Here is a 50,303-nt window from a genome sequence, read left to right as displayed (position 1 = left end):
GCGCATCTCGTTGCCGGCTTCGCCGTTCTTGGTGGAGCGCGAGCGGAGGGTGCTTTGCGTCGACATGCCCGGCAGGCTCACCGGCGTGGGGTTGGTGCCGTTGTAGACGCTGCCCGAGACCAGCGGCCGGTCGGGGTCGCCGTCGACATAGCTCACGACCACTTCCTGCCCGATGCGCGGCAGAAACAGGGCGCCCCAGCCCTTGCCGGCCCACATCTGCGAGACGCGGATCCAGCACGAGCTCTTGTCGTCCTTCTTGCCCTGCTGGTCCCAGGGAAACTGCACCTTGATGCGCCCGTGCGCGTCGGTCCAGATTTCCTCGCCGGCCGGGCCCACCACCTGCGCGGTGTGGTTGCCCGCCACCACCGGCCGCGGCGTGAGGCGCTGCGGGCGAAAGGGCAGGTCGGGCGGCAGGGTCTCGAAGCTGTTGCTGTAGTGCTCGCGATCGGCATGGTGCTGCACGCTGTACACCACATGCTCCACGTTGAGGTCCTCGCGCGGATGCTCCTGCAGCGTGAAGGTGGTGCCCGGCGTCAGGTAGTGGCAGCGGCTGTCGCCGCGGCCCGACTGGCTGCCGGCCTGGCGCGCTTCCAGGCGGATGCGCGCGCGCGCCGCGCCGGCGGCGGCCGCCACGCGCGAGGGGTATTCGTAGTCCAGTCCCTGGCCGGCCTTGCCGTCCTGCTGCTCCCGCAGGCTGGTGTCGGGCGTGAGGAAGTCGTAGTCGTCCACCGCCTGGGACTTGGTGACCAGCCGGGCGTCGGACTCGAAGCGGGTCACCGTGTGGGTGTGGGCCAGGCCTTCCGCCCCGCCGCGCAGCAGCAGCGTGTCGGCGTGGGGGCAGGGCGCGTAGGCCACCTTGCTGTCGGCCAGCACGAGATTGTGCTCGCCGTCCGCGAAGGTGAAGAAATAGAAGATGCCTTCCTCTTCCATCAGCCGGGAGACGAAGTCGAAGGCCGTCTCGTCGTAGCGCACGCAGTACTCGCGCTTGGCATAGGTGCCGCCGAGCTGCGAGTCGAAGGCCAGGTTGAATTCGGTGAACACCTTCTCCAGGATCTCCACCGTGCTCAGGTTCTGGTAGATCACGCGGTCGCGGCCCAGCGTGAGCAGCCACATGCGCGGCACGAGCTCGAGCGAATAGGTCGCGAAGTCGCCGTGGCTGCCCAGGTAGGAGAAGCGCGAGACGATGCCGTTGAAGAAGCGGGTTTCCTTGTAGGGCCGCTGCATGGCCACGGTGGCCGAGGTGCCGATCAGGTCGGCGCCCTGCAGCGTGCTCAAGGGCGAACGCATGGTGAGCGTGCAGGCGAACAGCCGCGACATCCCCTCCGTGGCCTGGAAGGTGTCGAGCAGCAGGTCGTCCGGCCCGAGCACGGTCTTCACCGTCAGGAAGGCGGCGTGCTGGGTGAAGCCTTCGCGCATGTTCATGCGTCAGCTCAGCGTTGCCGGCTCGAAGCCGAAGGCGAAGGCGCCGCCGCCGTCCACGCCCATGTGCACGGCGGTGAACGCGGCGGCCATCGAGATGCGTTCCAGCACCTGGCGCGACAGCTCGGGCAGCACCGCATGGGCCAGGATGTGGTCGATGTTGCGCGCGCCGCTGTCCACCTCGGTGCAGCGCGCGGTGATGGCGTCTTCCACCTGCGCGTCCCAGGTGAAGGCGGCGTGGTGGTTCAGCGCGAAGCGCCGCGCCAGCTTGCCGAGCTTGAGGTTCACGATCGAGCGGATCTGCTCGTCGCCCAGGTGGTGGTACGGCACCAGCGCCAGCCGGCCCAGGAAGGCCGGGCTGAACTGCTTGAGCAGTTCGGGGCGCAGCCGTTCCACCAGTTCCTCGGGGTCGGGCCTGCGCCCGCCCTGCGAGGCCTGCGTGATCACGTCCTGCGCGGCGTTGGAGGTCAACAGGATCAGCGTGTTCTTGAAGTCGATCTGCACGCCTTCGCCGTCTTCCATGGTGCCCTTGTCGAACACCTGGAAGAACAGCTCCAGCACGTCGGGGTGGGCCTTCTCCATTTCGTCGAGCAGCACCACGCTGTAGGGGCGCCGGCGCACCGCCTCGGTCAGCACGCCGCCGCGCCCGTAGCCCACGTAGCCGGGCGGCGCGCCCTTGAGGCTGGAGACGGTGTGCGCCTCCTGGAACTCCGACATGTTCACGGTGATGACGTTGCGCTCGCCGCCGTACAGCAGGTCGGCCAGCGCGAATGCCGTCTCGGTCTTGCCTACGCCGCTGGGGCCCACCAGCATGAACACGCCCACGGGCTTGCCGGGGTCGTCGAGGTCGGCGCGGAAGGTGCGCACGCGCCGCGCGATGGCGTCGAGCGCATCGTCCTGGCCGACCACGCGCTCGGCCAGCTTCTCCTTCAGGTTGAGCACCGTGTGCAGCTCGTCCGTCATCATCTTGCCGACCGGAATGCCGGTCCAGCCGGAGATGACTTCGGCCACCATCACGCCGTCGACGCACACGGGCACCATGGGCTCGTCGCTCTGCAGCGCTTCCAGGCCCTTCTCGAGGCGGCGCAGCGCGGCGGTGAGCAGCGCGGGGTCGTTCTCCTCGTCGGGCGGCGGCGCGCCGTCGCGCAGGCTGTCGGCGATCTTGCGGCGCAGCGCGACGATTTCCATCACCGCGTGCTTCTCTTCATCGACCTTGTCGGACAGGCGCTTGTGCTTCTGGCGCAGCGTGTCGAGCCGCGCGGTGAGCGTGGCGATGGCGTCCTGATGGTCTCCACCGGTGGCGGCTTCGTGGCGCAGCACGCGCAGCTCGCTTTCGCCCGTGGCGATGTCGCGCGCGGCCGACTCCAGCTCGGCCGGCAGCCCGTTCTGCCCGATGGCCACGCGCGCGCAGGCGGTGTCGAGCACGCTGATGGCCTTGTCGGGCAGCTGGCGGCCGGTGATGTAGCGGTGCGAGAGTTTCACGGCCTCGCGCACCGCGTCGTCGATGATCTCTACGCCGTGGTGCTTCTCCAGCGTCTCGACCATGCCGCGCAGCATGTCGATGGCCACTTCCTCGCTCGGCTCCTCGACCTTCACCACCTGGAAGCGCCGTGCCAGCGCCGGGTCGCGCTCCACGTATTTCTTGTACTCGGCCCAGGTGGTGGCGGCGATGGTGCGCAGTTCGCCGCGCGCCAGTGCGGGCTTGAGCAGGTTGGCCGCGTCGCCCTGGCCTTCGGCGCCGCCCGCGCCGATGAGCTGGTGCGCCTCGTCGATGAAAAGAATCACCGGCGTGGGCGAGGCCTTGACCTCGGCGATGACCGACTTGAGCCGGTTCTCGAACTCGCCCTTCACGCCGGCGCCGGCCTGCAGCAGCGCCAGGTCGAGCGAGCGCACCGACACCTGGCGCAGCGAGGGCGGCACGTCGCCCTGCACCACGCGCTGCGCGAAGCCTTCGACCACGGCCGTCTTGCCGACGCCGGCCTCGCCGGTGAGGATGGGGTTGTTCTGGCGGCGGCGCAGCAGCACGTCGATGATCTGGCGGATCTCTGCGTCGCGACCGCGAATGGGGTCGATCGCGCCGTCGCGCGCGAGCTGCGTCATGTCGACCGTGTACTGGTCGAGCGAGGGCGTGGCCGAATTGCCGCGGCGCGCGGTGGGCATCTGCAGCGGCGCCGCGCCCGCATCCGCGAGCGACGGCGCGGCCGGCTGGCTCGGGGCGGGCGCCGAAGACGCTGGCGCGGCGTTCAACGCCGAGGCTGCCGCGTCTTCCGGCGAGGACTGCAGCAGGCCCGCGAGCTCGTCGCGCAGCGCGCCGCGCGGAATCTGCAGCAGCGCGGGCGCGGCATCGACGAGGCGCCCGCGCAGGCGGTCCACCTCCAGCAGCGCCAGCATCAGCGTGCCCGAGCGGATGTGCTGCTGGCCCAGCAGCATCGAACTCATGAGCCAGGCTTCCTGGAACAGCGGCGCGAAGTCGGGCGCCAGGCTGGGCGTGCGGCCGTTGCCGCGCTTGAAGGTGTCGAGCGACTTCTGCAGCTGGGCCTGCACGGTCTCGGGCCGGATGCCGAAGCGGCCGAACACCAGCCGCAGGTCAGGGGCGTCGTTGTCCACCAGCTTCAGCAGCAGGTGTTCGAGGTCGACGTTGTAGTGCGTCTGCTGCACGCACAGCTCGGCCGCCTGTTCCATGGCGCGCTTGCATTCCGGGTTGAGCCGGCCGAGCAGGGTGCGGATGTCGATGTCCATGAGGAATGTGAGGCTCAGGCGCCGGCCGTGTCGCCGCCGTCGCTGGTGAGGGTGTGTTGAACGGGGGGCAGCGCGCCCCGGAAGGAAGGGCCGGCGACCCAGGAGGTCCAGCCCAGGCGCATCGGATTCGCGGCGCCGAGCACGCTGCTGCGCGATTCGGCGGGCGCGAGTTGCAGCTCCATCTCGACCTTCAGGTCTTGCGGGATGAAGCGGCGCACCAGCCATTTGGCGAGCGCATGGTCGGCGCCCCGGGGCAGCAGGTCGCGCAGGCGCTGCTGGCTCAGGTTGCTGAAGGTGAGGCGGATGCCGGCGCCCTGGTCCCACACGCGCTTGCCGAGCACCGCGCCGCCGCCCAGCGGGGTGCGCATGTCCAGCCGCGCCGATGCCTCGGGCTCCAGCGCCAGCCAGCGGCCGCGGAACTGCGTGCCCTGCACCTGCACGCCGAGGCGGTCGCGCAGCAGCGCCAGCAGGGCGGTCATGCCGCGCGGCGCGCCGCCCAGCAGGCCGGCATGGCGCAGCCACAGGGCCGAGCCGTCGGGCGCGCGCACGCCGGAGCGCAGGCCCAGCGCGCTGGCGGCATCCAGCGTGGACGCCAGCGTCGAGCCGGCGGGCGACTGCGGGTTCAGCGCCACATGGTGCTTGCGGCGGCTGCGGTACAGGAAGGCCAGGAAGCGGTGGTTGAAGATGTCGAGAAAGTCGGCCGTCGCATGGTCGCGCCGCTGCCGGCGCTCCAGCAGCATCTCGGTGACGGGCATCGGCAGCGGGCCGCCGCTGCCGCCCAGCGAGAGCGCGGGCGTGGTGAGCGAGAAGGGCTCGCCGGTCGGCGCGTCGGTGTCGACCTCGCGCACGTCGCTGGCCTCGAAGGCCAGTGTGACGAAGGCATGCAGCCGCACCGCCTCGCGTTCGCGCGGGCCCTGCGAGCGGCCCACGGGCACCGCGTCGGGCGCGGCGCGCTCGAGCAGGCTGATGGCCTGGAACAGGTTGAAGTCCTGCGGGCGGGCGCGGAGTTCTTCGATCACAGCACGACCTGCCGGCCCGTCATGGGCGCCCATTGCTTGCGCACCTCGTCGCCGTCGCGCACCACCAGGCGCACGAAGGAGTTCACCGACGTGTACATGGCGAAGAACCGCGCAAGCACGGCCGACATCATGAGAGGGGAGCCGCCGACGAAGGCGTCGTCCTCGAATTCGAGCGTGACCTGCGTGCCGCGGCAGTAGCCGCGCCAGGCCTCGGTGCCCACGTGGGCGGTGACGCCGCGCGCCGAGAGCCCGGCGATGCCGAGTATCTGGGCGTGGTCGCGCCGGCTGTCGGAGGCGAACAGCGAAAGCATTTCGCGCAGCTGCTTGCGGCCGGTGGAGCCGTCCACCAGCGACTGGTGGTTGAGCGTGAGCAGCGACACCAGCCGCCACAGCGTTTCGCTGCCCAGCGGCGGGTCGCGCTGCGCGGTGGGCTCGTACAGGCAGCGCACGCTGGTGGGCTGCGACGGGCCTTCGGCCACCAGCCGCGCGCCCACCGGCACCTGCTCGGCCAGCCGGCGGTTGGTGCACAGCAGGTGCGCGTACACCACGGGCTGCGCGGGCCGGCTGTGCGTCTTGCCCTGGTCGACGAAAGACAGGAAGACGTCGGTGCCGGGAATGTTCTGGCGCAGGCAGGGCTCGCGCCGCGCGGCCCAGAACACGTCGCCCTGCGCGCCGTCGACATGGCCGAGCGCGGCGAAGCCCGGCACGTTCACCGGCTTGTCGGCGTCCGGGTCGGAGGCGATCACCGAGACGATGGAATGCACCTCGGTGGTCGCGTCGCGCTGGCGGTCGGGCACCAGCATGTATTCGTAGTGGCGCTGGTCCATCACCAGCGGTTCGCTCACGCGCGGGAACAGGTTGACGATGGGCGTGCAGCCGAGCTGGAAGTTCTCGGCGTCCAGGTGCCGCAGCGCGCGCGTGGGGCGGTCGAGCTGGAACACCAGGTCGCAGCGCTGCCCGCGGCCCAGGCGCGAGCGCAGGTGGTGCAGGTCGAAGAAGTGGAACTTGCGCGGAAACGCGAAGTACTCCTGCAGCAGCCCGTAGGCGGGCTGCGCGTTGGCGGGCTGCGGCAGCACCTCTTCGCCTTCGGCGAAACCGACTTCGCGCCAGGCGTCGGCCGGCAGCATCCGCAGCGCGCCGCCCTCGGGCATGACGCCGACCGACTTCACGCCCGACACCAGCGCGTCGTACAGCGGCATGGTGAGCATCCAGTCGCCCTGCAGGTGGATGCGCAGGCTGTCGATCTCGAGCTCGGAGAAGTCGGTGCCGGCCTCGCATTCGAGCGTGAGGCGCAGCACCGCATCGGTGTCGATGGCGGCGTGCACGATGCGCAGCGGCCACAGCACGGTGTCCCAGGCAGTGCGGAAGCGGCACTCGCGCGACTGCGGTGCCTGGCCCGGCGCCGACGAAGGTTGCGCGTGCGCGGTGCGCGCATGCAGCATGGTGTGGCGCGGCACGGGAAAACCGGAGGTCACCTTGCCCTGCGCCGGGTCGAGCGCGAACTGCGCCACCGACATCGAGGGCAGCGGCTGCACCAGCGACGGGCAGAGGTTGTCGAGCAGCGCGTAGGCGACGTCGGGAAATTCCTGGTCGAGGTCGCGGTGCACGCGCGCCGAAAGAAAGGCGACCGATTCGATCAGCCGCTCGGTATGCGGGTCCAGCGATTCGCCGCCGTGCAGCGACAGCCGGGAGGCGACCTTGGGGTAGCGCTGGGCGAAGTCCGCCCCCTGTCCCCGCAGATAGGACAGTTCGCGCTTGTAGTACTGCAGCAGGTCGCTGTGCTGGATGTCGGACACGTCAGGCGACTTTCATCAGGCTGTCCGGCGTGCCGAGCAGCATCTCGAAGTCGACGCGGCGCAGCGCCAGGCCGGCGCGCGCCTGCGCACCGATGCGCACCCGCGCGACTTCATGCCGGTTGGGCGTGGCGCTCACCTGCACGCTCACGTCGCACAGGCGCGGCTCGTAGCGCTGCACCGCCTGGCGCAGCACGGCGGCCAGCTGCTGCAGGTCGGTGGCGTTCTGCGCGCTGAGCGAGGAGAAATCGGGAATGCCGTACTCCAGCACCGTGCCGCTGCCCTGCGCGTAGTCGGCCACCGACAGCGGCGAGCGCGTGTTGAACAGCTGGCGCAGCTCACGGCCGATGGAGTCCTGCACGGACTCCATCGTCTCCAGGTGAACCCCATGGGCGTGCTCGTACAGCGCCGACGCCAGCCGGTCGAACAGGGGCAGGACGCCCCCTTTGACAAGTTCGGACACGGTGGGCGCCGGACGTCAGCGTCGGGCCGTCACGCGACCGCGGTGTTCTTCGACAGATCCCAGCCGAACGGTGCGACGCCTTCCTGGCCGCCTTCTTCCTTCTGCTTGGTGTATTCGACCTTGATGGCCGCGTAGTTCAGCGAGATGCTTTCCTGCGGCAGGTCGCCGCCGCTGGACACCGAGAAGCCGCTGAGGATCACGTCGGTCAGGGTCACGACCATCAGTGGCAGCAGGCCGCTCTTGTCTTCGCGCGGGAAGGTGATGATGGTGTCGCCCGCGAACACCTCGCCGCCGGCGAGCTTCTGCATCAGCTGGGGCGTGGCGGAGTCGGTGGTGCGGGTCACCGTGATTTCGGAGAAGCTGGGCTTGCCCGCGGTGCGCTCCTGGTTGGAGGTGCCCGAGGTCACGGCGAGGCCGGCGCCGAACTGGAAGCTCTGGACTTCCATTTCGTCCTTGTGGCCCTCGATCTGGGTCTGTCCGGTAACGCCGGGCATCTTGAGGTAGATAGGCATGTGAAAGCTCTTTCAGTCTGTCTGTAGGTAGACGTGGATGTCGGGGTGGTCAGGCGGCCGCGGCCGGCAGGTCGGCCACCAGGCGGATCGAGGCCGAGAGTTCCTCGAGCTGGAAGTGCGGCTTCAGGAAGGCGATGGCGCGGTACGAGCCCGGCTTGCCCGGCACTTCGGTCACGTCCACGCGGGCCTGGCTCAGCGGGTACTTGGCCTTCATGGCCTGCGGCGCCGAGGGGCTCACCAGCACGTAGTTGGCCACCCAGTTGTTCAGGTGCTTCTGCATGTCGGCCTGCGTCTGGAAGCTGCCGATCTTGTCGCGCACGATCACCTTCAGGTAGTGCGCGAAACGCGAGGCGGCCAGGATGTAGGGCAGGCGGGCGGAGACGGCCGCGTTGGCGTTGGCCGCGTCCTTGTCGTACACCTTGGGCTTGTTCACGGTCTGGCCGCCGAAGAAGGCGGCGGTGTTCGAACCCTTGGAATTGACGATCGCGATGAAGCCCAGGTCGCTCAGTTCCTTTTCGCGGCGGTCGGTGATGGTCACTTCCGTCGGCGGCTTCAGTGCGATGTCGCCTTCGTCCGTCTTGTAGGCGTGGGCCACCAGCCCGTCGACCTTGCCGCCGCCCTCGACGCCGCGGATGGCCGTGGTCCAGCCGTACAGCGAGTGCGCCTGCGTGATGCGAAGGCCCAGCTGGTAGGCCGCGTTGGCCCACAGGTACTTGCCGTGGTCGGAGCCGTCCACGTCTTCTTCGTAGTTGAAGTTCTCGACGGGGTTGGTCTTGGCGCCGTAGGGCAGGCGGGCCGCGTAGCTGGGCAGCACCAGCGACACGTAGCGCGAGTCTTCCGATTCGCGGAAGCTGCGCCACGAGGCGAGCTCGGCGCTCTCGAAGGTCTTGGACAGGTCGCGCGGGATGCCGAGTTCGGTGAACGACTTGAAGTCGAACAGCGCCGGCGCGGCGGCGGCGATGAAAGGCGCGTGCGCGGCGGCGGCCACGCGGGAGACGCGCTCCAGCAGGGCGATGTCCTGCGGGTGGCGGCCGAAGTAGTAGTCGCCGATCAGCAGCGAGTAGGGGTGGCCGCCGTAGGTGCCGTATTCCTCTTCGTAGATCTTCTTGAAGAGCACGCTGGTGTCGTGGTCGACGGCGGTCTCCAGGTCCTTGAGCAGGTCCTTCTTGCTCACGTTGAGCAGGCGCAGCTTCAGGTTGCTGCCGGTCTCGGTGCCGAACACCATGTCGCGCAGGCCGCGCCAGGAGCCTTCGAGGGCCTGGAACTCGGGGGCGTGCAGGATCGCGTTGAGCTGGTCGGTCAGCAGGCGGTCGATTTCGGCGACGCGCTCGTTGATCAGGGTGACTACGCCCTTGTCGGGGCTGGTCTTCATGCCTTCGTCGAGGATCTGCGAGGCGAGCTGACCGATCAGCTTCTTCGCGTAGGCGCCCTGCGAAGGCTCGGTCGTCATCTTGCCTTCGTAGACGATCTTGTCGAGCAGGCTCATGTCACTGGTCGTGACGGTGGTCGCTGCGCTGCCGGCTTCTGCGGCTTTGGATTTGTTGGCCATCTCTATCACCATTCAGGATTTGCCGGTTCGCGCCCGTGGGGCCGCGGCCGGCGTGGTTGATCACGCAGCCGGTGCTTCGGCTTCGGGGGACGTCTGGGTTTCCGCGGCGGCTGCCTGCGGGGCTGCGGCGGCGGGAGCGGCTTCGGCCTTGGCCTGGCTCTGGACGGCCTTGAGGTCTTCGGTGTTCTTCAGCACGTTCTCGAGCAGGTCGTCGAGTTCGTCGTTGCCGTCGAGCTTGGCCAGCAGGTCGCGCAGTTGCTGGCGGGCTTCGAGCAGCTTGGCCAGGCGGGGCACCTGGCTCACGATGGCTTCGGGGTGGAAGTCGCCGAATTCCTTGAAGTTCAGTTCGATCTTCAGGTTCCCGTCGCCCTTCATGGTGTCGGGCACCGACAGGTCGAGGCGGGGCGAGATGTTGCCGAGCACTTCATCGAAGTTGTCGCGGTCGACCTCGACGAAGCGGCGCTCCTTGAGCTTGGGCAGCGGCTGCACCGGCTGGCCCGACAGGTCGGCCAGCAGGCCCACGACCAGCGGCAGCTCCTTCTTTTCGACGGCGTCGCCGATCTCTACGTCATAGGTGATCTGGACGCGCGGCGGGCGATTGCGGCCGACCCATTTTTGCAAGCTATTCGACATTTTTCGCTCTCAGAAAAGGTTGAATTGACAGGAACACACGTTGAAGTTTTCGGCGCACTTCGCCCCGTTCGGCGGCGCGCTGCCCGTTGCCGTTACCGTCCCGGCATGCATCAAAGACGAACGGAAGATACAAATCGAGATATTTACTAACAATCCCCAGAATTAGGGAGGAGTCCTGTTTTCGAGAGAGAAAACTCAATGAAAACAAGGATGTAGCTCTGAAAAAGTTACATATATGAGAGCTTTGTCACAGAAATTGGTGACCAAATGCTAGGCCGATGGGGCGCGCGGCGCATCGGACCAAAGTCCAATGACAAGGGACCGGGCGCGGCGCTATCGCGCGCGTGAGGGGAAAAGCCTGAGACCGGCTGTTGACCTCTTTTGGGGCGTAAATCGGCTTCGACGCTATTTCGCGTGCACCTGAAAGGGGTTTGCGCCTCGAATTGGTTCATGAATCATGCAAAATGCAAGATTCGCATAAGGTTATGCACCAATTTGGAAAAGAGAAGGACTGGAATGAAGCACGCATCCGTCGGGGGTTTCCTGGCACATGTCGCCCAACGCAACCCCGGACAGCCCGAGTACCTGCAAGCCGTGACCGAGGTCATGGAAAGCCTCTGGCCCTACATCGAGCAGCACCCCAAGTACACCGCCCACAGCCTGCTGGAGCGGCTGGTCGAACCCGAGCGGGTGGTGATGTTCCGCGTGTCCTGGGTCGACGACCACGGCGAGGTGCAGGTCAACCGGGGCTTCCGCATCCAGCACAGCCTGGCCATCGGCCCGTACAAGGGCGGCCTGCGCTTCCACCCGTCGGTCAACCTGTCGATCCTCAAGTTCCTGGCCTTCGAGCAGACCCTGAAGAACGCGCTGACCACGCTGCCCATGGGCGGCGGCAAGGGCGGCGCCGACTTCGACCCCAAGGGCAAGAGCCAGGGCGAGGTGATGCGCTTCTGCCAGGCTTTCGTGAGCGAACTGTTCCGCCACATCGGCTCCGACACCGACGTGCCCGCGGGCGACGTGGGCGTGGGCGGGCGCGAGGTCGGCTTCATGGCCGGCATGGTCAAGAAGCTCACCAACCGCGCCGACTGCGTCTTCACCGGCAAGGGCCTGAGCTTCGGCGGCTCGCTGATCCGCCCCGAGGCCACCGGCTACGGCAACGTCTACTTCGCGCAGGAAATGCTCAAGCGCAAGGGCCGGGGCTTCGAGGGCATGCGGGTGAGCGTCTCGGGCGCCGGCAACGTCGCGCAGTACACCATCGAGAAGGCGATGGCGCTGGGCGCCAGGGTGGTGACGGTGTCGGATTCGAGCGGCACCGTGGTCGACGAGGACGGCTTCACGCCCGAGAAGCTCGCGGTGCTGATGGACGTCAAGAACCACCTCTACGGCCGCGTCAGCGACTATGCGCAGCGCACCGGCGCGCGCTTCGTGGCCGGCGCCACGCCGTGGCACGTGCCAGTCGACGTCGCGCTGCCGAGCGCCACGCAGAACGAACTCGACGAGGAAGACGCGCGCATGCTCGTGAAGAACGGCGTGGTCTGCGTGGCCGAAGGCGCCAACATGCCCTCGACGATGGACGCGGTGAAGGTGTTCGAAGGCCACGGCGTGCTGTACGCGCCGGGCAAGGCGAGCAACGCCGGCGGTGTGGCCACCTCGGGGCTGGAGATGAGCCAGAACGCCGCGCGCCTGTCATGGACGCGCGACGAGGTCGATGCCCGCCTGCTGCAGATCATGCAGGGCATCCACGCGTCGTGCCTGCACTACGGCGCGCGCAAGGACGGCAGCGTGAGCTACGTCGACGGCGCGAACATCGCCGGCTTCGTGCGCGTGGCCGACGCGATGCTGGCGCAAGGCGTGGTCTGACGCGACACTGCGGCCCGACGCGACGCGACGCGCTCAGAGCTCGATGAATGCCGACGTGGCTTTGTTGAGTGCCAGCTTGCCCTTGGCGGTGATCGATTCCACCTGGGCCAGCTGACGGATGGCGCGCGCATCGGGTGCGCGGTCCGACGGGGGGATGAAGGCAGTTACCAGTTCGGCCGCACGCAGCACGCGCAACCTGTCGATGTCCGCGGGCGTGTGGATGACGTATGGCAATTTCTGCTCGGCGATGACCCGAAGAAATTCCATGGACATGAGCCGTCTCCTTTTGGGTTGAGGCGTTGACGGCACATTTTGCGCACAAACAATTAGCGTTGTCTAAACCCTGCGGCGCGCATGCCTTTCATCGCGTGTACCGAAGTGTTCCTTTGTTTGGTGGTGTGCGACGAAGGTGCCAGTTTGTTTTCGGGCGCAACCGCTCGTCAGTTCAGCGCCTGCGCGGGCCACGCCGTGGTGTCGGGCATCACGAGATGCCAGCGCACCGGCTCGATGCCATCGAAGGTCGCGCGATAGCGCTCGCTGGTGCGGCCTTCGCCGGTCACGTCGCGGATCACGATGCTGTCGATGCGTGCCTGGTGCGCGCGAAAGACATGCGCATAGATTTCCGGATCGGCTTCGCCCGAGTCGCCCACCAGCACGAAGCGGCGCTGCGGAAACTCGGCCAGCAGCCGCTCGATCGTGCCGAGCTTGTGCGCGCGCGAATCCTCGTCGCCGGGAATCAGCGTGCGCCATGTCGTGCTCTCGCGCAGATGCATGCTGCCCGCGGGAAAGCCGGCGCTGCGGATGAAGTCCGAGAGCGCCGGGTAGAGCTGTATCGGGCTTGACGAGAGATAGTGGAAGCGCGCGCCGGGCGCCTGCGCCAGCGCGCGATACCAGTCGGCCATGCGCGGCGCGGCCTCGAAGCGGCGCGCGAAGGTGTTGAGCAGCATCTCGCGCCGGTCGCGCACCTGCGTGCGCTTGATGGTGTCGTCGATGTCCGAGATGACCGACACGCCTTCCTCAGGCACCACCAGCGCCTCGCCCCTGAATCGATGCAGCAGCTCGCCCGGCCCCGTCACGCCGTGGTAGCGCACCCACTCGCGCGTATCGTGCGGCGCGTCGATCACGATGCGAAGGTTGCTGCGCCCGTCCTTGCCCGAGGCCGGCATGGTGATGCGCGTGGGGCTGCCGTCGAAGACGACGTCGATGACCTTGTCTTCTTCCGACTCGGCGTGGAACAGCGCGGTGCGCTGGCTGAAGCGCAGCCTTGCCGCCGGCGAGAGCTTACGCAGGCTCAGGCCGAGGTAGCGGGCGAGCGCGCTGTCCAGGCCCCAGCGGTGTTCGCGCTCGAAGATCCAGGCATGGATGTCGACCTCGAGCCGGCCATCGGCGGTAGGGCGCGCCGTGCCGTTCATGAAGAGCGCTTCTTCGTCCGGCTCCAGCGGCTCGGCGGCCCGCAGGCCCTGCAGCGGCGCGAGGCCCGCAAGCAGCGCCGCACCCGCCACCAACGACCGGCGCCGCGGGTCCGGCGTGGTCGTCGTCGGATGCGGGGCGCCTTCGCTCATGTATGGCTGGTGGTGGCGCGTTCGTAGGTGACGAAGTCGAAGGCGATGCCTTCCTTGGCGGAGACGTGCGATTCGCGCCGTGTCTCGCGCCATGCGGCGGCATCGAGCACGGGCGCGTGCGCGTCGCCTTCGTAGTCGCGCGCAAGCTCGGTGACAACCGCGCGCTGTGCCAGCGGCTCGGCCTCGGCGTAGATCTGCGCGCCGCCGATGACCCACACCTCGGCGGGCGAATACGCCTCGCAGAGCGCGAACGCATCGTTCAGGCTGCCTGCGTGCAGGGCGCCTTCGGCGCGCCAATCGGCCTGCCGTGTCACCACGATGTTCTGCCGGCCCGGCAGCGGCCGGAAGCGCGGCGGCAGCGAGTCCCAGGTCTTGCGCCCCATGATCACCGGCGCGCCCGCTGTCTGCTGCTTGAAGTGCGCCATGTCCTCGGGCAGGTGCCAGGGTATGGTGTTGTTCGCGCCGATCACGCCGTTGGCGGCGCGCGCGAAGATGAGGTTGATGCGCGGCTTGCCCATGCCGTTCACACCGCCACCGGTGCCTTGATGGCCGCGTGATGCTGGTAGTCCAGCACCTCGAAGTCTTCGTATTGGTAGTCGAAGATTGAATCGGGCTTGCGCTTGATGTGCAGCGTCGGGTACGGGTAGGGCGTGCGGCTCAGCTGCAGCGCCACCTGCTCGGCATGGTTGCTGTAGATGTGGCAGTCGCCGCCGGTCCAGATGAAGTCGCCCACGTCGAGGTCGCACTGCTGCGCCACCATGTGCGTGAGCAGCGCATAGCTCGCGATGTTGAAGGGCACGCCCAGGAAGATGTCGGCGCTGCGCTGGTAGAGCTGGCAGCTGAGCCTGCCGCGTTCGCCTTCGGCCTGCGGCGGCGCCACGTAGAACTGGAAGAAGGCATGGCAGGGCATGAGCGCCATCTTCGACAGCTCGGCCACGTTCCATGCGCTTACGATGATGCGGCGCGAATCGGGGTTGGCCTTCAGCGTCTTGATGACGTCGGCGATCTGGTCGATGTGGCCGCCGTCGGGCGTGGGCCAGCTGCGCCATTGCACGCCGTACACCGGGCCCAGGTCGCCGTCTTCGCGCGCCCATTCGTCCCAGATGGTCACGCCGCGCTCCTTGAGCCAGTTGTTGTTGCTCGATCCGGTCAGGAACCACAGCAGCTCCTGGATGATGGACTTCAGGTGCACCTTCTTCGTGGTGACCAGCGGGAAGCCCTCGTTCAGGTCGAAGCGCATCTGGTGGCCGAACACGCTTTTGGTGCCGGTGCCCGTGCGGTCGCTCTTGAACACGCCGTGGGTGTCCACGTGGCGCATGAAATCTTCGTACTGGGAGCGGACGGGGCGGGTGGGCGTGGAGGTCATTGGCGCAGCGCTTCGGGCAGGAGACTTTGAATTTTAAATGTCCGAGGGTGGGCGGTACGGCCGGACCTAGACCCGGATCACGCGGCCGGGATTGAGCGTGTTCTTCGGATCGAGCCCGCGCTTGATCGCCCGCATCATCTCCAGCGCCACCGGCGACTTGTGCTTCTCCAGCTTGTCGACCTTCAGCGAGCCCACCCCGTGCTCGGCCGAGAACGAGCCGCCGAACTTCTCCACCGCGTCGTACACCAGCGTGTTGATGCGCTCTTCCTCGTTCTTCAGGAACGCCTTGGTGTCGATGTTCTCCGGCGCCTGCACGTTGTAGTGCAGGTTGCCGTCGCCCAGGTGGCCGAAGTTCACGAGGCGCACGCCCTCGATCTCGCGCTTGAGCAAGGCATCGGTCTCTTCCACGAACGCCGGGATGCGCGAGACAGGAATCGAGATGTCGTGCTTGATGTTCAGCCCTTCCTCGGCCTGCGCCAGCGGAATGCTCTCGCGGATGTGCCACAGCTGGTGCGCCTGCGCGAGGTTCTCGGCCACCACCGCATCGGTGACGCAGCCGTCTTCGAAGGCGGTTTCCAGCAGCGCCTCGAAGCGTGCACGGGCGTGGTCCTCGGATTCGCTGTCGGAGTTCTCCAGCAGCACGCAGTACGGCACCGCCTCTTCGTTGATGAAAGGCACGCGCAGTTGCGGCATGTGCTTGTCGACCAGGCTCAGCGCGAACTTGCCCATCACCTCGAAGCCGGTGAGGCCCGGGCCCAGGTGCTTGTGCGCCAGGCCCAGCAGCGTGACCGCATGGTCGAGCGAAGGCACTGCCGCCCAGGCCGTGAGCTGGGCTGCCGGCAGCGGATACAGCTTCATGGTGGCGGCGGTGATGATGCCCAGCGTGCCCTCGCTGCCCACGAACAGGTCGCGCAGGTCGTAGCCGGTGTTGTCCTTGCGCAGGCCGCTGGTGCCTTCCCAGATCTCGCCTTGTGGCGTGACCACTTCCAGCCCCAGGCACAGCTCGCGGGTGTTGCCGTAGCGGACCACCTGGGTGCCGCCTGCATTGGTGGCCAGGTTGCCGCCGATGGTGCAGCTGCCCTCCGCGGCCAGGCTCAGCGGGAACAGGAAGCCGGCCTTCTCGGCCGTTTCCTGAAGTGTTTGAAGAATGCAGCCGGCTTCCACCGTCATGGTGAGGTTGGCGGCGTCGATGGTGCGGATGGCGTTCAGGCGCTGCAGGCTCAGCACCACCTGGGTGCCGCTGTCGTCGGGGATGGAGCCGACCGCCAGGCCGGTGTTGCCGCCCTGCGGCACGATGGCCGTGCCGGCGGCGGAACAGGCCTTGACCACGTCGGCCACCTGCTGGGTGTTGGCCGGGCGCACCACGGCCAGCGACTTGCCGCGTGCGCGCTTGCGCCAGTCCTGTTCGTAGGCGGTGAGGTCGCCCTCGTTGAGCACGTGCTGGGCGCCGACGATGGCGCGCAATTGGTCGATCAGGTCGGAAGAAGAAGTCATTGGGTGGAAGCCTCCAGTGGGCGCGCGGTGGCGGCAAGGGCCTTGGCGTGGCGCAGGCGCAGCCGCACGTGCCATGCGCAGGCCGCGAAGAGCACGAGGCACAGCAGCACCTCGACCAGCGCGAGCACCTGGCCCACGCCGTTGGTGTCGCTCCATGCGCGCACCACGCCCTCGGTGAAATAGAGCCAGATCATCAGGCTGACCCAGCGGTAGGTGTACATGCGGTTCTTCCACAGGCCCGCGAGCGGAATGACCAGCGGCAGCACCTTCAGCGCCAGCAGCGAGCCGCCCGGGCGCAGCGGCGCCAGCCACAGCTCCCAGGCCAGGCCCAGCACGATGAGGCCGACGAGGCTGCCCACGGCGGCCCAGCGGGTCGCGCGAACGGAGGAGGGCGGGAGCGGCAAGTTGGCATTCATTGGCGGGATACCGCGGAACCGGCTTTGCCGGGCCGCTGGTATCGCCCCCGGTGAGGGGGTTGGCGCAGCGACACGAAGTGCGCGGAGACTGGGGGAGAGTTCAACTCCTATGATATCCGCCATGAATCGTCGGCAGCTTTGGAGGGATCTTTCGCGTTTTCCGTGGCGCAACACCGCGGCGGTACTGGGCGAGCGTTTCCGCGAAGACAAGCTCGGCCTCACGGCCAGCAGCCTCACCTTCACCACCACCATCGCGATGGTGCCGTTCTTCACGGTGGCGCTGGCGCTGTTCACCGTGTTCCCCATGTTCGCCAAGATGCAGGGCCGCCTGCAGCGCTGGCTGATCGAGAGCCTGATCCCGGACAACATCGCGCGGCAGGTGCTCGGCTACCTGAACCAGTTCGCGAGCAAGGCCAGCGGGCTGGGCATCGCGGGCCTGATCGTGCTGCTGATCACCGCCATTGCGCTGATCCTCACCATCGACAAGACGCTCAACAACATCTGGCGCGTGCGCTCGCCGCGGCCGCTGGCGCAGCGGGTGCTTATCTACTGGGCCACCATCACGCTGGGGCCGCTGATCCTGGCGGTGAGCCTGTCGACCACGTCCTATGTGTTCTCGGCCTCGCGCGATGTGGTGGGCGGCACCATGGTCAAGCTGGCCTTCGACAGCCTCGAGTTCATGCTGCTCGCGGCCGGCATGGCCTCGCTCTACCACTACGTGCCCAACACCAACGTGCGCTGGTCGCATGCTTGGGCCGGCGGCATCTTCGTGGCGGCGGCCATCGAGATCGCCAAGCGCGTGCTGGGCTACTACCTGAGCCTGGTGCCGACCTATTCGGTGCTGTACGGCGCCTTCGCCACCTTCCCGATCCTGCTGGTGTGGATCTACGTGGCCTGGGTGATCGTGCTGCTGGGGGCGGTCATCGCGGCCTATCTGCCGAGCCTGCTGACGGGCGTCGCGCGGCGCGGCGGCACCGCCGGCTGGCCGCTGCAGCTGGCCATGGAATCGCTGCAGCACCTGGCCCGCGCGCGCGCCACGCCGGCCAAGGGCATGGGCGCGGCCGAACTGGTGACGCGCATGCGGGTCGATTCGCTGCAGCTCGCGCCGGTGCTCGAGACGCTGGTGGCGCTCGACTGGATCGCACCGCTGGCGGAAGAGCCCGCCAACGAAGATCCGCGCTACGTGCTTCTGGCCGACCCCTCGACCCCCATCGAGCCGCTGCTGAAGGAACTGCTGATGCCCCGGGCCGAACCGCTCGAAGACCTCTGGCAGAAGGGCCCGCTGCGCTCCCTGAGGCTGGGCGACGTGCTCCTGATCTAGCAGAGCTAGATCTTCACCCGCCCCAGCCAGATGTCGCGGTACATCGCCCAGTCGCCCATGAACGAATAGAGCGGCCGCTTGAACGAGGCCGGCTTGTTCTTCTCGAAGCCGAAGTGCCCGACCCATGCGAAGCCGTAGCCCGCCACCAGCCCGGCCAGCAGCCACAGCGGGTTGAGCGTGACCACCAGCGCCAGCAGGCACAGCAGCGAGATCGTCGAGCCCGCGAAGTGCAGCCTGCGGCAGGTGAGGTTGGCGTGCTCGGTCAGGTAGAAGGGATAGAACTGCGCGAAGCTCTTGAATTGGCGCGGATCGACGGCAGATCCCGTGGCAGTCGTGGTGTTCATCGTGCGAGTCTCCTGTGCCCCCGGAACCCGTTGGCGGAGGGCTTTGTCCATAATAGCCACGACCTTGCGACCGCACCATCCGGTCTTCCGATCACACCTTTGACGCATCAGCCTTGAGCGCACTTCCAAGCACCCCAGAATCCGCCGAGCCCGCCAGCGATGCGCCGTGGGTCGTGTGCCTGTGCGCCGAATGGTGCGGCACCTGCCGCGACTACCGGCCGCTGCTGCAGCAGGTGGCGAGCGCGCACCCGGAGTTCCGCTTCGCCTGGGTCGACATCGAAGACCACGCCGACATCGCCGATGCCTTCGACGTCGAGACCTTCCCGACCCTGCTGGTGGCCGGTGCGGATGGCACGCGCTTCCTCGGCCCACTGCTGCCGCATGCGGAGACGCTCTCGCGCATGCTCTCGGCGCTGCAGCCGCCCAAGCCTTCGAGCCTGGACGTCGACCTGCTGCTCGCGGTGCTGAACAAAAAGCCCGCCGTCTTCACGGTCTGACCGGAACCCTGCCCATGAAAATCCTGATCTTCGGCGCCACCGGCATGGTGGGGCAGGGCGTGCTGCGCGAGTGCCTGCTCGCGCCCGACGTCGAAAGCGTGGTGGCCGTGGGCCGCAGCGCCACCTGCCAGCAGCACCCGAAGCTGCGCGACCTGGTGCACAAGGACATGTACGACTACGGCGCCATCGAGCCGCAGCTGCAGGGCTTCGACGCCTGCTTCTTCTGCCTGGGTGTGTCTTCGGTCGGCATGAAGGAGCCGGAGTACAAGCGCATCACCTACGACCTGACGCTGGCCGCCGCCACCGTGCTCGCCAGGCTGAACCTCGGCATGACCTTCACCTACGTGACCGGCGCGGGCACCGACAGCAGCGAGCGCGGCAACAGCATGTGGGCCCGCGTGAAGGGCGCGACCGAAAACGCCTTGCTGCGCCTGCCGTTCAAGGCGGCCTACATGTTCCGCCCCGGCATGATCCAGCCGATGCACGGCGTGCGCTCGAAGACGCCGCTCTACGACGCCGCCATCCGCGTGCTCGGCCCGCTGCTCGGCCTGGCCTACCGGCTCTGGCCGAACCGGGTGACGACCACCGAGAAGGTCGGCCGCGCGATGCTGGCCGTGGCGCGCAACGGCGCGCCCAAGGTCGTGCTCGACCCGGCCGACATCAACGCGCTGGGCTGAGCCTGCTCAGGCAGCAGCGGCGGCGCCCGCGCGTGCACGCCCGAGCTTGCGCCGGCCCGCGCTGGCGATCGCAGCCACCAGGTGCCCGACGAATTCCTGCGCCAGCGGCGGCAAGGTGCGGCCTTCGAGCGCCAGCACCTGCAACTGCCGCTGCTGCAGCGGCGCTTCGGCGAACGGCCGCGCCACCACGGTGCCCGCGTCGATCAGGTGCATCACCGTGAGATGGCCCGACAGCATCACGTCGGGCGTGCGCAGCAGCGGCAGCAGCACCGACGAGAAATTGCTCACGAAGATCGCCTGGTAGCGCAGGCCCTGCAGGCTGCAGGCCTGGTCGAACAGCTGGCGCGCGGTGACGCCCTTGTCGCCCACCGCCAGCGGGTAGCGCACCGCGTCGGCCACCGACACCACGCGCTGGCGCGCCAGCGGATGGTCGGGCCGCAGCACGGCGTATACCGGCGCGGTGGCGGTGTGCGCTATTGCCAGGCCGGGTTCCGGCGCCACCACGTACTTGAGGCCGATGTCGGTCTCGCCGCGCGCCAGCAGCGCGCTCACGCCGTCGGGCGAGCCCACGTGCAGCTCGAGCTGGCAACCGGGGTGCGCCTGCTCGAAGCTGCGCATCACCAGCGGCATGAAGTGCCCCGCGAAGCCCTCGGTGCACGCCATGCGGATTCGCCGCGCCCCCTGGCCGCCGAGGTCGCGCACCTGCTCGACCACCTGTTCGATGTCGAGCTGCGCATTGCGCAGGTGCGCCGCCAGCCGCTCGCCCGCCGCAGTGAGCGCCATGCCGCGCGCATGCCGCTCGAACAGCGGCGTGCCCAGGCTGTCCTCGAGCTTGGCGATCTGCCGGCTCACCGCCGACGACGCGACGTAGAGCCGCGCCGCCGCCTGGTTGACCGAGCCGCTGCGCGCCACTTCGAGGAAGTGCCGCATCGGGATGCTGAGAAGCGGAAGGGTCATGTGCGCCGGATGGGTGTTGCCTTGAAGGCAATGGTAGCTTGCCAAAACGATGCTGGAAGCATCGGCCTTCAGGCCTTGTACTTGCTCCACCCCCGCAAGGACAAGGACACACTTCATGCAACGCACCGACAGCCTGGCCGCCGCCACGGCCTATTTCGACGGCGGCGGCTTCTTCGCCGACCTCCAGCGCCGCGTCGCCTTTCGCACCGAAAGCGACACCGGCGCCGCCACGCCCGCGCTCGAGGCCTACCTGCGCGAAGAGATGATTCCGCCCCTCTCGGCGCTCGGCTTCGCCTGCGAGGTCATCGCCAACCCGGTGCCCCGCGGCGGGCCCTTTCTCATCGCGCGCCGCATCGAGGACCCGTCGCTGCCCACGGTCATGACCTACGGCCACGGCGACGTGGTCAGCGGGCAGGACGCGAATTGGGAAGAGGGCCTCGCGCCGTGGGCGCTCACGGTGCGCGGCGAGCGCTGGTACGGCCGCGGCACGGCCGACAACAAGGGCCAGCACAGCATCAACCTGGGCGGCCTCGCGGCGGCGCTGCAGGCGCGCGGCGGGCGCCTGGGCTACAACGTGACCTGGCTCGTCGAGATGGGCGAGGAGGCCGCTTCGCCCGGCCTGCACGCGGTGTGCGCGCAGGAGCGCGACAAGCTGCGCGCCGACCTCTTCATTGCCAGCGACGGCCCGCGCGTGAGCGCCCTGCGGCCCACGCTGTTCCTGGGTTCGCGCGGCGCGGTCAACTTCAGCCTGCGGCTGCGCGCCCGGCCGCGCGGCTACCACTCGGGCAACTGGGGCGGCGTGCTGGTCAACCCGGGCACGGTGCTCAGCCATGCGGTGGCTTCGCTGGTGGATGCGCGAGGCCGCATCCTCGTCGAGGCCCTGCGCCCGCCGCCGGTCTCGCAGGCGGTGCGCGACGCGCTCGCCGACATCGCCATCGGCGGCGGCGCGGACGACCCCGCCGTCGACGAAGGCTGGGGCGAGCCCGGCCTGAGCCCGGCCGAACGGCTGGTGGCCTGGAACACCATCGAGGTGCTGGCGCTGGGCGCCGGCTCCGCCGTGCGGCCGGTCAATGCGATTCCCTCGGAGGCCGTGGCGCATTGCCAGTTGCGCTTCGTGGTCGGCACGCCCTGGCAGGACCTGCGGCAGATCGTGCGCGCGCACCTCGATGCGCATGGCTTCGGGCAGGTCGAGGTGGCGATCACGCTGACCGGCGCGGCCACGCGGCTCGACGTGGAAAACCCGTGGGTCGGCTGGGCCCGGCAGTCCATCGAGCGCAGCAGCGGGCATCGCCTGGACCTGCTGCCCAACCTCGCGGGCTCGCTGCCCAACGATGTGTTCGCCGACCTGCTGGGCCTGCCGACGCTGTGGGTGCCGCATTCGTACCCCGCCTGCGCGCAGCACGCACCCAACGAGCACCTGCTCGCGCCGCTGGCGCGCGAAGGCCTGCAGATCATGGCCGGCCTGTACTGGGACCTGGGCGAGCCGGGGCTCGCGCCGTGGGCCGCCGGGCGGCTGCCGGCATCCGTTTCTTCTTCCTCCTCCTGACTCGCACCATGAACCTCGCCATTTCACGCCGCCGCTTCGGGCTGCTGCTTTCCGCTTCCGCCGTGCTGGGCACCCATGCGCCCGCGTTCGCCCAGGACGCCTGGCCCGAGCGCCCCATCAAGCTCGTCGTGCCCTTCCCGCCGGGCGGCGGCACCGACCTCGTGGCGCGCGCGATGGGGCAGACCCTGTCGGAGCGGCTCGGCCAGCCCATCGTCGTCGACAACCGACCCGGTGCCTCGACCATCATCGGCACCGACGCCGTCGCCAAGGCCGCGCCCGACGGCTACACGCTGCTGCTCTCGGGCTCGACCAGCTACAGCGTGAACCCGGCGCTGCGCGCAAAGCTGCCGTACGACCCGGTGCGCGACCTGGCGCCCGTCGCCATCGTCGCGCGCACGCCGCTGGTGCTGGTGGTGGGCAAGGGCACGCCGTGGCATTCGGTGCCGGAGCTCGTCGCGGCCGCCAAGGCCAGGCCGAAGAGCATCCGCTATGCCACCTTCGGCTCGGGCTCGGGCCCGCACCTGGCGGGCGAACTCTTCGCGCTGGCCGCCGGCATCCAGCTGCAGGACATTCCGTACAAGGGCAGCAGCCAGAGTTCGATGGCCGTGATCGGCGGCGAGATCGAGTTGGGCATCGACACCGTGGCGGCGGTAGCGCCGCATGTGCGCTCGGGCAAGCTGCGTGCGCTGGGCATCGTGGGGGCCACGCGCTCCAGCATGCTGCCCGAGGTGCGCACGCTCGCCGAGCAGGGCCTGCCCGATGCCACCTTCGACGCCTGGTACGGCTTTGCCGCGCCGGCGCGCACCCCGGCCCCGGTGATCGACAAGCTGGCCCGCGCGGTCACGGCCACCATGGCCAATGCCTCGCTGCAGGCGCAGCTGCGCGCGCAGGGCATGGAGCCGGTGGCCATCGGCTCGGCCGCCTTCCGCGCGCAGATGGAGGGCGAGATTTCGCGCTACCGCGCGCTGGCGCACCGCGCGGGCATCGCCGCCGAGTAGATGCCGGGCAGGTAGGACAGGTGCGCGAACTCGGGCCCTCGGGCTGCACGGATGGATGGCATGGGGCAAACTGCAAATCTGTTCGTTGCCCGTGCGGCAACCGGCCGGGCCGCTCGCCCGGCCCGGCGCGGATTCCATGACCCAGCTTTCGTCCCGCATCCTCGGCGTTCTTCTTCATGCCCTGCTCGTCCTCCGGCGCTGGGGGCAGGGCGTTCTGCTGTGCCTGGCCGCGGTGTCGGGCGCCCATGCGCAAACGGCTGCGAAGGGCGACTGGCCGCAAAGGCCGATCCGCATGGTGGTGCCGTTCACGGCCGGCGGCGGCAGCGACATCGTGGCCCGTGTCCTCGCGCGGCCTCTGTCCCAGCAACTGGGCCAGCCGGTGTTCATCGACAACAGGCCGGGCGCAGCCACCGTCATCGGCACCCAGTACGTCGTGCGCTCGGTGCCTGACGGCCACACGCTGCTGCTCTCGGGATCGACCAGCTTCAGCATCAACCCGGCGCTGCGCAAGAAGCTGCCCTACGACCCGGCGCGCGACCTGGCGCCCATTGCCATCGTCGCGCGCAGTTCGCTCGCACTCGTGGGGGGCAAGGACACGCCCTGGCATTCGCTGCCCGAGCTGATCGCGGCGGCCAGGGCGCACCCGGGGCGCATTCGCTACGGCACCTTCGGCCCGGGGTCGGGCCCGCACCTGGCGGGCGAGATGCTTGCCGCCGCAGCGGGCATCCGTCTGCAGGCCGTGCCCTACCGCAACACGGGCCAGCTTGCCGTGGCCCTGAGCGCCGGCGAAGTGGACCTGGGCATCGAGGTGGCGGGCGCGCTGGCGCCGCTTGTGAATGCGGGCCGGCTGCGTGCGCTGGCCGTGTTCGGCGCCGGACGCTCCGGTGCGTTGCCTGGGGTGCGCACCCTGGCGGAGCAGGGCTTGCCCGATGCCACGTTCGAAGCCTGGTTCGGGCTGGCCGCCCCGGCGCGCACGCCGGCGCCGGTGCTCGACGCGCTTTCCCGGGCGGTCACGCGGGCCATGGACGACGCTGCCTTGCAGGCGAACCTGCGCGCACAGGGCATGGACCCCGTGACGGTCGGCCCGGAAGCCTTCCGCAAGGAGGCCGAGAGCGAGATTTCGCGCTACCGCGTGCAGGCCGACCGCGCGGGCATCTCGCTGGACTGAGCCGCCAGCGCGGCGGCTTCAGGCGGCAGGCGCCGCATTCAGGAAGTCGCGCAACGCGAACAGCACCGCGTCCGGCGCCTCGCTCATCAGCGCGTGGCCGGCGTGCACCGTCACCACCTTGCCGCTGCGGGCCTTGCCCACCAGCGCCTTGGTGGCACGCGGCGGCGTCATCTGGTCGGCGTCGCCGAGCAGGAACAGCACCGGGCACTGCACCTTTTCCATGGCCGCTTCGCCGTTGGCGTAGTCGTTGCAGGCCTTGAAGCCGATGTGGAACACGTTGGCGTCGCGGTTGCTCGCGAGCACGCGGCGCATCAGCGCGCGCGAGCTGCCGTAGAGCCAGGTTCCAGGCCCGAGCGAGGAGGGCGGCGGCGCCAGCAGCGCATGCGAGAAGGTGTTGACCATCGCGATGGCGCGCTGCGGGTCGTTGAGCGCGCCGTCGAGCAGCGCGGGCGACACCGTCATCGGGTAGGCCGTGCCCACCATCGCCAGGTGCGACACGCGCCCGGGCGCGCGCGCAGCGGTCTCCAGCGCAATGAGCGAGCCGAAGCTGTGGCCGACCAGCGCGGCTTTCTCCACGCCCGCCGCGTCGAGCAGCGCGATGACGAACTGCGCCGCCTCTTCCACGCTGGCGGGCGGCGGGCCTTCGCTCTTGCAATGGCCGGGCAGGTCGACCGCCAGCACGTTCCAGCCGTGGTTGGCGAACCAGCGGGTCTGCAGGATCCACACGCTGTGGTCGTTCAGCACGCCGTGGATGAACACGGCCGTGGGCCTGGCCGGGTCGAGCGGCTTGCCGCCGGTGTAGCAGTAGGTGCCGTGGCCGTTGACGATGTAGTTCATGTCAGGCACCCGCCTTTTCCGCCGCCTTCAGCGCGCGCTTGAGGTCGTCGATCAGGTCGGCAGCGTCTTCCAGGCCGATCGACAGGCGGATCGTGCCTTGCGAGATGCCCGCGCCGGCCAGCGCCTCGTCGGTCATGCGGAAGTGGGTGGTGCTGGCCGGGTGGATCACCAGGCTGCGGCAGTCGCCCACGTTGGCCAGGTGGCTGAACAGCTTGAGCGCTTCGATGAAGGCCTTGCCCTGCGCCCGGCTGCCCTTGATGTCGAAGCTGAACACCGCGCCGGCGCCGCGCGCGCCGTGGCGCAGCAGCTTCTGCGCGAGCGCGTGGCTCGGGTGCGACTCGATCAGCGGATGTCCCACGCGCGACACGAACGGGTGCGCGGCCAGGAACTCGACCACCTTCTGCGTGTTGTCGATGTGGCGCTCCATGCGCAGCGGCAGGGTCTCGATGCCCTGCAGGATGAGCCAGGCCGTGTGCGGGCTCATCGAGGCGCCGAAGTCGCGCAGGCCTTCGCGGCGCGCGCGCAGCAGGAAGGCGCCGACGGTGCTTTCCTCGCTGAACACCATGTTGTGGAAGCCGTCGTAGGCCTGCGTCAGCTCGGCGAACTTGCCCGACTTCTCCCAGTCGAAGCTGCCGCCGTCGACCACCACCCCGCCGATCACGGTGCCGTGGCCCGACAGGAACTTGGTGGCCGAGTGGTAGACCAGGTCGGCGCCCCAGTCGAAGGGCTTGATGAGGTAGGGCGAGGTGAGCGTGGAGTCGACCAGCAGCGGCACGCCGGCTTCGTGGGCGATGTCGCTCACCGCGGGAATGTCGAGCACGTCGAGCCCGGGGTTGCCCACGGTTTCGCCGAAGAACAGCTTTGTCTCGGGCCGCACGGCGTTGCGCCAGCCGTCCAGGTCGCCGGGCTTGACGAAGGTGGTCTCGATGCCGAAGCGGCGCATCGTGTAGTACAGCAGGTTCTGCGAGCCGCCGTACAGCGCCGTGCTGGCCACGATGTGCGAGCCCGCGCCCATCAGCGTGGCCACCGACAGGTGCAGCGCGGCCTGTCCGCTGGCGGTGGCGATGGCGCCGATGCCGCCTTCGAGCGCCGACACGCGCTGCTCCAGCACCGCGTTGGTCGGGTTGCTGATGCGCGAATAGACGTGGCCGGCGCGCTCCAGGTTGAACAGCGCGGCGGCGTGGTCGCTCGACTCGAAGACGAAGGAGGTGGTGAGGTGGATCGGCACGGCCCGCGCGCCGGTGGCGGGGTCGGGCGAGGCGCCGGCGTGCAGCGCGAGGGTGTCGAAACCGGGGTCGGAATAACCGGGCATGAAGGCCTTTCTGTGTCTGAGCGTTGTCTCCTGGCAATGCCCCGTTACGTCTGCAATTCATGCGTCCGCGACAAGGGCGCTCAGGTCGGCGTCGATTGTGGGCTATATTCAAAAACGGCAGGCCCGCCCAGATACACCAGAGATAGCCGAGATTGAGTCCCGAGAGGAGCACACGATGAAAGTCAGCGACATCCTTCGCGTCAAGGGCAACACGCTCTTCACCATCACGCCAGACGACCCGCTGGCAGACGCCGCCAACACCATGGCGGAAAAGGACATCGGTTCGCTGGTGGTCATGGAGCACGGCGACCTGGTCGGCATGCTCACCTTCCGGGAAGTGATCGTCGCCATCGTCAACAACGGCGGCCAGGTCGGCACCACGCTGGTCCGCAAGGCCATGGACGACGCCCCCGTCACCTGCACCCTGGAAACCGACCTCGACGAAATCCGCCGCATCATGCTGGAGCGCCACGCACGCTACATGCCCGTCATGGACAAGCGCATGCTGATGGGCGTGATCAGCTTCTACGACGTGGCCAAGGCCGTGGTGGACAGCCAGAACTTCGAGAACAAGATGCTCAAGGCCTACATCCGCGACTGGCCCGCGGAAGACGAAAAGACCGGCTGAGCGCTGCCTCCGCGTTGGAGGCGAGCCCTACTCTTTGATGTTGGCGGTCTGCACGATCTTCTGGTTGCGTGCGTATTCCGCCTGCACGAACTTGCCGAACGACTCCGGCGTGCCGCTGCCCGGCAGCGCGCCCTGCTCCATCAGCTTGGAGCGCACGCCTTCTTCCTGCAGCACCGCATTGAGTTCCTGGTTGATCTGCGCGACCACCGCCGGCGGCGTTTTCGCGGGCGCGAAGATGCCGGTCCAGCTCACCATGTCGAAGCCCTTGAGGCCAGGCATCTCGTCGAAGGTAGGCACATTGGGCAGCGTGGGCAGCCGCTTGCTGCTGGTGATGCCGAGGGCCTTCAGGCGCTTGCCGTTCACGTGCGGTATGGCGCTGGTGCTCACCAGCATGGCCAGGTCGACCTGGTCGCCGATCACGTCGGTGGCAATCTGCGCGCCGCCGCGGTAGGGCACGTGGGTGACGAAGATGCCGCTGCGCTCCTTCAGCAGTTCCATGGCCAGTTGCAGCACCGTGCCCACGCCCGAGGTCGCGTAGTTGTACTTGCCGGGCTTGGCCTTCGCGAGCTTCACGAAGTCGGAAAAAGTCTGGGCCTCCAGGGCGGGCCGCGCCACCAGCACCATCGGCGCGGTGTTGAGCAGGCCGACCGGCGCCAGGTCTTTCAGCGGATCGAAGCGGAAGGCGGTCGGGTTCACCAGCTTGCCGATGGCGATGGCGCTGTCGGGCCCCACCACCAGCGTGTAGCCGTCGGGCGCGGCGTTCACCGCCTTGGCCACGCCGATGGCGCCGCCCGCACCGCTCACGTTCTCGATGACCACCGACTGCTTGAGCCGCTCGCCGAGGCGCTGCGCGACGAGGCGCGCATTCACGTCCACGCTGCCGCCGGCGGTGTAGGGAACGATCAGCGTGATGGGCTTGGCCGTGGGCCAGGCCTGCGCGAGCGCCGCGGTGGGCAGGGCCGCGCAAAGCGCGGCGGTGATAAGCAGGCGGCGGGGAGTGTTCATGGCGTGGGTCATTCGAGGGTGGTGGGGGCGGGTTCGGTGTCGAGGCGGTCGCGCAGCGTGTCGAACGCGTCGCTCCATTGCGTGCGCCATTCGCGGCGCTGCGTGTCGTCGATCCATGCGCCGTCCAGGCCGTTGTGCATGAAGCCGCGCAGGTCGTCCAGGCCGAAGCCGAAGTCGCGCACCATCATCAACCAGGCCTGCGTGGGCGTGACCTTGTGCAGCGTCGGGTCGTCGGTGTTGGGGTGGATGCGCAGGCCCAGGCCGGGCATCCTGCGGATCGGATGGTCCAGCGCCCAGCGCTCCGGCGGCAGCGTGCGCAGGTAGTACGAATTGGTGGGCACCACGGTGAAGATCACGCCGCGCTCGGCGCACTGGCGCGCGTAGTCGGGCTGGTCGACCACCGTGTAGCCGTGGTCGATGCGGTCGACCTGCAGCACGTCGAGCGCGGTGCGCACGTTGGTCCAGGGCATGCCGAACTCGCCCGCGTGCGCGGTGGTCTTGAGGCCGGCTTTCTTCGCATCGGCATAGGCCTGGGTGAACAGCTCTGGCGGACGGTCGTTCTCGCGGTAGTCGATGCCGATGCCGATCACCTCGTCGCAGCGGTGCGCCTTGACCCACTCCACCATTTCCACCGCGGCCTGCGGGCTGGCTTCGCGGTCGATGGCGGCAATGAGCCGGCCGGTGATGCCGAAATCCTGCTGCGCGTCGTGGATGGCGCGCACGATGGCCGCCTGTGCCATCGGATAGGCAATGCCCGATTCATGCACCGTGCCGGTGGGGTTCCAGAAGAACTCGGCATAGCGCACGTTGTGCGAGGCCGCGTCCTGCAGGTATTCGAGCGTGAGCTGGTACAGGTCGCCGGGGCCGCGAACCAGCTGGGCGTCGAGCGCGCGCAGCACGCGCAGCACGCCGACCGGTTTTTCTCCGCGCGTGTAGAAGCCCTCGATCTCGTCGGCCGCCAGCGGCGCGCCGGCGCGCAGGTTGAGCTGCTTGAAGGTCTCGTGGCGCACCGTGCCGAACAGGTGGCAGTGCAGCTCGGCCTTGGGCATGGCCCGCAGCATCGATTCCAGCGTGAAGGGAGCAGGGGTGGGGCTGGTCATGCTGACCAGTCTAGTAATTGCCTCCTCATAAGGAAAATTTTGAATTTCTATAATTTGATTCACTGAATCAATAACCGAGGATGCGTCCATGGCCGCCTTGCCCCTGCGTGCGCTCACGCTGCGCCAGCTGCAGTTCTTCTCGGTGCTGGTGGAAGAAGGCCAGTTCGGCCGCGCTGCCAGGCGGCTTTCCATCACGCAGCCGGCCCTGAGCAACGCCATCAAGCAGATGGAAAAGCTGCTGGGCGCGGAGCTGCTGACCCGCTCCACCCACCGGCTGGAACTCACGCCCGTGGGCGCCGAGGTGCTGGCGCGCACCGACTTCCTGGTCAACACCTTCGACGTGGCGCTGCGCGACATCGAAAGCACGGTGCAGCGCGGCCGGGCCTTCGTGCGCGTGGGCGTCATTCCCTCGGCCAGTGCGCGCGTGGCGGCCGCGGCCAGCGAGTTTCTGGGCAGCGGCCAGCGCGAGGTGGAGCTGGCCTGGCGCGACGCGCCGTCGAACACGCTGCTGGCCGAGCTGCGCAGCGGGCAGATCGACATGGCGGTGGCCGCCATCACCGAGCCGCCCGGCGGCCTGACCTGCATCGATCTGTTCCGAGACCCGCTGGTGCTGGTGGTGCGGCGCGACCATGCGCTGGCGGCCGCCGGCGACGCGAACTGGGAGGCCATCGGCAAGGAGCGGCTGGTGCTGTTCGAGAGCGGCAGCATGCCCGCGCTGGGCAACCCGGCGCGTGCGCAGTTCGCGCAGGGCGCGGAGCCCTATCGCGTGAGCTATTCGGAAACGCTCTATGCGCTGGTGCGCAGCGGGCAGGCGCTGGGGCTGATGCCGCGCCTGTACACCTCTTCGCTGCGCGACCCCGAACTGGCCGTGGTGCCGCTGCTGAAGCCGCGCGTCGAGCGCCGCGTGGTGCTGGCCTACCTGCCGGGGCCGATGCGCAACGTGGTGGCGCAGGAGCTGATCGCGTTCCTGCGCGACAGGCTTCCGCAGGCCGGCGAGGCGATCGTGCGGCGCGTGAGCAAGGCGCAGCGCGCGCGGCGCTGAGCGATTCAGGCCATCTGCGTCTCGCGCCGGAAGCGCTCCAGCGTCCAGCCCTCGCCGAGCAGGAACATGCGCGTGTGCAGCTCAGCCAGCGTGGCGCGCCCGACCTCTCTGCCCAGGTAGCTCAGCTGCTTGTTGCGCAGGTCGGCAAAGCCCGCCTCGCAGTGGCGCGACAGGCTCTGCCAGAGCGCATGCGCGCCCGGCGACTGCCGCGCGCCGCTCATGAGGCAGATGCCCCGGCCCAGCGCCCAGCGGTACACGGCGGAGGCCAGCCCGCGCCGCTGGTAGGCCGGGTCGTACTGCGAATGCGGCGCGCGGATGTGGCGGTCGGCCCTGCGGTTGAGCTCGATGAGCCGGTTGAACACGGTGTAGCCGACGAGGCTGTCGCGGCGCGTGTCCTCGATGTAGACGTACAGCTCGCCATCGGCCTCGCGATAGCGTGCGCGCAGGCCGGGGTCGCCCAGCGCGAGCTGCGGCATGTCGTGCAGGCGGGCGCCCATCGTGCGCATGCGTTCGTGTACCGGCACCAGCGTGTCTGCTGGGCTGGCCTTGTGCGGATCGACGTCGATGCGCAGCTCGGCCGGCCTGAAGCGCCACCAGACCGGCTGCATCGGAGGGAATGCCAGCACGAGCGTCATGCCGCACCCCTCTGCGCCAGCGCCGCGGCGCGTTGACCCTGCCGTGCGGCAAGCGCGCAGTGCGGCACCACCAGCACGTCGCCCGTGGACCAGCGCAGCACGCGCAGCGCCACGCTGCCGAAAAGAAAGTCCATCAGCGCGCAGCGCCTGCGCTTGCCGACCACCAGCAGGTCGGCCTTCGAGTACTGCTGCTGCACGGCCGCCTGCCGCGCCGGATCGCCGCGCCCTATCGACGACACCACGCGGTTGCGGCGCGCGATCGACGCATCGGACAGCCACAGCATGCGTTCGCGCGCATGGCGGGCGCACGCGTGGCGGTAGGCGTCGATCACGTGCGACGACACGTCGGCGTAGCGCAGCTTGCCTTCGTGCATGGGCGTGAAGGCGTGGAACAGCTCGATGTCGGCCTGGCCGTCGAAGGCACAGGCCAGGTCGACCAGGGGGCGCGACTCTTCCATGAGATCGACGGCGACGAGGATGCGGCCATAGCCGCCGGCCCGCGCATCGAGCCGCGCCACCAGCACCGGCCGCTGCGCCGCCCGCACCAGCTGTTCGGACGGCTGGCCGTGGAAGAAGGCCGCGAGCGAGCGGTCGGGCTCGTCGCCTATCACCACGAGGTCACACCACTGCGCCTCGTGCGCGGCGCCGTCGAGGCGCCCGCGCGTGTCGTCGATCTTCTTGACGAGGATGCCGAAGCGCTCGGCCACCTCCAGGCATAAGGCGCCCAGGCCGCCGGCCGCATCGGCATCCGCCGGGCCGGCGAAGGCGGCGGGCGCGTACATGATCTTCAGCAGCGCGCCGTGCGCCGCCGCGATGTTGGCTGCACGCACGACAGTGCGCAGGCCGTGCGCCGACAGGTCGGTCACCGCCAAGATCGATTGGATGTTCATCGTCAGTGTTCTTTCCGCATGACAAAGCCGGCCGCCGGCCACGGCGAAGCGGCTGGCAGCGAGCAAGGGAATCAGCTGGGGAAAGCGCGGCGTGCCCGTGCGGGCGCGCTACCGCGCGGGGCTTGGGCCCGGCGGTCGATGAAAGGTGCTGAAGAAAAGGGAGGGGAGGAGGGAGGCTGACCGCCGGGCTCAGAGATCTGCGAGGGTCGGATGCGACCCTGCAGCCGTGCACGCAGTGAAGACTGCGCGCGGCGTGCTGCGGATGAAAGCTTGGCGTTGCATGGGCCCGAGTGTAGGAAGCCCGGCGCGCAAGGGCAAACAATGGCCTCACGGCCCTTGCCGGATTGGCGCGTTGCGGCTCAGCCGTTCAGCTCGGCCGCCGCGTGGATGGTTTCGCGCACGCGCGGGTAGATCTGCGCATTCCACTTGCTGCCGCTGAACACGCCGTAGTGGCCCACGCCGGCTTGCAGGTGATGTGCCTTGAGGTAGGGGCGTATGCCGGTGCAGAGGTCTTGCGCCGCCACCGTCTGGCCCACGGCGCAGATGTCGTCGCGCTCGCCCTCCACCGTCAGCAGCGCGGTGCGACGGATGGCGGCGGGATTCACGGTGCGCTCGCCCACGGTGAGCTTGCCGCGCGGCAGGTCGTAGGTCTGGAACACGCGCTCCACCGTCTCCAGGTAGAACTCGGCCGGCAGGTCGTTCACGGCCAGGTACTCGTCGTAGAAGTTGCCGATGGTGCGGGCCTTGTCGATGTCGCCCTCGACCAGGTGGGTGTACATGTCCTGGAACTGCTTCTTGTGGCGCTCCGGGTTCATGCTCATGAAGGCCGACAGCTGCAGGAAGCCCGGGTACACGCGCCGCATGGCGCCCGCATGCGGCCACGGCACATGGCTGATGAGGTTGCGCCGGAACCAGTCGATCGGCCGGTCGGTGGCGAGCTTGTTGACCGTGGTCGGGTTGATGCGGCAATCGACCGGGCCGGCCATCAGCGTGAGGCTGCGCGGCGTGGCGGGGTTGTCGTCCTCGGCCATCAGCGCGGTGGCGGCCAGCGCGGCCACGCAGGGCTGGCAGACCGCCACCATGTGCACGCCCGGGCCCACGGCCTCCAGGAAACGCATGAGCTGCAGCGTGTAGTCGTCCAGGCCGAACCGGCCCTCCCAGAGCGGCACGTCGCGCGCGTTGTGCCAGTCGGTCAGGTACACGTCGTGGTCGCGCAGCAGCGTGCGCACGGTTTCGCGCAGCAGGGTCGCGAAATGGCCCGAGAGTGGTGCGACCAGCAGCACGGGCGGGTGCACCGCTTCGGTGTCCTTCCTGAAGTGCAACAGGGTGCCGAAGGGCGAGACCAGGGCTTTTTCCTCGTGCACGGCCACTTCGGCGCCGTCGACCGGCACGCTGGCAATGCCGTAGGGCGGCCGCGTGTGGGTCAGCCGCATGCGCGAGAACACCTCGAACTGCGCGGCCATGCGCCGCAGCATGGTGCGCTCGGTGCCGTCTTTCCACAGCGCCTGGCCCAGGTACTGCGCGGCGAGCCTGGCAGGCGACAGCATGTCGGCTTGGTTCTGGTAGGCCCGGTACAGCATGCCTCCGGTGCAGGCAAGTTGCGGGCCAGCCGCATGGCATGGCGCTTGCACGCAACGAGGCAACGCCCAAGGAGCTTCAAGATGGCCAAACCCGTTCTCACCATCAGCAGCAAGAACTACGGCGCGTGGTCGCTGCGCGGCTGGCTGATGTGCAGGCTGGCCGGGCTGGAGTTCAGCGAGAAGGTCATCCCGCCCGACGACCCGGCCATGAAGGCCGAGATGCTGCTGCTGTCTTCGTCGATGCTGGTGCCCTCGCTGCAGCACGGCGGCGTGAAGGTGTGGGACACGCTGGCCATCGGCGAATACCTCAACGAGATCAAGCCCAAGGCCGGACTGCTGCCCGACGACATCGCCGCCCGCGCCCACTGCCGCGCCGTCTGCGGCGAGATGCATTCGGGCTTTTCGTCGATGCGCGGCGCGCTGCCGATGAACATCAAGGCCCATTTCAAGAACTTCAAGGTGTGGTCGCGCGCGCAGGCCGACATCGACCGCATCGTCGCCATCTGGCGCGAATGCTTCAAGGCCTACGGCGGCCCCTTCCTGTTCGGCAAGCAGCCGGGCATGGCCGACGCGATGTACGCGCCGGTGGTCACGCGCTTCCTGAGCTACGACGTGGCGCTGGACAGTGCGTGCGCTGCCTATTGCAAGCGGGTGATGGAGCTGCCGGCCATGAAGGAATGGGTGGCCGCGGCGAAGCAGGAGCCCGAGGAAATCGACGAGCTCGACGCGGAGTTCTGAAAAAACGGGCGCGAGCTTCGAAGGCTAGTGCCGGAACATCCGCAGGTCGAGCGCGCTTTCCTCGCCCAGCCACATGGCATGCGCCGTGTGGTCCGCGAAGTCGTCCCCGGTCACGCCGTGCACGAACACGTCGAGCCCGTTGCGGTTGGCCTCTAGCCAGCCGATGACCTGGTCGAACTCGGCGGCGTCGAAGGCGAGCTGGCAGCTCCAGTGCGGATGCGGCCCCACCAGCCGCTCGTGCACGCGGCCGACCACCACCATCAGTTCCTGTCCGGCGCGCTCGCAGAGGCTGCGCGCCTGCGCCAGTGTGTCGGGCGCGAAATAGACGTGGGCGTGGTACTGGGCGTAGAGGTTTTCGGGGCGGCGTGGCATGGTGGGCTCATTGTGGACCCGGGCGCGGGTCCAGGTGAAAACGCCCGCTGTAGCGGAACACGTCGCCGAACCAGCGGTGGCGCAGCAGCATCTTCATGGTGAAGCGGTCGGGGTCCTGCGGGTCGGGCCGCTCTTCCACGTAGGCGGTGCCCAGCAGGAGCCCCAGCGGCAGCGGAATGCGCAGCCCCGCCACGCGCCAGATGTAGCCCCGGTCGCGGAACACCAGCGCGCCTTCTTCCGCGCTCACGGCCAGCCGCATGCCGATGCCGAAGCGCACGTACTCGATCACCTCGCCGCCCCGGCGCGCGTCGTGCGCCATGTACGAGCGGAAATGGAAGGGCGGCCTGCCCGGAAAGCGGAAGACCCGGTCCCAGTGGAGCGTGGCGTCGTCGGGGCGGCAGCTGTAGTGCACTTCGATGGGCACGTCCTTGCCCTGGTGCGGCACCAGCGCGCCGAACAGCCGGCCGAGGGGCATCAGCAGCGCGGCCCAGCGGGCGTGCCAGACCTCGCTCATGGTGCCGCGCACGCACACGTGGTCGTCGGAGAACGGCGCCATCGCGTAGTGGCGGCGGATGACGTCGCCGAGCCGTTCCCAGGCGGGGCCGAGCGCCTGCTGGAAGACCGGTGCGGTGGGCGGCATCGTCGTCATCCGGCCGCCGCCGCGCCGGCCGTGGCTTCGGCGCGTGCCTTGTAGAAGCGCAGGATGTTCTCGGACGCGTCTGCCAGCAGCAGGTGCATGACGCGGTCCGCATACCAGTTGAAGCTGGTGCTCATGCGCCACGACACCGCAACGCGCAGCTCGGTGCCGCCGTCGCGCGGCGTCAGCGTGTAGGTGGCGTCGCGCAGGTCGAAGTACTGGCCGCCGATCATCACGTGATCGTCGAGCGCACCGGCCGGGAAAGAGTCGGGCGAGAAGCGGAAGCGCCACTTCAGCTGCCGGTTGGGCTGCCATTCGGTAATGACTTCCTCGAAGTGCACGTTCTTCTGCCACTGCACCTGGCGCACGCGGCCTTCGGGCGTGTCGACCGTGACGCCAGACACCGGCATCGGCACGCCGATGCGGTAGGCCCAGGCGTCGCCGACTTCGGCGGGACGGATGTCGCGCGCGGCGTTCAGCGCGTGCCACACGCGCTCGGCCGGCGCGGCAATGAAGAGCGTGCGCGACGTGTTCGACAGCCGGTCCGGGTTGGGCAGCTGCGGCTCGATGGCGCCGAGCACCAGCGGCAGCACCGCGAAGCTGTAGATGGCCTGCTTCGGCCAGTTGGTGATGCGGCACACGATGCCCATCGCCAGTCCGCCGACGCTGCCCATCACCGCGAACAGCGGCACGATGACGACGGCGCAGATCAGCCCCTCGATGAACACCGCCAGCGTGCCGCCGACGAAAAGCGCCGTTGCCACCCACGGCGCCCAGAGGTAGTAGCCCCAGCTTCGGCGCTCGATACGCTCGGCCATGTACACGGTGACTGCGCCGCACAGCGCGGGCACGAAGTACACGAAGGAGCCGAGCATCGGCGAGAAGCGCTGGCCCGGGCCGCCGCTGAAAATGATGCGAAGCACCAGCGCGATGGCCGCGCCCGCCAGCATCGGCCAGAACCATGCGAAGGGCATGGCGCCGCGGGATTGGGGCGGCAGTTCGCCGGGTGCCTGGTCTGGCGCGAGTGCGGCGAGCCTGCTGTCCTGGTTGTCGTCTTGCATGCGTAGCTTTCTGCTGGTTGTTTCTTCTCGTGTTCGCTCAGCCGGCACTGCGCGTGGCCGTGACCATGCAGTAGTCGAAGTCGCGCCAGAACATGCCCAGCGCCAGCGCGCAATAGCTGGCCACGATGTGCTTGCGCCGCCACGCGCCGAGCATGCCGCGCGCCTTCCAGAGTTCGGCCAGGGTGAAGCGCGTGGCCAGCACCGGAATGTGCAGCGCGCTGGGCGCGACGCGCCAGCGCAGCGACTTGCATTCGATGTCCTCGAAGCCGTTGTCGCGCAGGGCGGCGATGAAGTCGCCGCGAACGGCCAGCGTGGGCACGGCCCAGCTGTCGGCCCACAGGCGGTGCAGCCAGCCCGCCACGCGCCCGGGCTTGCGGCGCAGCAGGAAGCCGTCGGCCACCGCCAGCCGGGCGCCGGGCTTGAGCAGGCGCGCGGCCTCGCGGATGAAGTCGGCCTTGGCGGTGCCCTCTGCATAGCAGGCGCTCTCCAGGGCCCAGGCGCCGTCGGCCTGCGCGGCGGGCAGGCCGGTGCGGGTGTAGTCGGCCTGCACGTGGGCCATGCGGTCGGCCACGCCTGCCGCCGCATCGAGCCTGGCGGCGATGCTGTTCTGCACGGCCACGTTGGTCACGGTCACTGCGTACAGCGACGGGTTGTCGCCCACCAGCGTGCGCGCGGTGGCGCCGGCGCCGCAGCCCATGTCGATCACGCAGCGGCGGGGCGCGGCGCCGGGCTGCGCATCGGCAAGCCGCAGCGCGCGGCCGACCACGCGGTTCATCTCGACCAGCATGCCTTCGCGCCTGAACGGGTTCAGCCCGGCGCGCCAGAAACCGAAGTGCATGTTGTAGCTGGGGCTCCAGGCGCTGTAGTCGAACGCGACTTCGGTGAAGTAGACCTGGGTGTCTTCGGCGGTGATGGAGGTGCCGGCGGATGCCTGTGCGGGCGCTTCGAGCGGCAGGCGGAAGTCGGGCTGGAAAACTGTGGGCATGGCTGTTCCCTCGGGTGGTGTTTTTTCTTCAGAGGCGGCAGTTGCCGTCGTTGCAGGAAGGCGCGACGCGTCCCGCCAGCCGTGTCGCCAGCCAGCGCGGAATGCGGTAGCGGTTGCGCGCCAGCAGGGCATAGGCGCGGTCGGCCAGCGGCGCGACCAGCGGCAGGTCGAGCAGGCCGCCGCCGCTGGGCAGGCCCACCGCCGCGCGGCTCGCGCGGATGGCCGGCACGCCGACCAGCACCCGGCCCGTGGCATCCACCGCGTGGATCGCGGCCATGAGCGCGTCGCGCGGCGCCGGCCCGTCGCTGAACGAGGCCGGCGAGCAATCGACGAACCGCAGCCGGCCCGCGGTGTCGCGCGCCCCCAGGTTGCCCATTTCGGCCGAGCAGATGGCGCAGCTGGCGTCGAAGTACAGGGTCAGCGGATAGGCGGGAAGGGCGTCGCGGCTCATGGCATCCTTTGTTCTCGATATTTCTGTCAAAACAGAAATACATAGGCAAAAAAAGAGAAGGGTTCAGATCATCGGCAGGCTGGCGTGGTGTGCGTCGGGGTCTTCGTCCTTGCCGCCCTTGTCGCCGCGCACGAACTTCTGCACGCTGGCGCCCAGCGTCAGCACCTTGTCGAGCGTGCCGGGCGACAGCCGCAGCATTTCGTCGGCCCAGGTGGCGAGCTTGTTCATGAGGTCCATGGTGGAGCGGATGCGGTCCTGCGCATCGGGCGGTTCCTTCTGGAAATCGGGGCTCGAGACCAGTTCGCGCAGCACGCGGATGGTCGGGTCGAACTCGCGTTCCTTGCGCTCGCGCACCACGGTGCGGAACAGCTCCCACACGTCGACGCTGGTCTCGAAATAGTCGCGCCGGTCGCCCAGCGTGTGGGTGATGCGCACGAGGTTCCAGGCCTGCAGTTCCTTCAGGCTGTTGCTGACGTTGGAGCGCGCGACGCCCAGGGTTTCGGACAGCTCCTCGGCATGCATCGGCTTGCCGTGGGCGAAGAGCAGCGCGTGGATTTGAGAGACGGTGCGGTTGACGCCCCACATGGACCCCATTTCGCCCCAGTGGAGGACGAACTTGCGTTGAATGTCTGTGAGTTCCATGGCTCGGAGTTTAGGATTTACGAAATTTCTGTCAAGAGAGAAATGTAAAAAGCGGGCGGCCGCAAGGAAACAGTGAAATACTGTACAAATCCACAGTAACGAGGTTTCGCCATGCCCGCAGCCCACATCCCCATCCACGCCATCAAGGGCCGCGGCGCGGCCACGCAGCTTGCGCATCGTTTCTCCAAGGACGAGCGCAATGCCTTCGACGACGGCTGGGGCACGCTCGAAGACGGCGTGGCCGAGGCGCAGGAGCTGCAGCCCATCGCCACCGAGGTGCGCTTCGAAGACGTCAAGTCGGCGCTCAACGAGAACGACTCGCCCGACATCTACTTCGACCGCTCGCTCAACCCCTACCGCGGCTGCGAGCACGGATGCATCTATTGCTTCGCCCGGCCCACGCACAGCTACCTCAACCTGTCGCCCGGCCTCGACTTCGAGACCAAGCTGATCGCCAAGCGAAACATCGCCGACATGCTGCGCACCGAGCTCGGGCGCAAGAGCTACCGGCCCAGCTACATCGCCATCGGCACCGCCACCGACTGCTACCAGCCCATCGAGCGCGACTTGAGGCTCACCCGCTCGGTCATCGAACTGCTGCAGGAAGCGCGGCATCCGTTCGCGCTGGTCACCAAGTCGAGCGCCATCGAGCGCGACCTCGACGTGATCGCGCCCATGGCGGCCGACCGTCTTGCGGCCGTGTACGTGACCGTGACCACGCTCGACGGCGAACTCGCCCGCAAGCTGGAGCCGCGCGCCGCGGCGCCGCACCGCCGGCTGCGCACCATCCGCACGCTGACCGAGGCGGGCGTGCCGGTTGGCGTGAGCGTGGCGCCGCAGATTCCCTTCGTGACCGAAGACATGGAACAGGTGCTCGAGGCCGCATGGGAAGCCGGCGCGCGCAGCGCCTTCTACACCGTGGTGAGGCTGCCGTGGGAGGTGGCGCCGCTCTTCAAGGAATGGCTGGCGCTGCACTATCCGCAGCGCGCCGACCGCATCATGGCGCGCATCCACGAGATGCGCGGCGGCAAGGACTACGACGCCGACTTCGCCACGCGAATGAAGGGCTCGGGCCTGTGGGCCGACCTGATCCACCAGCGCTTCGAGAAGGCGACCAACCGACTGGGCTACAACCGCGAGCGCATTCCGCTGGACATCACGGCGTTCCGGCCGCCTGGCGCCGCGGGGCAGGGCAGCCTGTTCTGAACGTCCGCGTGCCGGCTTCGCGAATCTTCTACACGTAGCCCAGCGGCAGCGCCGTGGTCTGCTTCAGTTCCTGCATGGCGAAGCTGGAGCTGACGTCGTGCAGGTTCGTGCCCGAGATCAGTCGCTTGTAGACGGCGTCGTAGGCGGCGATGTCCGGCACCACCACGCGCAGCAGGTAGTCCACGTCGCCGCTCATCCGGTAGAACTCGACCACTTCCGGAATGGCATGGACCGTGGCGGTGAAGCGGTCGAACCACTCCTGCGAGTGCGTGCTGGTCCGCACCGACACGAAGACCGTCACCGCCACGTTGACCTTGCGCGGGTCGAGCAGGGCCACCGAGCGCGTGATGACGCCCGCCTCCTTGAGCCGCTGGATGCGCCTCCAGCATGGCGTGGCAGACAGGCCCACCTGCTCGGCGATCTGCGCCACCTGCAGCTCGGCGTCTTGCTGCAGGAGATCAAGAATCTTGATATCTATGGAATCCAGTTTCATCAAATATCCTTGATTGAGCATTGGATTCCGATCTTATCGGCATAGGCAGCATAAAACGCAAGCCGCTGCTCCGCCCCGGGCGGCAGACTCTTCCGGGTGCGCGGCGCTGTCGCCCGCCTCGCCCGCCAAGCCTGCAAACGCTTGCATCTCTTCTCCCGGAATCACCTGAATGGACATCTACCTCGACGCCAACGCCACCACGCCCGTTCTGCCTCGCGCCCGGGCCGCGGCACTCGCAGCCATGGCCGACGACTTCGGCAACCCCAGCAGCGTCCACAGCACCGGGCTGAAGGCGCGCGCGCTGATGGATTCGGTGCGCTCCCGCGCGCGGCGGCTGCTTGGTGCGCCCACGGGCGACCTGCTGTTTCTCAGCGGCGCCACCGAAGGCATCCAGACGGCGGTGCTGTCGGCGCTGAGCGCGCTGCGCGGCCGCGAGGACGTCGACTGCGTGCTGTACGGCGCGACGGAGCACAAGGCGGTGCCGGAAGCGATCAGCCACTGGAACAAATTGCTGGGCCTGAACCTGCGCGTGCTGCCCATCCCGGTCGGCCGAGACGGCCGCCATGACCTGCATTGGCTGCGCGCGCATGCCGCACGTGCCGGGCTGGTCTGCACCATGGCCGCCAACAACGAGACCGGCGTCGTCAGCGACCTGGAAGGCATCGCCCAGGCGCTCGACGGGAGCCCGGCGCTGTGGATGGTGGACAGCGTGCAGGCGCTGGGCAAGCTCGAGCTCCGGCTTGAAGCCCTCCGCATCGACTACGCGCCGTTCTCGGGGCACAAGCTCTATGCCCCGAAGGGCATCGGCCTGCTGTACGTGCGCGCCGGCGCGCCGTTCACGCCGCTGATGGCGGGCGGCGGCCAGGAGGGCGCATTGCGCTCGGGGACCGAGAACATGTCCGGCATCGCCGCGCTCGGCACCGTGCTGGAAGCGCTCGAAGACGGCCAGACCTTCCGGGACGCTCTCACGCTGGAGGCGTACCGCGACCGCATCGCCGCCGCGCTGAAGGATGCGTTCCCCGGCGTGGTGTTCAACGCGCCCTTTGAACTGAGCTTGCCGACGACCCTCAATTTCTCGGTGCCCGGCCTCGACTCGAAGCTCCTGCAGGACCTGTTCGACGCGGCCGACGTGCGGGTGAGCGGAGGCTCGGCCTGCGGCGCGTCGAAGGCGCTGCCGAGCCACGTGCTGCAAGCCATGGGGTTGCCCGCCTGGCAGGCGGCCTCGGCCGTGCGCCTGTCGTTCGGGCCGGCCAGCGACGCGGCCTTCATCGACGAAGCCTGTGAAAGGATCGGCTCCTGTGGCGCTTCGCTGCGCGCAAGCTGCCTCAATACCGGCGCCGACACCTCCCGTCCGGGCGACGCGCTCGACGGCCTGACCCGCTTCGTGGCCGGCGGTGCATGCTGCTACCTCCTGGCCGATGCCGGCAGCCGCCGCTGCGTCGTCATCGATCCGCTGCCCGAGTTGACCGGCCGCATCGCGCAACTGCTTCGCTGCCAGGACTACACGCTGGCCGCCGTGCTCGACACGCACAGCCATGGCGATCATGTTTCCTCGGTGGGCGAACTGCGCGCCGCGCTGCCGGAACGCCTTGTCCAGAAAGGCGAGGTCGATGCGCTCGGCTGGCCCCTGGGTGCCGATGCCATCTGCCTGGGCGCGCAGACGCTGACCCGGCTGGCAACCCCGGGGCACACCGCCGACTCGACCGCCTACCTGCTGCACGACGAGCAGCTGAAGATCCGCCTGGCATTCGTGGGCGACACGGTGATGCCCGGCGCCCTGGGGCGAAGCGATTTCGCGCAAAGTGCGCCGCTCGCATTCGGCCCCTCGCTGAAGCAACTGGCGCAGGCCGTGGGCCCCGGAACGCTGCTGCTCCCGGCGCACGACTACGACGACCGCTTCGCGAGCACCCTGGCCCGCGAATGCGCGGCCCAGCCGCTGCTCGCGCAGGTGCTGTCCGGCAGCATCGACGCGGCAGGCTTCGCTTCGGCAAAGGCCGAACTCGAGAAAGACCTCGCGCTGACCGAATACCAGACCCTCGCCTGCGGTGCGCGCATCGACAACGGCTGCGCCGGCGCGGGCCACGAGATGAACGCCACGCAGGCGCAGCGGCTGCTGCTCGAGCATCCGGGCCTGGTGCTGGTGGACGTGCGCGAGCCCTACGAGCAGCGCGTGAGCGAATCCTCGCCCTTCGGTGCCGACACCCACCGCGAGGCGGTGCCGCTGTCGGGGCTTCTGAATGCGCTGCCCGGCTGGATGGCGCTGCCGGCCGGTGCGCCGGTGCTCTTCTACTGCCGAAGCGGCAATCGCAGCGCGCAGGCGGCCAAGGCCCTGCGCCGCCTCGGCCATGCGCAGGCATGGAGCCTGGCGGGCGGCCTCGCGCTGTGCTCCGCTGCGGGCGCCGTCGCGCAGCCGGCTGCGTCAATGCACTGAGCCAGCGGAGCTTGAGCGGAATCGCTCCGACAGTGACGACGTGCGTCGATCGACCAGCAAGGCACCAAGTCGCGCGAACAGGGCTTGCCGTTCAACCGGCCTTCGCAGTCCGGTCGATGCCGACGGCGGGGCAAGACGACGCCGGGGCCTTGCCGGGCTCATCCGCGCCGCACCAGTCGCCACCCAGCGCCTTCACCAGGAACACCGCCGTCAGCAGCCGCTGCCCCCGCAGCTGCGCGGCCTGGCGTTCCACCGTCAGCAGCGACTGCTGCGCGGTGATCACGTCGAGGTAGGTCGACGCGCCGCCCTCATAACGGCTGGTGGCCATGTCGAGCACGCGACGCGCGGCCGTCACGGCGGCCTGCGCCTGGGTCGTTGCGCTGTCGAGCGCGGCAAGCCCGGTGATGCCGTCTTCCACTTCCTGCATTGCGGTCAGCACGGTGCGGCGGTAGTTGCCCACGGTGACGTCGTAGCCGGCCTTTGCGAAATCGACGTTGGCGCGGATGCGCCCGCCGTCGAACAGCACCTGCGTGGCCGACACGCCCAGCGACCACAGCAGGCTCGGGCCGTTGAACAGGGTCTCGATCGTGCGGCTGTCCACGCCCACGGTGGGCGAGATGAAGATGCTCGGGTAGAAGGCCGCGGTGGCGACGCCGATCTGCGCGTTGGCGGCGGCCATCGCGCGCTCGGCCGATGCCACGTCGGGCCGGCGCTGCAGGATCTCGGAGGGCACGCCCAGCGGCACGGCCGGCGGCCTGATCTCGCGCAGGTCCACCGGCAGCGAGAAGCTGGGCGCCGGCGTGCCGGTGAGCGTGGCCAGCGCATGCTCGTACTGCGAACGCTGCTTCCTCAGCACGTCGACCTGCGTCAGCGTGGTCTCCAGCAGCGCTTGCTGCTGCGCCACGTCCAGGCCCGATACGGCGCCCAGGTCGTGGCGCGCCGTGACAAGCTCGAGCGCGCGGCGCTGCAGCGCGATGGAGCGGGTGAGCACGTCGAGTTCGACGTCGGTCGAGCGCAGGTTGAAGTAGCTGCTGGCCACGTCGGCGCTGAGCAGCAGCCGGGTGTTCTGCAGGTCCGCCGCCGATTGCTCCGCCGACGCCTTGGCACCCTCTACCGTGCGCTGCACGCGGCCGGCCAGGTCGACTTCGTAGCTCGCATTGAGCGACAGCGCGAAGTCGCTCTGCACGGTCGTCGAATTGGGCGTCGCGTAGTTGGTGAGCGGGCGGTTGGCGGAAATCCTCAGGCGCGAGGCGCGGGTGCCGAGGCCGACCTGCGGATACTGGCCGGCCGCATTGGCCGCGAGCGTGGCGCGCGCCTGCGCCAGCCGCGCATTGGCGATCGCCAGCGTGGGGCTGCCGGCCAGCGCCTGCTGCTGCAGCGCGTCGAGCTGCGGGTCGTCGAAGCGGCGCCACCATGGGCCCTTGTCGGCTGTGTCGCTCGGCGTGCTCACGCGCCAGGGCTCCTCCAGCTTCCAGCTGACCGGCAGCGGCGTGTCCGGCGTCTTGTAGTCGGGGCCGACCGCGCAGCCCGCCAGCAGCATGGCGGCGAGCAGCGTGAGCGGAGCGGCCAGGCGCGGCGGCGTCACGCCGGGGCCTTCGGCGTCGGCGCCTTCGCCGGCGGCGCTTCGGGCGCCACCGCCACCACGTCGCCTTCGGCCAGCGAGTCGGACGGGTTCAGCACCATGCGGTCGGTTTTCTCGAGGCCGTCGATCACCTCGACGTTCTCGCCGTAGTTGCGGCCCAGCGTCACGGCGCGCAGGTTGACGCGGCCCTGCGCATCGACCACCGCGATGCGCGTGCCCTCGGCGCGGAACAGCAGCGCGTTCGACGGCACCGAGAGCGTGCGGCTCGCGGCCAAAGGCAGCGACACCTGCACATAGGCGCCCGGCAGCAGCGCGCCGTCGCTGTTGGGCAGCGACACCTCCACCTGCATCATCCGCGTGGTCGTGTCGATGGAGCCGGCGGTGCGCGCCACCTGGCCCTTGAAGGTCTGGCCGCGCAGTTCGGCCTGCGTCACTACCACGGGCTGGCCGGTCTTCACGAGCTGGGCGTAGGCCTGCGGCACGTTGATGTACACGCGCAGCGGATCGGTCTGCGCAAGCAGGAACAGCGCGCGGCCGGCGCCGCCACCCGCGCCCGCGTCGATCAGGTCGCCCACGTCCACGTTGCGCCGCGTGATCACGCCCGCGAACGGCGCCACCACGCGCTTGAAGCCCTCGGTCTGCTTCAACCGCTGCACGTTGGCGTCGGCCGCCGCCACGTTGGAGGTGGCCTGCGCCACCGCGCTGCGGCGCTCGTCCAGTTCCTGCTGCGAGACCACGTCCTTCTTGCGCAGCGCTTCCCATCGCTCGGCGGTGCTGCGCGCCAGTTCCAGGCCGGAGGCGGCCTGTGCGCGCGCGGCCACGGCCTGCGACAGCTGCTGGTCGATCTCGGGCGTCTCGATCTCGGCGAGCAGCTCGCCCTTTTCGACGCGGCTGCCGATGTCCTTGGTCCAGCGCTTGAGGTAGCCGCTGGCGCGCGCCGAAATGGGCGACTGCACGAAGCCCTGCAGCGTGCCCGGCAGCGACAGTGTCTGGCCCGCGGTGGGCACGCGGGGCAGGGCGGTCTGCACGTACTGCTTCGCGCGTTCGGCCGTGCCCGCTTCGAGCGCGCGGGCGTTGGCGATGCGCACGAACACCGTGCGCGCCGCGCCCAGCCCCAGCAGCACGAGCACGACCAGCACCAGCCAGCGCGTGCGCCGCACGATCTGCCGGCGGCGCAGCAGCTCGCTGTCGCTCTCGCCGGTGGGATGGATGGTCAATGCCGCGTGGCGTTGCTCCGTCATGAAATCAATTCTCCTGGGGCGTTGCGCCCGCTGGCGGTTGATGCTGCTGCTGGGAGGCTTCACGCGCCGCCCGGCGGCGGGCAAGCCGACTGTGCACTCCCGCGAACACGGCGGGTACGAAAAACAATGTCGACACCGTGGCAAAGACCAGGCCACCGATCACCGCACGGCCCAGCGGCGCGTTCTGCTCGGCGCCTTCGCCCAGGCCCAGCGCCATCGGGATCATGCCGATGATCATCGCCAACGCCGTCATCAGCACCGGCCGGATGCGGGTGGCGCCGGCTTCCAGCGCGGCCGACAGCGGCGGGATGCCGGCCTGCAGCCGCTCGCGCGCGAAAGACACCAGAAGAATGGAGTTGGCCGTGGCCACGCCCATGGTCATGATCGCGCCCGTGAGCGCCGGCACGCTCAGCGTGGTGCCGGTGATGAACAGCATCCACGCGATGCCCGCCAGCGCGGCCGGCAGCGCGGTGATGATGATGGCCGCGTCCAGCCACGACTGGAAGGTGACCACGATCAGCAGGTACACCAGCACGATGGCCATCGCCAGCCCCACGCCCAGCCCGATGAACGACGACTGCATGGTCTGCAGCTGGCCGCGGGTGTCGACCCGGCTGCCGCGAGAGAGCCTGGGCCGCATCTCGTCGACCAGCTTCTGCACCTTGGAGGCCACGCTGGCCAGGTCGGTCCCTTGCACGCTCACGTACACGTCGATCACCGGCGCGATGTTGTAGCGCGACATGACGGCCGGCAGCCGGTCGGCCTGCGCGCTCACGAGATTGCCCAGCAACTGCTGCGAGCCCGGCCCGCCCGCGCCGCCGCTGGCGCCCACCGGAATGTTGAGCAGCGAATCGAGCGAATCGACCGTGTATTGCGGCGTCTGCACCGCGATGCTGTAGACCACGCCGTTGGCCGGGTTCAGCCAGAAGGCGGGTGCCGTCTGCGAGCTGCCCGACAGCGCGATGAGCACGTTCTGCCCCACGTTGGCGGCGGTCAGGCCGTATTGCTGCAGGCGCGTGCGGTCCATCTGCAGGCTCAGCGCGGGGCCGTCCAGGCGCTGGTGCACGTGGGCATCGACCGCGCCCGGAATCTGCCGTATCGCCTTGGTCAGCTCGGCCGCGCGCGCCGCGTTGCCGGCGATGTCGTTGCCGCTGAACTGCACGTCGATGGCCGCGGGCAGGCCGAAGTTCAGGATCTGCGTGACGATGTCCGCCGGCTGGAAGAAGAACTCGATGCCCGGAAAGCGCTTGGGCAGCTCGGCCCGCAGCAGCGACACGTGCTGCTCGGTCGGCTTGTGGCCTTCTTTCAGCGACAGCAGCAGCTCGCCGTCGAAGGTGCCGATGGTGCCGGCGTTGCTGTACGACAGGTTGATGCCGCTGTTGGGAATGCCGAGGTTGTCCAGGATGGTTTCGAGCTGGTCCGGCGGCACCAGCTCGCGGATGGCGGCCTCGACCTTGTCGGTGAGGCGCGCGGTTTCCTCGATGCGGGTGCCGGTGGGCGCGCGCAGGTGCAGGCGGATCTGGCCGGCATCGACGGTCGGGAAGAAGTCGCGGCCCAGCGCCGGGTAGAGCAGGCACGACAGCAGGCAGAAGCCGAGGAACAGGCCGATGAAGCCGGCGCGCTTGGATAGCACCGCCGACAGCACCAGCGTGTAGGCGCGGCGCACGCGCTCGAAGCGCTGGTCGAAGGCGCGGTACAGGCGCTGCAGCACGCTCTGCCTTGCGCCTTCGGCCGGCTGTTGCTGCGGGCCGTGCGAGCCGCCCATCAGCAGCATCACCAGCGTCGGCACCAGCGTGCGCGAGAGCAGGTAGGAGGCCAGCATGGCGAACACCACCGCCTCCGCCAGCGGCACGAACAGGAAGCGCGCCACGCCCGAGAGAAAGAACATCGGCACGAACACTATGCAGATGCACAGCGTGGAGACGAAGGCGGCCGAGCCGATCTCGCCCGCGCCCACCTCGATGGCCTCCTTCAGCGGCGTGCCCATGTGCAGGTGCCGCTCGATGTTCTCGATGGTCACGATCGCCTGGTCGACCAGGATGCCCACCGACAGCGCCAGCCCGCCCAGCGTCATGAGGTTGAGCGTTTCGCCCAGCGAGTACAGCACCAGGATGGACGCCAGGATCGACAGCGGAATGGTCAGCCCGATGATCAGCGTGCTGCGCCAGTTGCCCAGGAACAGCAGCACCATCGCGGCGGTGAGCGCGGCGGCCAGGATGGCTTCGAACACCACGCCCTTCACGGCCGCCTTGACGAACACGGACTGGTCGAACAGCGGCGTGATCTTGATGTCCTCGGGCATCGTCTGCGCGGCGACGGGCAGCATGGCGCGGATGTTCGACACGATGTCCAGCGTGGAGGCGCCGCCGTTCTTCAGCACCGACAGCAGCACGCCGCGCACGCCGTCCTGGCGTACCACGTTGGTCTGCGGCGAGAAGCCGTCGCGCACGTAGGCCACGTCGCGCAGGTAGGTGGTGGCGCCGTTCACCGTGCGGATCGGCAGGTCGTTCAGGCCCGCGATGGCGTCGGGCGAGCCGTTCATCTTCACGTTGTATTCGGTGGCGCCGAACTTGGCCGTGCCCGAGGGCAGGATCAGGTTCTGCGTGTTCACCGCGTTCACCACGTCGGCCGGCGAGAGGCCTCGCGCCTGCAGCGCCTGGGTGTCGAGGTCGACCGAGATCAGCCGGTTCTTGCCGCCGTAGGGAAAGGGAATGGCCGCGCCCGGCACCGTGATGAGTTGCGGGCGCAGCTGGTTGACGGTGGCGTCGAACAGGGAGTTTTCAGAGCGCGTGGGGCTCGACAGCGCCAGCTGGATCACCGGCACGCTGGAAGCCGAATACTTGATGACCAGCGGCGGCGTGATGCCCGGCGGCAGCTGCCGCACCTGCGCCTGCATGGAGGCCACCACCTGCGAGATCGCCATCTCGATGTTGGCCGTGGGCTGGAAGAACACCTTGATGATCGATACGCCCGCCAGCGACTGCGACTCGATGTGCTCGATGTCGCTCACCGTGGTGGTCAGGCCCCGCTCGACCTGGCCCGAGATGCGCTGCCCCATTTCCTGCGCCGGCAGGCCGGTGTAGTTCCAGATGACGCTGACCACCGGAATATTGATTTCCGGAAAGATGTCGGTGGCCATGCGCGCCAGCACGAAGGGCGTGGCCAGCACGATCAGCATCGCCATGACGATGAAGGTGTACGGACGACGCAACGCAAGCTGGACCATGGAGGGGACTCTCTGCTTCCGACGGAAAAAGGTTTCGCATCATAAGGAAGTAGATTTAAGTTTGCTGGGCCGGTCAGGGCAGCTGTCGCGCTTTACCAAATGGGTGGCGAATGACACCAGGCGCCCTTCGCACAGGGCACTCTCAGGCCTTGCCCGCCCGCATTGCTTCGAGAGCCACGGACACGCGGTTCATTGCGTCGGCGACGATTTCCAGTTCTTGCGCAGTGGCTGGCGCAACCATCGCACTCACGAGTTCGGCCTGGATCGCCAGGCACTTCCGGGCGATTGCCATGCCGTCATCGGTCAAGGTCAGGCGCCTGATTCGCGCGTCGGCACCGTCGCTGTCGCGCCGCACCCATCCCCTGGTCTCCATCTGCGTGAGCAGCATGCTGACGCCACTCTTGGCGACGAAGCAACGAGCGGCCAGCGCCTGCTGCGTGATGCCCGGCGTGGTCGCGATGGTGGCCAGTACCTCGTGTTCGCCCACGCGCAAACCGATCGCGGCGAGCCGTGACGCCATGACCGCGTCGCACAGGTTGTAGGCCCGTACCACAGCCAGCCAGGCTTGGGTTCCATGGGGCGACGAGGGCGCGCGGTCGAGTTCGGTCGGTTTTTTGGGCTTTGGGGTTTTGGTGGTGGCCATGGGTATAGTTCAGTATTGAACATATACTGTTCATTGCTGAACCAATTATGGCCTGCCCATGAATCTCTACTTGCGCCTGCTGATGACTCTGCTGCGTGCCTGGCGTGCACCGCGCCTGGTGCCAGGCGACACGCTGGAGCGGCGGCTTCGGGTGCTGCCCAACGACCTGGACATCAACGGCCACATGAACAACGGCCGCTATCTGACCATCATCGACCTGATGCTGGTCGAGTACTTCGTGCGCACCGGCTTTGCCGCGACCATGTTGCGTCAGGGCTGGCGGCCGATGTCGGGTGGCTCGCTCATCAGCTATCGGCGTGGGCTGAACCCGTTCGAGGTGTACACGCTGCGTTTCCGGCTCGACGCCACCGACCAGCACTGGAACTACATGCGCTTCGAGTTCGTCAAGGGCGACAAGGTATGCGCCGCCGGCTACATGAAGGGCGCGGCCGTAGGGCGCAACGGGCTGGTGCCCAACCTGGAGTCGTACGCCGCCATGGGCCTGGTGCCGCCGGCGCATGCACTGCCGTCGCCCGTGCGCGACTGGATCGCGGCAGAGCAGGGCGTGATGAGCGCGGCCTGGTGATGCAACTCAGGCCTCGGGTGCACCGAGCGCCAGCCGCAACTGCGTGACATTCGGGTTGCCCGGATCGCGCCGCACCTTGAAGCCCAGCTTGCGCGCCAGCGCCAGCATCGCGACGTTGTCGAACAGCGTGATGTCCGCGAGCTGCCTCACACCTGCATCGGCCGCCGCATCGATCAGCTTGCGCATGAGCTTGTGGGCCACGCCCCGGTGCTGCCAGGCGTCGGCGATGACCACCGCGAATTCCGCGACGTGCGCCGTCTCGGGTGTGTCGCCGCGCACGTAGCGCGTCACGCCCACCTGCTGCTCGGCGCCGTCGGCCACGGTGGTCGCGATGAGCGCCAGTTCGCGGTCGTAGTCGATGTGGGTCATGCGCCAGAGTTCGTCCGGCTGTGGCTTGCGCGGGGACAGCAGGCGGCGGTAGCCGGTTTCGTTCGACAGGCCCGCCACGAATGCCGCGTGCATGGCCAGGTCGTCGGCGCGGATCGGGCGGATGCGCACCGCCGTGCCGTCGCGCAGTTGCCAGTCCTCGACCAGGTGGCTGGGGTAGTCGAGGGCCGGCATGGCATCGCTCGGGCGACTCAGCCGATGACTTCGGGCCAGTCGGTGTGGAAGAACTGGCCTTCGGGCTTGTCGACGCGCTCGTAGGT

At 68.7% G+C, this 50,303-nt stretch carries 49 protein-coding genes (1 of these 49 only partly in view); 13 read left to right on the top strand and 36 right to left on the bottom strand.

The features are described 5' to 3' along the window. From tssI to tssB, 8 genes are all read right to left on the bottom strand, one after another. A partial coding sequence (gene tssI / locus AC1RVW_RS07440; protein WP_493198999.1) for a type VI secretion system tip protein TssI/VgrG occupies positions 1 to 1,422 on the bottom strand: 1,422 nt, incomplete at its 3' end. Between the two features lie 3 nt (positions 1,423 to 1,425). Continuing rightward, positions 1,426 to 4,158 carry a type VI secretion system ATPase TssH gene (gene tssH, locus AC1RVW_RS07435; RefSeq protein ID WP_493198997.1) on the bottom strand — a complete coding sequence of 911 codons (2,733 nt, stop codon included), beginning with the start codon at positions 4,156 to 4,158 and terminating at the stop codon, positions 1,426 to 1,428. 14 nt (positions 4,159 to 4,172) lie between these two features. Beyond that, entirely contained in the window at positions 4,173 to 5,177 is a 1,005-nt protein-coding gene (gene tssG / locus AC1RVW_RS07430; protein WP_493198995.1) for a type VI secretion system baseplate subunit TssG, read from the bottom strand. Continuing rightward, the gene (tssF, locus tag AC1RVW_RS07425; RefSeq protein ID WP_493199008.1) at positions 5,174 to 6,964 is read right to left on the bottom strand and encodes a type VI secretion system baseplate subunit TssF; all 1,791 of its coding nucleotides are present in this window, start codon (positions 6,962 to 6,964) and stop codon (positions 5,174 to 5,176) included. The genes tssG and tssF overlap by 4 nt, the downstream gene beginning before the upstream one ends. Positions 6,965 to 6,974: 10 nt before the next feature. After that, positions 6,975 to 7,433, bottom strand: coding sequence for a type VI secretion system baseplate subunit TssE (gene tssE, locus AC1RVW_RS07420; protein WP_081270799.1), 459 nt, complete (start codon positions 7,431 to 7,433; stop codon positions 6,975 to 6,977). Between the two features lie 29 nt (positions 7,434 to 7,462). Then, on the bottom strand, positions 7,463 to 7,945 hold the full coding sequence (locus AC1RVW_RS07415; protein ID WP_081270798.1) for an Hcp family type VI secretion system effector: 483 nt from the start codon (positions 7,943 to 7,945) through the stop codon (positions 7,463 to 7,465). Positions 7,946 to 7,994: 49 nt separating this feature from the next. After that, entirely contained in the window at positions 7,995 to 9,494 is a 1,500-nt protein-coding gene (tssC, locus tag AC1RVW_RS07410) for a type VI secretion system contractile sheath large subunit (RefSeq protein WP_081270797.1), read from the bottom strand. Positions 9,495 to 9,554: 60 nt separating this feature from the next. Then, entirely contained in the window at positions 9,555 to 10,127 is a 573-nt protein-coding gene (gene tssB, locus AC1RVW_RS07405) for a type VI secretion system contractile sheath small subunit (RefSeq protein WP_081270796.1), read from the bottom strand. A 516-nt stretch (positions 10,128 to 10,643) separates the two neighbouring features. Between tssB and gdhA the strand changes: the two genes are divergently transcribed. Next, a complete protein-coding gene (gene gdhA / locus AC1RVW_RS07400) occupies positions 10,644 to 11,987 on the top strand; it encodes an NADP-specific glutamate dehydrogenase (protein WP_409195957.1) in 1,344 nt (447 codons plus the stop codon). Between the two features lie 33 nt (positions 11,988 to 12,020). On the opposite strand, the gene AC1RVW_RS07395 is transcribed toward gdhA, so the two are convergent. From AC1RVW_RS07395 to AC1RVW_RS07370, 6 genes are all read right to left on the bottom strand, one after another. Next, positions 12,021 to 12,260 carry a hypothetical protein gene (locus AC1RVW_RS07395; protein ID WP_007829428.1) on the bottom strand — a complete coding sequence of 80 codons (240 nt, stop codon included), beginning with the start codon at positions 12,258 to 12,260 and terminating at the stop codon, positions 12,021 to 12,023. A gap of 167 nt (positions 12,261 to 12,427) precedes the next feature. After that, positions 12,428 to 13,549 carry a phosphatidate phosphatase App1 family protein gene (locus tag AC1RVW_RS07390; RefSeq protein WP_493198990.1) on the bottom strand — a complete coding sequence of 374 codons (1,122 nt, stop codon included), beginning with the start codon at positions 13,547 to 13,549 and terminating at the stop codon, positions 12,428 to 12,430. Next, positions 13,546 to 14,067, bottom strand: coding sequence for a dihydrofolate reductase (locus AC1RVW_RS07385; protein ID WP_493199006.1), 522 nt, complete (start codon positions 14,065 to 14,067; stop codon positions 13,546 to 13,548). The genes AC1RVW_RS07390 and AC1RVW_RS07385 overlap by 4 nt, the downstream gene beginning before the upstream one ends. A gap of 5 nt (positions 14,068 to 14,072) precedes the next feature. Continuing rightward, positions 14,073 to 14,915: a thymidylate synthase gene (locus AC1RVW_RS07380; RefSeq protein WP_493198988.1), complete on the bottom strand. Its 843-nt coding sequence runs from the start codon at positions 14,913 to 14,915 to the stop codon at positions 14,073 to 14,075. 66 nt (positions 14,916 to 14,981) lie between these two features. Beyond that, positions 14,982 to 16,409, bottom strand: coding sequence for an FAD-binding oxidoreductase (locus tag AC1RVW_RS07375; RefSeq protein ID WP_493198986.1), 1,428 nt, complete (start codon positions 16,407 to 16,409; stop codon positions 14,982 to 14,984). Then, a complete protein-coding gene (locus AC1RVW_RS07370) occupies positions 16,406 to 16,825 on the bottom strand; it encodes a DUF2069 domain-containing protein (protein WP_409195953.1) in 420 nt (139 codons plus the stop codon). Before AC1RVW_RS07370 ends, AC1RVW_RS07375 begins: the two co-directional genes overlap by 4 nt. Before the next feature lie 109 nt (positions 16,826 to 16,934). Here AC1RVW_RS07370 and AC1RVW_RS07365 point away from each other — a divergent pair, with 109 nt between their 5' ends. Continuing rightward, complete coding sequence (locus tag AC1RVW_RS07365) at positions 16,935 to 18,146, top strand: YihY family inner membrane protein (protein WP_081270258.1); 1,212 nt, start codon at positions 16,935 to 16,937, stop codon at positions 18,144 to 18,146. A gap of 5 nt (positions 18,147 to 18,151) precedes the next feature. On the opposite strand, the gene AC1RVW_RS07360 is transcribed toward AC1RVW_RS07365, so the two are convergent. Next, on the bottom strand, positions 18,152 to 18,490 hold the full coding sequence (locus AC1RVW_RS07360) for an Mpo1-like protein (RefSeq protein ID WP_493198984.1): 339 nt from the start codon (positions 18,488 to 18,490) through the stop codon (positions 18,152 to 18,154). Between the two features lie 113 nt (positions 18,491 to 18,603). On the opposite strand from AC1RVW_RS07360, the gene AC1RVW_RS07355 reads away from it, so the two are divergent. Then, entirely contained in the window at positions 18,604 to 18,987 is a 384-nt protein-coding gene (locus AC1RVW_RS07355; RefSeq protein WP_081270260.1) for a thioredoxin family protein, read from the top strand. Positions 18,988 to 19,001: 14 nt separating this feature from the next. Continuing rightward, entirely contained in the window at positions 19,002 to 19,664 is a 663-nt protein-coding gene (locus AC1RVW_RS07350; protein ID WP_493198982.1) for an NAD-dependent epimerase/dehydratase family protein, read from the top strand. A gap of 6 nt (positions 19,665 to 19,670) precedes the next feature. On the opposite strand, the gene AC1RVW_RS07345 is transcribed toward AC1RVW_RS07350, so the two are convergent. Continuing rightward, positions 19,671 to 20,621: a LysR family transcriptional regulator gene (locus AC1RVW_RS07345; RefSeq protein WP_285414410.1), complete on the bottom strand. Its 951-nt coding sequence runs from the start codon at positions 20,619 to 20,621 to the stop codon at positions 19,671 to 19,673. A gap of 115 nt (positions 20,622 to 20,736) precedes the next feature. Between AC1RVW_RS07345 and AC1RVW_RS07340 the strand changes: the two genes are divergently transcribed. The 3 genes from AC1RVW_RS07340 to AC1RVW_RS07330 all read left to right on the top strand — a co-directional run bounded on the left by AC1RVW_RS07340 (position 20,737) and on the right by AC1RVW_RS07330 (position 24,333). Further along, a complete protein-coding gene (locus tag AC1RVW_RS07340; RefSeq protein ID WP_493198979.1) occupies positions 20,737 to 22,167 on the top strand; it encodes a M20 family metallopeptidase in 1,431 nt (476 codons plus the stop codon). 8 nt (positions 22,168 to 22,175) lie between these two features. Beyond that, positions 22,176 to 23,165 (top strand): Bug family tripartite tricarboxylate transporter substrate binding protein, encoded by a 990-nt coding sequence (locus AC1RVW_RS07335; protein ID WP_493198977.1) that lies wholly within the window; start codon positions 22,176 to 22,178, stop codon positions 23,163 to 23,165. Positions 23,166 to 23,301: 136 nt separating this feature from the next. Then, positions 23,302 to 24,333: a Bug family tripartite tricarboxylate transporter substrate binding protein gene (locus AC1RVW_RS07330; RefSeq protein ID WP_493198975.1), complete on the top strand. Its 1,032-nt coding sequence runs from the start codon at positions 23,302 to 23,304 to the stop codon at positions 24,331 to 24,333. Between the two features lie 18 nt (positions 24,334 to 24,351). On the opposite strand, the gene AC1RVW_RS07325 is transcribed toward AC1RVW_RS07330, so the two are convergent. Both AC1RVW_RS07325 and AC1RVW_RS07320 read right to left on the bottom strand, forming a co-directional pair. After that, entirely contained in the window at positions 24,352 to 25,170 is an 819-nt protein-coding gene (locus tag AC1RVW_RS07325) for an alpha/beta fold hydrolase (RefSeq protein WP_409195945.1), read from the bottom strand. 1 nt (position 25,171) lies between these two features. Then, entirely contained in the window at positions 25,172 to 26,482 is a 1,311-nt protein-coding gene (locus AC1RVW_RS07320; RefSeq protein ID WP_493198973.1) for an O-acetylhomoserine aminocarboxypropyltransferase, read from the bottom strand. Between the two features lie 175 nt (positions 26,483 to 26,657). Here AC1RVW_RS07320 and AC1RVW_RS07315 point away from each other — a divergent pair, with 175 nt between their 5' ends. Then, positions 26,658 to 27,110, top strand: a complete 453-nt coding sequence (locus AC1RVW_RS07315) for a CBS domain-containing protein (protein ID WP_081270267.1) — start codon at positions 26,658 to 26,660, stop codon at positions 27,108 to 27,110. A 27-nt stretch (positions 27,111 to 27,137) separates the two neighbouring features. Here the strand turns inward: AC1RVW_RS07315 and AC1RVW_RS07310 are convergent, their stop codons facing one another. Together AC1RVW_RS07310 and AC1RVW_RS07305 are read right to left on the bottom strand one after the other, a co-directional pair. Beyond that, positions 27,138 to 28,115 carry a Bug family tripartite tricarboxylate transporter substrate binding protein gene (locus AC1RVW_RS07310; RefSeq protein ID WP_493198971.1) on the bottom strand — a complete coding sequence of 326 codons (978 nt, stop codon included), beginning with the start codon at positions 28,113 to 28,115 and terminating at the stop codon, positions 27,138 to 27,140. Positions 28,116 to 28,123: 8 nt separating this feature from the next. Beyond that, a complete protein-coding gene (locus AC1RVW_RS07305; protein ID WP_493198969.1) occupies positions 28,124 to 29,215 on the bottom strand; it encodes an adenosine deaminase family protein in 1,092 nt (363 codons plus the stop codon). Between the two features lie 88 nt (positions 29,216 to 29,303). On the opposite strand from AC1RVW_RS07305, the gene AC1RVW_RS07300 reads away from it, so the two are divergent. Continuing rightward, the gene (locus AC1RVW_RS07300) at positions 29,304 to 30,257 is read left to right on the top strand and encodes a LysR family transcriptional regulator (protein ID WP_493198968.1); all 954 of its coding nucleotides are present in this window, start codon (positions 29,304 to 29,306) and stop codon (positions 30,255 to 30,257) included. Positions 30,258 to 30,262: 5 nt separating this feature from the next. Here AC1RVW_RS07300 and AC1RVW_RS07295 read toward each other — a convergent pair whose 3' ends face one another. From AC1RVW_RS07295 to AC1RVW_RS07285, 3 genes are all read right to left on the bottom strand, one after another. Next, on the bottom strand, positions 30,263 to 30,892 hold the full coding sequence (locus tag AC1RVW_RS07295) for an N-acetyltransferase (RefSeq protein ID WP_493198966.1): 630 nt from the start codon (positions 30,890 to 30,892) through the stop codon (positions 30,263 to 30,265). Continuing rightward, positions 30,889 to 31,782 carry a universal stress protein gene (locus AC1RVW_RS07290; RefSeq protein WP_493198964.1) on the bottom strand — a complete coding sequence of 298 codons (894 nt, stop codon included), beginning with the start codon at positions 31,780 to 31,782 and terminating at the stop codon, positions 30,889 to 30,891. Before AC1RVW_RS07290 ends, AC1RVW_RS07295 begins: the two co-directional genes overlap by 4 nt. Before the next feature lie 359 nt (positions 31,783 to 32,141). Beyond that, complete coding sequence (locus AC1RVW_RS07285) at positions 32,142 to 33,362, bottom strand: polyhydroxyalkanoate depolymerase (RefSeq protein ID WP_493198962.1); 1,221 nt, start codon at positions 33,360 to 33,362, stop codon at positions 32,142 to 32,144. Between the two features lie 81 nt (positions 33,363 to 33,443). Here AC1RVW_RS07285 and AC1RVW_RS07280 point away from each other — a divergent pair, with 81 nt between their 5' ends. Further along, complete coding sequence (locus tag AC1RVW_RS07280) at positions 33,444 to 34,100, top strand: glutathione S-transferase family protein (RefSeq protein ID WP_493198960.1); 657 nt, start codon at positions 33,444 to 33,446, stop codon at positions 34,098 to 34,100. A 24-nt stretch (positions 34,101 to 34,124) separates the two neighbouring features. Here AC1RVW_RS07280 and AC1RVW_RS07275 read toward each other — a convergent pair whose 3' ends face one another. The 6 genes from AC1RVW_RS07275 to AC1RVW_RS07250 all read right to left on the bottom strand — a co-directional run bounded on the left by AC1RVW_RS07275 (position 34,125) and on the right by AC1RVW_RS07250 (position 38,248). After that, positions 34,125 to 34,472, bottom strand: a complete 348-nt coding sequence (locus tag AC1RVW_RS07275; protein WP_106937358.1) for a DOPA 4,5-dioxygenase family protein — start codon at positions 34,470 to 34,472, stop codon at positions 34,125 to 34,127. Between the two features lie 7 nt (positions 34,473 to 34,479). Further along, positions 34,480 to 35,112: a DUF4166 domain-containing protein gene (locus AC1RVW_RS07270; RefSeq protein WP_493198957.1), complete on the bottom strand. Its 633-nt coding sequence runs from the start codon at positions 35,110 to 35,112 to the stop codon at positions 34,480 to 34,482. A gap of 5 nt (positions 35,113 to 35,117) precedes the next feature. Continuing rightward, positions 35,118 to 36,170, bottom strand: coding sequence for an SRPBCC family protein (locus AC1RVW_RS07265; RefSeq protein ID WP_493198955.1), 1,053 nt, complete (start codon positions 36,168 to 36,170; stop codon positions 35,118 to 35,120). Positions 36,171 to 36,207: 37 nt separating this feature from the next. After that, positions 36,208 to 37,155 carry an SAM-dependent methyltransferase gene (locus tag AC1RVW_RS07260; protein ID WP_493198953.1) on the bottom strand — a complete coding sequence of 316 codons (948 nt, stop codon included), beginning with the start codon at positions 37,153 to 37,155 and terminating at the stop codon, positions 36,208 to 36,210. A gap of 28 nt (positions 37,156 to 37,183) precedes the next feature. Next, positions 37,184 to 37,606 (bottom strand): thiol-disulfide oxidoreductase DCC family protein, encoded by a 423-nt coding sequence (locus tag AC1RVW_RS07255; protein WP_493198951.1) that lies wholly within the window; start codon positions 37,604 to 37,606, stop codon positions 37,184 to 37,186. Positions 37,607 to 37,669: 63 nt separating this feature from the next. Further along, a complete protein-coding gene (locus AC1RVW_RS07250; RefSeq protein WP_493198949.1) occupies positions 37,670 to 38,248 on the bottom strand; it encodes a GbsR/MarR family transcriptional regulator in 579 nt (192 codons plus the stop codon). Positions 38,249 to 38,359: 111 nt separating this feature from the next. Here AC1RVW_RS07250 and AC1RVW_RS07245 point away from each other — a divergent pair, with 111 nt between their 5' ends. Beyond that, the gene (locus tag AC1RVW_RS07245) at positions 38,360 to 39,454 is read left to right on the top strand and encodes a PA0069 family radical SAM protein (protein ID WP_106937363.1); all 1,095 of its coding nucleotides are present in this window, start codon (positions 38,360 to 38,362) and stop codon (positions 39,452 to 39,454) included. 28 nt (positions 39,455 to 39,482) lie between these two features. Here the strand turns inward: AC1RVW_RS07245 and AC1RVW_RS07240 are convergent, their stop codons facing one another. Next, positions 39,483 to 39,947, bottom strand: a complete 465-nt coding sequence (locus AC1RVW_RS07240; RefSeq protein WP_493198948.1) for an Lrp/AsnC family transcriptional regulator — start codon at positions 39,945 to 39,947, stop codon at positions 39,483 to 39,485. Positions 39,948 to 40,116: 169 nt separating this feature from the next. Between AC1RVW_RS07240 and AC1RVW_RS07235 the strand changes: the two genes are divergently transcribed. Further along, positions 40,117 to 42,378: an aminotransferase class V-fold PLP-dependent enzyme gene (locus AC1RVW_RS07235; RefSeq protein ID WP_493198946.1), complete on the top strand. Its 2,262-nt coding sequence runs from the start codon at positions 40,117 to 40,119 to the stop codon at positions 42,376 to 42,378. Positions 42,379 to 42,469: 91 nt separating this feature from the next. On the opposite strand, the gene AC1RVW_RS07230 is transcribed toward AC1RVW_RS07235, so the two are convergent. The 4 genes from AC1RVW_RS07230 to AC1RVW_RS07215 form a co-directional block, all read right to left on the bottom strand. After that, positions 42,470 to 43,918, bottom strand: coding sequence for an efflux transporter outer membrane subunit (locus tag AC1RVW_RS07230; protein ID WP_493199004.1), 1,449 nt, complete (start codon positions 43,916 to 43,918; stop codon positions 42,470 to 42,472). Positions 43,919 to 43,959: 41 nt separating this feature from the next. After that, a complete protein-coding gene (locus tag AC1RVW_RS07225) occupies positions 43,960 to 45,201 on the bottom strand; it encodes an efflux RND transporter periplasmic adaptor subunit (protein WP_493198944.1) in 1,242 nt (413 codons plus the stop codon). A gap of 4 nt (positions 45,202 to 45,205) precedes the next feature. After that, entirely contained in the window at positions 45,206 to 48,427 is a 3,222-nt protein-coding gene (locus tag AC1RVW_RS07220) for an efflux RND transporter permease subunit (RefSeq protein WP_493198942.1), read from the bottom strand. Positions 48,428 to 48,569: 142 nt separating this feature from the next. Continuing rightward, on the bottom strand, positions 48,570 to 49,070 hold the full coding sequence (locus AC1RVW_RS07215; RefSeq protein WP_493198940.1) for a MarR family winged helix-turn-helix transcriptional regulator: 501 nt from the start codon (positions 49,068 to 49,070) through the stop codon (positions 48,570 to 48,572). Between the two features lie 58 nt (positions 49,071 to 49,128). On the opposite strand from AC1RVW_RS07215, the gene AC1RVW_RS07210 reads away from it, so the two are divergent. Continuing rightward, positions 49,129 to 49,656 (top strand): thioesterase family protein, encoded by a 528-nt coding sequence (locus AC1RVW_RS07210; RefSeq protein ID WP_081268580.1) that lies wholly within the window; start codon positions 49,129 to 49,131, stop codon positions 49,654 to 49,656. Between the two features lie 6 nt (positions 49,657 to 49,662). On the opposite strand, the gene AC1RVW_RS07205 is transcribed toward AC1RVW_RS07210, so the two are convergent. Next, complete coding sequence (locus AC1RVW_RS07205; protein WP_493198937.1) at positions 49,663 to 50,217, bottom strand: GNAT family N-acetyltransferase; 555 nt, start codon at positions 50,215 to 50,217, stop codon at positions 49,663 to 49,665. 17 nt (positions 50,218 to 50,234) lie between these two features. Further along, positions 50,235 to 50,303, bottom strand: the 3' end of a protein-coding gene (gene gnd, locus AC1RVW_RS07200) for a decarboxylating NADP(+)-dependent phosphogluconate dehydrogenase (RefSeq protein WP_493198935.1). It continues 1,353 nt past the right edge of the window; the window shows 69 of its 1,422 coding nt (coding positions 1,354-1,422); its start codon lies beyond the right edge, outside the window; the stop codon is at positions 50,235 to 50,237.

It is taken from the genome of Variovorax sp. MPBD4-3, assembly GCF_058809745.1.
Note: the sequence above shows the minus strand (reverse complement) of the source record. Positions and strands in the feature narration are given on the sequence as shown.

Excerpts from the sequence above, each read along its gene's own strand:
- tssH (WP_493198997.1), bottom strand. The coding sequence starts at position 4,158 with ATGGACATCGACATCCGCACCCTGCTCGGCCGGCTCAACCCGGAATGC.
- AC1RVW_RS07415 (WP_081270798.1), bottom strand. The coding sequence starts at position 7,945 with ATGCCTATCTACCTCAAGATGCCCGGCGTTACCGGACAGACCCAGATC.
- tssC (WP_081270797.1), bottom strand. The coding sequence starts at position 9,494 with ATGGCCAACAAATCCAAAGCCGCAGAAGCCGGCAGCGCAGCGACCACC.
- tssB (WP_081270796.1), bottom strand. The coding sequence starts at position 10,127 with ATGTCGAATAGCTTGCAAAAATGGGTCGGCCGCAATCGCCCGCCGCGC.
- gdhA (WP_409195957.1), top strand. The coding sequence starts at position 10,644 with ATGAAGCACGCATCCGTCGGGGGTTTCCTGGCACATGTCGCCCAACGC.
- AC1RVW_RS07395 (WP_007829428.1), bottom strand. The coding sequence starts at position 12,260 with ATGTCCATGGAATTTCTTCGGGTCATCGCCGAGCAGAAATTGCCATAC.
- AC1RVW_RS07390 (WP_493198990.1), bottom strand. The coding sequence starts at position 13,549 with ATGAGCGAAGGCGCCCCGCATCCGACGACGACCACGCCGGACCCGCGG.
- AC1RVW_RS07385 (WP_493199006.1), bottom strand. The coding sequence starts at position 14,067 with ATGGGCAAGCCGCGCATCAACCTCATCTTCGCGCGCGCCGCCAACGGC.
- AC1RVW_RS07380 (WP_493198988.1), bottom strand. The coding sequence starts at position 14,915 with ATGACCTCCACGCCCACCCGCCCCGTCCGCTCCCAGTACGAAGATTTC.
- AC1RVW_RS07375 (WP_493198986.1), bottom strand. The coding sequence starts at position 16,409 with ATGACTTCTTCTTCCGACCTGATCGACCAATTGCGCGCCATCGTCGGC.
- AC1RVW_RS07370 (WP_409195953.1), bottom strand. The coding sequence starts at position 16,825 with ATGAATGCCAACTTGCCGCTCCCGCCCTCCTCCGTTCGCGCGACCCGC.
- AC1RVW_RS07365 (WP_081270258.1), top strand. The coding sequence starts at position 16,935 with ATGATATCCGCCATGAATCGTCGGCAGCTTTGGAGGGATCTTTCGCGT.
- AC1RVW_RS07360 (WP_493198984.1), bottom strand. The coding sequence starts at position 18,490 with ATGAACACCACGACTGCCACGGGATCTGCCGTCGATCCGCGCCAATTC.
- AC1RVW_RS07350 (WP_493198982.1), top strand. The coding sequence starts at position 19,002 with ATGAAAATCCTGATCTTCGGCGCCACCGGCATGGTGGGGCAGGGCGTG.
- AC1RVW_RS07345 (WP_285414410.1), bottom strand. The coding sequence starts at position 20,621 with ATGACCCTTCCGCTTCTCAGCATCCCGATGCGGCACTTCCTCGAAGTG.
- AC1RVW_RS07340 (WP_493198979.1), top strand. The coding sequence starts at position 20,737 with ATGCAACGCACCGACAGCCTGGCCGCCGCCACGGCCTATTTCGACGGC.
- AC1RVW_RS07335 (WP_493198977.1), top strand. The coding sequence starts at position 22,176 with ATGAACCTCGCCATTTCACGCCGCCGCTTCGGGCTGCTGCTTTCCGCT.
- AC1RVW_RS07330 (WP_493198975.1), top strand. The coding sequence starts at position 23,302 with ATGACCCAGCTTTCGTCCCGCATCCTCGGCGTTCTTCTTCATGCCCTG.
- AC1RVW_RS07325 (WP_409195945.1), bottom strand. The coding sequence starts at position 25,170 with ATGAACTACATCGTCAACGGCCACGGCACCTACTGCTACACCGGCGGC.
- AC1RVW_RS07320 (WP_493198973.1), bottom strand. The coding sequence starts at position 26,482 with ATGCCCGGTTATTCCGACCCCGGTTTCGACACCCTCGCGCTGCACGCC.
- AC1RVW_RS07315 (WP_081270267.1), top strand. The coding sequence starts at position 26,658 with ATGAAAGTCAGCGACATCCTTCGCGTCAAGGGCAACACGCTCTTCACC.
- AC1RVW_RS07310 (WP_493198971.1), bottom strand. The coding sequence starts at position 28,115 with ATGAACACTCCCCGCCGCCTGCTTATCACCGCCGCGCTTTGCGCGGCC.
- AC1RVW_RS07305 (WP_493198969.1), bottom strand. The coding sequence starts at position 29,215 with ATGACCAGCCCCACCCCTGCTCCCTTCACGCTGGAATCGATGCTGCGG.
- AC1RVW_RS07300 (WP_493198968.1), top strand. The coding sequence starts at position 29,304 with ATGGCCGCCTTGCCCCTGCGTGCGCTCACGCTGCGCCAGCTGCAGTTC.
- AC1RVW_RS07295 (WP_493198966.1), bottom strand. The coding sequence starts at position 30,892 with ATGACGCTCGTGCTGGCATTCCCTCCGATGCAGCCGGTCTGGTGGCGC.
- AC1RVW_RS07290 (WP_493198964.1), bottom strand. The coding sequence starts at position 31,782 with ATGAACATCCAATCGATCTTGGCGGTGACCGACCTGTCGGCGCACGGC.
- AC1RVW_RS07285 (WP_493198962.1), bottom strand. The coding sequence starts at position 33,362 with ATGCTGTACCGGGCCTACCAGAACCAAGCCGACATGCTGTCGCCTGCC.
- AC1RVW_RS07280 (WP_493198960.1), top strand. The coding sequence starts at position 33,444 with ATGGCCAAACCCGTTCTCACCATCAGCAGCAAGAACTACGGCGCGTGG.
- AC1RVW_RS07275 (WP_106937358.1), bottom strand. The coding sequence starts at position 34,472 with ATGCCACGCCGCCCCGAAAACCTCTACGCCCAGTACCACGCCCACGTC.
- AC1RVW_RS07270 (WP_493198957.1), bottom strand. The coding sequence starts at position 35,112 with ATGCCGCCCACCGCACCGGTCTTCCAGCAGGCGCTCGGCCCCGCCTGG.
- AC1RVW_RS07265 (WP_493198955.1), bottom strand. The coding sequence starts at position 36,170 with ATGCAAGACGACAACCAGGACAGCAGGCTCGCCGCACTCGCGCCAGAC.
- AC1RVW_RS07260 (WP_493198953.1), bottom strand. The coding sequence starts at position 37,155 with ATGCCCACAGTTTTCCAGCCCGACTTCCGCCTGCCGCTCGAAGCGCCC.
- AC1RVW_RS07255 (WP_493198951.1), bottom strand. The coding sequence starts at position 37,606 with ATGAGCCGCGACGCCCTTCCCGCCTATCCGCTGACCCTGTACTTCGAC.
- AC1RVW_RS07250 (WP_493198949.1), bottom strand. The coding sequence starts at position 38,248 with ATGGAACTCACAGACATTCAACGCAAGTTCGTCCTCCACTGGGGCGAA.
- AC1RVW_RS07245 (WP_106937363.1), top strand. The coding sequence starts at position 38,360 with ATGCCCGCAGCCCACATCCCCATCCACGCCATCAAGGGCCGCGGCGCG.
- AC1RVW_RS07240 (WP_493198948.1), bottom strand. The coding sequence starts at position 39,947 with ATGAAACTGGATTCCATAGATATCAAGATTCTTGATCTCCTGCAGCAA.
- AC1RVW_RS07235 (WP_493198946.1), top strand. The coding sequence starts at position 40,117 with ATGGACATCTACCTCGACGCCAACGCCACCACGCCCGTTCTGCCTCGC.
- AC1RVW_RS07230 (WP_493199004.1), bottom strand. The coding sequence starts at position 43,918 with ATGCTGCTGGCGGGCTGCGCGGTCGGCCCCGACTACAAGACGCCGGAC.
- AC1RVW_RS07225 (WP_493198944.1), bottom strand. The coding sequence starts at position 45,201 with ATGACGGAGCAACGCCACGCGGCATTGACCATCCATCCCACCGGCGAG.
- AC1RVW_RS07220 (WP_493198942.1), bottom strand. The coding sequence starts at position 48,427 with ATGGTCCAGCTTGCGTTGCGTCGTCCGTACACCTTCATCGTCATGGCG.
- AC1RVW_RS07215 (WP_493198940.1), bottom strand. The coding sequence starts at position 49,070 with ATGGCCACCACCAAAACCCCAAAGCCCAAAAAACCGACCGAACTCGAC.
- AC1RVW_RS07210 (WP_081268580.1), top strand. The coding sequence starts at position 49,129 with ATGAATCTCTACTTGCGCCTGCTGATGACTCTGCTGCGTGCCTGGCGT.
- AC1RVW_RS07205 (WP_493198937.1), bottom strand. The coding sequence starts at position 50,217 with ATGCCGGCCCTCGACTACCCCAGCCACCTGGTCGAGGACTGGCAACTG.